The organism is Paraburkholderia sp. 31.1, from assembly GCF_014397645.1.
Lineage (GTDB): Bacteria > Pseudomonadota > Gammaproteobacteria > Burkholderiales > Burkholderiaceae > Paraburkholderia > Paraburkholderia tuberum.
This window is the reverse complement of the sequence record NZ_VZQN01000029.1, coordinates 1-57671: the sequence shown is the minus strand read 5'-3', so window position 1 is coordinate 57671 and position 57671 is coordinate 1. Positions and strand designations below refer to the sequence as shown.

47 protein-coding genes and 4 pseudogenes (1 of these 51 running past the window's edge) are annotated in these 57671 nt (G+C 65.8%); 21 read left to right on the top strand and 30 right to left on the bottom strand.

The window, feature by feature from the left end; genetic code table 11:
- The 4 genes and pseudogenes from F6X37_RS22350 to F6X37_RS38000 form a co-directional block, all read right to left on the bottom strand.
- Positions 1-710 carry the 5' portion of a zinc-dependent alcohol dehydrogenase family protein gene (locus tag F6X37_RS22350; protein WP_187612780.1) on the bottom strand. The gene continues 331 nt to the left of window position 1, outside the view, so the window shows 710 of its 1041 coding nt (coding positions 1-710); its start codon is at positions 708-710; its stop codon lies beyond the left edge, outside the window.
- Between the two features lie 418 nt (positions 711-1128).
- Positions 1129-2004: a helix-turn-helix domain-containing protein gene (locus F6X37_RS22345; protein ID WP_187612779.1), complete on the bottom strand. Its 876-nt coding sequence runs from the start codon at positions 2002-2004 to the stop codon at positions 1129-1131.
- A 37-nt stretch (positions 2005-2041) separates the two neighbouring features.
- A complete protein-coding gene (locus F6X37_RS22340) occupies positions 2042-2599 on the bottom strand; it encodes a carboxymuconolactone decarboxylase family protein (RefSeq protein ID WP_187612778.1) in 558 nt (185 codons plus the stop codon).
- Between the two features lie 102 nt (positions 2600-2701).
- Positions 2702-2857, bottom strand: a pseudogene (locus F6X37_RS38000) (alcohol dehydrogenase); the annotation flags it as partial.
- Here F6X37_RS38000 and F6X37_RS22335 point away from each other — a divergent pair.
- Positions 2846-2971 (top strand): annotated as a pseudogene (locus F6X37_RS22335) (alcohol dehydrogenase); the annotation flags it as partial. The pseudogenes F6X37_RS38000 and F6X37_RS22335 overlap by 12 nt on opposite strands.
- A gap of 136 nt (positions 2972-3107) precedes the next feature.
- Here the strand turns inward: F6X37_RS22335 and katG are convergent.
- Positions 3108-5366: a catalase/peroxidase HPI gene (gene katG, locus F6X37_RS22330; protein WP_187612777.1), complete on the bottom strand. Its 2259-nt coding sequence runs from the start codon at positions 5364-5366 to the stop codon at positions 3108-3110.
- A 545-nt stretch (positions 5367-5911) separates the two neighbouring features.
- Between katG and F6X37_RS22325 the strand changes: the two genes are divergently transcribed.
- The 5 genes from F6X37_RS22325 to F6X37_RS22305 all read left to right on the top strand — a co-directional run bounded on the left by F6X37_RS22325 (position 5912) and on the right by F6X37_RS22305 (position 13628).
- Positions 5912-7156 carry a tyrosine-type recombinase/integrase gene (locus tag F6X37_RS22325; RefSeq protein ID WP_187612776.1) on the top strand — a complete coding sequence of 415 codons (1245 nt, stop codon included), beginning with the start codon at positions 5912-5914 and terminating at the stop codon, positions 7154-7156.
- A gap of 226 nt (positions 7157-7382) precedes the next feature.
- Positions 7383-7979 carry a hypothetical protein gene (locus tag F6X37_RS22320; protein WP_187612775.1) on the top strand — a complete coding sequence of 199 codons (597 nt, stop codon included), beginning with the start codon at positions 7383-7385 and terminating at the stop codon, positions 7977-7979.
- Positions 7980-8314: 335 nt separating this feature from the next.
- Positions 8315-8911, top strand: coding sequence for a DUF2760 domain-containing protein (locus F6X37_RS22315; protein WP_187612774.1), 597 nt, complete (start codon positions 8315-8317; stop codon positions 8909-8911).
- On the top strand, positions 8908-10755 hold the full coding sequence (locus F6X37_RS22310; RefSeq protein WP_187612773.1) for an Hsp70 family protein: 1848 nt from the start codon (positions 8908-8910) through the stop codon (positions 10753-10755). The genes F6X37_RS22315 and F6X37_RS22310 overlap by 4 nt, the downstream gene beginning before the upstream one ends.
- Positions 10756-10760: 5 nt before the next feature.
- Positions 10761-13628: an Hsp70 family protein gene (locus F6X37_RS22305; RefSeq protein WP_222944906.1), complete on the top strand. Its 2868-nt coding sequence runs from the start codon at positions 10761-10763 to the stop codon at positions 13626-13628.
- A 109-nt stretch (positions 13629-13737) separates the two neighbouring features.
- Here the strand turns inward: F6X37_RS22305 and F6X37_RS22300 are convergent, their stop codons facing one another.
- From F6X37_RS22300 to argG, 4 genes are all read right to left on the bottom strand, one after another.
- Positions 13738-15873 carry a D-(-)-3-hydroxybutyrate oligomer hydrolase gene (locus F6X37_RS22300; protein ID WP_222944905.1) on the bottom strand — a complete coding sequence of 712 codons (2136 nt, stop codon included), beginning with the start codon at positions 15871-15873 and terminating at the stop codon, positions 13738-13740.
- Positions 15874-16407: 534 nt separating this feature from the next.
- Positions 16408-17943, bottom strand: a complete 1536-nt coding sequence (locus F6X37_RS22290; RefSeq protein ID WP_090805199.1) for a transglycosylase SLT domain-containing protein — start codon at positions 17941-17943, stop codon at positions 16408-16410.
- 157 nt (positions 17944-18100) lie between these two features.
- A complete protein-coding gene (locus tag F6X37_RS22285; protein WP_311540826.1) occupies positions 18101-19132 on the bottom strand; it encodes a diguanylate cyclase in 1032 nt (343 codons plus the stop codon).
- 179 nt (positions 19133-19311) lie between these two features.
- Positions 19312-20646: an argininosuccinate synthase gene (gene argG / locus F6X37_RS22280; protein WP_090805205.1), complete on the bottom strand. Its 1335-nt coding sequence runs from the start codon at positions 20644-20646 to the stop codon at positions 19312-19314.
- Between the two features lie 530 nt (positions 20647-21176).
- On the opposite strand from argG, the gene F6X37_RS22275 reads away from it, so the two are divergent.
- Positions 21177-22106 carry a LysR family transcriptional regulator gene (locus tag F6X37_RS22275; RefSeq protein ID WP_090805804.1) on the top strand — a complete coding sequence of 310 codons (930 nt, stop codon included), beginning with the start codon at positions 21177-21179 and terminating at the stop codon, positions 22104-22106.
- 4 nt (positions 22107-22110) lie between these two features.
- Here F6X37_RS22275 and phnX read toward each other — a convergent pair whose 3' ends face one another.
- Complete coding sequence (phnX, locus tag F6X37_RS22270) at positions 22111-22914, bottom strand: phosphonoacetaldehyde hydrolase (RefSeq protein WP_187612771.1); 804 nt, start codon at positions 22912-22914, stop codon at positions 22111-22113.
- Positions 22915-22976: 62 nt separating this feature from the next.
- The gene (locus F6X37_RS22265) at positions 22977-24227 is read right to left on the bottom strand and encodes a 2-aminoethylphosphonate--pyruvate transaminase (RefSeq protein ID WP_222944904.1); all 1251 of its coding nucleotides are present in this window, start codon (positions 24225-24227) and stop codon (positions 22977-22979) included.
- A 118-nt stretch (positions 24228-24345) separates the two neighbouring features.
- Between F6X37_RS22265 and F6X37_RS22260 the strand changes: the two genes are divergently transcribed.
- A complete protein-coding gene (locus F6X37_RS22260; RefSeq protein WP_187612770.1) occupies positions 24346-25245 on the top strand; it encodes a LysR substrate-binding domain-containing protein in 900 nt (299 codons plus the stop codon).
- A gap of 115 nt (positions 25246-25360) precedes the next feature.
- Here F6X37_RS22260 and F6X37_RS22255 read toward each other — a convergent pair whose 3' ends face one another.
- Complete coding sequence (locus F6X37_RS22255; protein ID WP_187612769.1) at positions 25361-26107, bottom strand: glucose 1-dehydrogenase; 747 nt, start codon at positions 26105-26107, stop codon at positions 25361-25363.
- Between the two features lie 616 nt (positions 26108-26723).
- On the opposite strand from F6X37_RS22255, the gene F6X37_RS22250 reads away from it, so the two are divergent.
- The 3 genes from F6X37_RS22250 to F6X37_RS22240 all read left to right on the top strand — a co-directional run bounded on the left by F6X37_RS22250 (position 26724) and on the right by F6X37_RS22240 (position 29378).
- Positions 26724-26885: a hypothetical protein gene (locus tag F6X37_RS22250; protein WP_187612822.1), complete on the top strand. Its 162-nt coding sequence runs from the start codon at positions 26724-26726 to the stop codon at positions 26883-26885.
- Between the two features lie 132 nt (positions 26886-27017).
- Positions 27018-27905, top strand: a complete 888-nt coding sequence (locus F6X37_RS22245) for a LysR family transcriptional regulator (protein ID WP_187612768.1) — start codon at positions 27018-27020, stop codon at positions 27903-27905.
- Positions 27906-28028: 123 nt separating this feature from the next.
- Entirely contained in the window at positions 28029-29378 is a 1350-nt protein-coding gene (locus F6X37_RS22240) for a TAXI family TRAP transporter solute-binding subunit (RefSeq protein WP_187612767.1), read from the top strand.
- Positions 29379-29405: 27 nt separating this feature from the next.
- On the opposite strand, the gene F6X37_RS22235 is transcribed toward F6X37_RS22240, so the two are convergent.
- The 6 genes and pseudogenes from F6X37_RS22235 to F6X37_RS22210 form a co-directional block, all read right to left on the bottom strand.
- Positions 29406-30308, bottom strand: a complete 903-nt coding sequence (locus F6X37_RS22235) for a ProQ/FinO family protein (protein WP_187612766.1) — start codon at positions 30306-30308, stop codon at positions 29406-29408.
- Positions 30309-30398: 90 nt separating this feature from the next.
- Positions 30399-31763, bottom strand: a pseudogene (locus F6X37_RS22230) (ATP-binding protein).
- A complete protein-coding gene (locus tag F6X37_RS22225) occupies positions 31760-32422 on the bottom strand; it encodes a response regulator (RefSeq protein ID WP_187612765.1) in 663 nt (220 codons plus the stop codon). Before F6X37_RS22225 ends, F6X37_RS22230 begins: the two are co-directional and overlap by 4 nt.
- Before the next feature lie 247 nt (positions 32423-32669).
- Positions 32670-33500, bottom strand: coding sequence for a hopanoid biosynthesis-associated protein HpnK (gene hpnK / locus F6X37_RS22220; RefSeq protein ID WP_187612764.1), 831 nt, complete (start codon positions 33498-33500; stop codon positions 32670-32672).
- The gene (gene hpnI, locus F6X37_RS22215; RefSeq protein ID WP_187612763.1) at positions 33500-34765 is read right to left on the bottom strand and encodes a bacteriohopanetetrol glucosamine biosynthesis glycosyltransferase HpnI; all 1266 of its coding nucleotides are present in this window, start codon (positions 34763-34765) and stop codon (positions 33500-33502) included. The genes hpnK and hpnI (F6X37_RS22215) overlap by 1 nt, the downstream gene beginning before the upstream one ends.
- Positions 34766-34784: 19 nt before the next feature.
- Positions 34785-35135 carry a hypothetical protein gene (locus F6X37_RS22210; RefSeq protein ID WP_090805226.1) on the bottom strand — a complete coding sequence of 117 codons (351 nt, stop codon included), beginning with the start codon at positions 35133-35135 and terminating at the stop codon, positions 34785-34787.
- A gap of 381 nt (positions 35136-35516) precedes the next feature.
- On the opposite strand from F6X37_RS22210, the gene F6X37_RS22205 reads away from it, so the two are divergent.
- Together F6X37_RS22205 and F6X37_RS22200 are read left to right on the top strand one after the other, a co-directional pair.
- The gene (locus F6X37_RS22205; RefSeq protein ID WP_090805227.1) at positions 35517-36176 is read left to right on the top strand and encodes a response regulator; all 660 of its coding nucleotides are present in this window, start codon (positions 35517-35519) and stop codon (positions 36174-36176) included.
- On the top strand, positions 36173-37576 hold the full coding sequence (locus F6X37_RS22200) for an ATP-binding protein (RefSeq protein WP_187612762.1): 1404 nt from the start codon (positions 36173-36175) through the stop codon (positions 37574-37576). Before F6X37_RS22205 ends, F6X37_RS22200 begins: the two co-directional genes overlap by 4 nt.
- A 17-nt stretch (positions 37577-37593) precedes the next feature.
- Here F6X37_RS22200 and F6X37_RS22195 read toward each other — a convergent pair whose 3' ends face one another.
- From F6X37_RS22195 to F6X37_RS22175, 5 genes are all read right to left on the bottom strand, one after another.
- Positions 37594-38655, bottom strand: a complete 1062-nt coding sequence (locus tag F6X37_RS22195; RefSeq protein WP_184067713.1) for a lysylphosphatidylglycerol synthase domain-containing protein — start codon at positions 38653-38655, stop codon at positions 37594-37596.
- A gap of 145 nt (positions 38656-38800) precedes the next feature.
- Entirely contained in the window at positions 38801-39961 is a 1161-nt protein-coding gene (hpnI, locus tag F6X37_RS22190; protein ID WP_090805232.1) for a bacteriohopanetetrol glucosamine biosynthesis glycosyltransferase HpnI, read from the bottom strand.
- A complete protein-coding gene (hpnJ, locus tag F6X37_RS22185; protein ID WP_184043334.1) occupies positions 39958-41379 on the bottom strand; it encodes a hopanoid biosynthesis associated radical SAM protein HpnJ in 1422 nt (473 codons plus the stop codon). The genes hpnI (F6X37_RS22190) and hpnJ overlap by 4 nt, the downstream gene beginning before the upstream one ends.
- 381 nt (positions 41380-41760) lie before the next feature.
- Complete coding sequence (locus tag F6X37_RS22180; RefSeq protein ID WP_187612761.1) at positions 41761-42171, bottom strand: hypothetical protein; 411 nt, start codon at positions 42169-42171, stop codon at positions 41761-41763.
- Positions 42172-42207: 36 nt separating this feature from the next.
- Positions 42208-42411, bottom strand: a complete 204-nt coding sequence (locus tag F6X37_RS22175) for a cold-shock protein (RefSeq protein ID WP_007181784.1) — start codon at positions 42409-42411, stop codon at positions 42208-42210.
- Between the two features lie 292 nt (positions 42412-42703).
- On the opposite strand from F6X37_RS22175, the gene F6X37_RS22170 reads away from it, so the two are divergent.
- Positions 42704-44149 (top strand): NAD-dependent succinate-semialdehyde dehydrogenase, encoded by a 1446-nt coding sequence (locus F6X37_RS22170; RefSeq protein WP_187612760.1) that lies wholly within the window; start codon positions 42704-42706, stop codon positions 44147-44149.
- Positions 44150-44282: 133 nt separating this feature from the next.
- Entirely contained in the window at positions 44283-44903 is a 621-nt protein-coding gene (locus tag F6X37_RS22165) for a GNAT family N-acetyltransferase (RefSeq protein WP_187612759.1), read from the top strand.
- 31 nt (positions 44904-44934) lie between these two features.
- Here F6X37_RS22165 and kdgT read toward each other — a convergent pair whose 3' ends face one another.
- Positions 44935-45957, bottom strand: a complete 1023-nt coding sequence (kdgT, locus tag F6X37_RS22160) for a 2-keto-3-deoxygluconate transporter (protein WP_187612758.1) — start codon at positions 45955-45957, stop codon at positions 44935-44937.
- 293 nt (positions 45958-46250) lie between these two features.
- Between kdgT and kduI the strand changes: the two genes are divergently transcribed.
- The 5 genes from kduI to F6X37_RS22135 all read left to right on the top strand — a co-directional run bounded on the left by kduI (position 46251) and on the right by F6X37_RS22135 (position 50328).
- The gene (kduI, locus tag F6X37_RS22155; protein WP_187612757.1) at positions 46251-47087 is read left to right on the top strand and encodes a 5-dehydro-4-deoxy-D-glucuronate isomerase; all 837 of its coding nucleotides are present in this window, start codon (positions 46251-46253) and stop codon (positions 47085-47087) included.
- Positions 47088-47093: 6 nt separating this feature from the next.
- A complete protein-coding gene (kduD, locus tag F6X37_RS22150) occupies positions 47094-47864 on the top strand; it encodes a 2-dehydro-3-deoxy-D-gluconate 5-dehydrogenase KduD (protein ID WP_184067733.1) in 771 nt (256 codons plus the stop codon).
- A 99-nt stretch (positions 47865-47963) separates the two neighbouring features.
- Positions 47964-48914, top strand: a complete 951-nt coding sequence (gene kdgR / locus F6X37_RS22145; protein ID WP_184043314.1) for a DNA-binding transcriptional regulator KdgR — start codon at positions 47964-47966, stop codon at positions 48912-48914.
- 694 nt (positions 48915-49608) lie between these two features.
- Positions 49609-50004, top strand: a complete 396-nt coding sequence (locus F6X37_RS22140; RefSeq protein WP_187612756.1) for a hypothetical protein — start codon at positions 49609-49611, stop codon at positions 50002-50004.
- A 75-nt stretch (positions 50005-50079) separates the two neighbouring features.
- Positions 50080-50328: a hypothetical protein gene (locus F6X37_RS22135; protein WP_184067742.1), complete on the top strand. Its 249-nt coding sequence runs from the start codon at positions 50080-50082 to the stop codon at positions 50326-50328.
- 46 nt (positions 50329-50374) lie between these two features.
- Here the strand turns inward: F6X37_RS22135 and F6X37_RS22130 are convergent, their stop codons facing one another.
- The 4 genes from F6X37_RS22130 to F6X37_RS22115 form a co-directional block, all read right to left on the bottom strand.
- Positions 50375-51757 (bottom strand): MFS transporter, encoded by a 1383-nt coding sequence (locus tag F6X37_RS22130; RefSeq protein WP_187612755.1) that lies wholly within the window; start codon positions 51755-51757, stop codon positions 50375-50377.
- Between the two features lie 171 nt (positions 51758-51928).
- Entirely contained in the window at positions 51929-52267 is a 339-nt protein-coding gene (locus F6X37_RS22125) for an NIPSNAP family protein (RefSeq protein ID WP_018417780.1), read from the bottom strand.
- Positions 52264-54051 carry an FAD-dependent oxidoreductase gene (locus F6X37_RS22120; RefSeq protein WP_187612754.1) on the bottom strand — a complete coding sequence of 596 codons (1788 nt, stop codon included), beginning with the start codon at positions 54049-54051 and terminating at the stop codon, positions 52264-52266. Before F6X37_RS22120 ends, F6X37_RS22125 begins: the two co-directional genes overlap by 4 nt.
- Positions 54052-54061: 10 nt before the next feature.
- Positions 54062-54943: an SDR family NAD(P)-dependent oxidoreductase gene (locus F6X37_RS22115; protein ID WP_187612815.1), complete on the bottom strand. Its 882-nt coding sequence runs from the start codon at positions 54941-54943 to the stop codon at positions 54062-54064.
- A 179-nt stretch (positions 54944-55122) separates the two neighbouring features.
- Between F6X37_RS22115 and F6X37_RS22110 the strand changes: the two genes are divergently transcribed.
- The gene (locus F6X37_RS22110; RefSeq protein ID WP_184067753.1) at positions 55123-56013 is read left to right on the top strand and encodes a helix-turn-helix domain-containing protein; all 891 of its coding nucleotides are present in this window, start codon (positions 55123-55125) and stop codon (positions 56011-56013) included.
- Positions 56014-56048: 35 nt separating this feature from the next.
- Here the strand turns inward: F6X37_RS22110 and F6X37_RS22105 are convergent, their stop codons facing one another.
- Positions 56049-57239 carry a 4-hydroxybenzoate 3-monooxygenase gene (locus F6X37_RS22105; protein WP_187612753.1) on the bottom strand — a complete coding sequence of 397 codons (1191 nt, stop codon included), beginning with the start codon at positions 57237-57239 and terminating at the stop codon, positions 56049-56051.
- 238 nt (positions 57240-57477) lie between these two features.
- A pseudogene (locus F6X37_RS22100) lies at positions 57478-57671 on the bottom strand (threonine ammonia-lyase, biosynthetic); the annotation flags it as partial.

The window sequence follows — 57671 nt, the reverse complement described above, 5'->3', positions numbered from 1 at the left end:
TCGGCGCCTACCGATTCGGTCAGCTTCAGCACTTGCGCGACCGCATCGGCACGCGCGTTGTCGATGCAAGCGGTCGCGCCGAAGCGGTGCGCGACCTCGAGCCGGTTCGCGTCGGGATCGATCACGATGATCTGCGCCGGCGAGTAGAACTGCGCGGTCAACAGCGCAGCGAGACCGATCGGCCCGGCGCCGACGATCGCCACGGTGCAGCCCCGCTGAACCTTGCCGTTGAGCACGCCGCACTCGAAGCCGGTCGGCAGAATGTCGGACAGCATCACGAGCGCCTCTTCGTCGAGGCCAGCCGGAATGCGGTACAGACTGCTCTGCGCATGCGGAATGCGCACATATTCGGCCTGCGTGCCGTCGATCCGGTTACCGAGAATCCAGCCGCCCGTCGTGCAATGCGAATACATGCCGCGCCGGCAGTAGTCGCAGCGGCCGCACGAGGTGATGCACGAGATCAGCACGTGATCGCCGGCGGCGAGCCCGCTCACCGCCTCGCCGACCTGATGCACGACACCGACGCCTTCGTGGCCGAGAATGCGGCCCGGTTCGCAGGTCGGCACGTCGCCTTTGAGAATGTGCAGATCGGTGCCGCAGATCGTCGTGCGGGCGACTTTGACGATTGCATCGGTGGGCGCCGTGAGTTCGGGTATTGGCCGTTCATCGAGCGACTTTTTGCCGGGACCGTGATAAACGAGTGCTTTCATGACGGACTTCTCCTATGGCCGGAATGAAACACGATGCGTGGCGGCAAACGTGTTCGCGCCTGAACCTGGTCGTGTCATGCGTCGGCTAGCGCCGGCGGGAACGTAATGTGTCACGCGCTTGCATCGTGTGCCCCAGCGTGGCGGGCGGCTTGATCTGGGTCAAGCACTACGAAAACAACGCCGACGCGTCGATGTCGGCCATTTTCTCGAGTTCTTGCAGATAGAGGCCGGGAAAGGAGCCCGCGCCTGCCTGCACATCGGCCGCGAAGAAGCTGCACGCGCGAGCACCTCGGTCACGTCGCCGAAGTCGGAGATGATGGCTGCGCGCGAACTGGGCGCGCGGCGGAACCAGAGTGGCGTCGGATTGCTCGACCTGATCGGCTCGGATGATCGCCCAAAAATCGAAGACATCGCTATATCACGGCATACGGTTTGCCGATATTGGAGGTTGCGGGGACGCATGCGCCGCGAGCAGCTGCTGATGACGTGCTTCGGTGGCGTCGTCGGCGGGGAACATGCATTCGATGCGCAACTCCTGCGCGGCCACGTTTTGCGGTGTGCCCACGGTCGTGACCATCGAGAAATAGCGCAGCACCACGCCTTCGCTGATGAAGCCGAGCGGAACCATCGGCAGCGTCGCGGGTGTCGCGGACGAGCCATGATGCGTCTTCCAGTCGCGCGGCACGTCGGGATACGCAAGCAGTTCATCGAGTAGACGCTTCGTGTTGGCGCCGATTACATGACCGACCGACTCGCGATACACGCGTTGCAGCAGACTTCGCGCGACCTCCTGCCAATCGGCGACGAACGGACGCATGCCATGTGGATCGAAGATCAGATGCAGCATGTTGCGCGGGCCTTCGCGCGCGGTCATGTCGATGAAGCAGTTGAAGAAGCGCGGGGCCGCGTCGTTGGTCATCAGCACGTCCCAGTCGCGGTCCATCACGAGCGCCGGAAACGGCTCATGCTGACGCACGACCCGTTCGAGCGCGCGAACCACGCCGTGCATTTCCTGCGCATTCCACGGTGCTTCCGAATAAATCGGTGCATAACCCGCGGCAAGCAGCAGCGCGTTGCGCTCGCGCAGCGGCACGTCGAGGGTCTGCGCGAGCGTCAGCAGCGTGTCGCGGCCCGGCACGCTGCGCCCGCTTTCGATGAAGCTGATCTGCCGCTGCGAGATGCCGGCCTCGAGCGACAGATCGAGCTGACTCACGCCACGCACGTCACGCCAATAGCGCAACAGACCGCCGAGATCGCCCGGCTGCACTTTCGGATCGTGACTCGTGACGTTCATGGTGTTGCCCTCCTGTTGATGCCTGAACGGGATCGCTTCAGCGCGCGGGCGCGTGCCACGCGAATTCGGCGAACTGCGCTTCGAGCGGCGGCTCGGTCACGCTGCCGGTGTAGTTCGTGATCGTCGACGCGGCGACCGCCGCAACCACCTCGAGAATCTGCTCCGCGCTGAAACCTGCCGCGAGGAAGCGTTGCCGGTCCTCATCGTCGAGGCGGCCGCGTTTTTCGATCAGCGTGCGCGCGAGCGTCGACAGCGCCGCGAGCCTCGTGTCGTCGGGCACGCCGCCGTGGCGGATCGCCTCGACATCGGCGCGACGCAGGCCCGCGTTCAAGCCGAGCGCGGTATGAAACGCAACCGCCCATTCGCTCGCGTTCGTCACGGCGTTGGTGAGCAGCAGCGTCTGGATCTCCGGTTCGGTCAGACTGCTCGCATGCACGCGCTCGAACAGGCCGATGAAGCCGTTGATCAGCACCGGTGAAGCCGCCATCTTGGCCGCGATGTTCGGAATCAGGCCGAACGCCTGTTGCAGTTTGCGGAGCACGGGTTTCGATTGCTCGGGAGCGGACTCGATCGTGTGAACGGGATAGCTGGACATGGTATCTCCTTGACTTTGCGCCATCGGAGCGACGGCGCGGTAGTCGAAGAGTAGAGGCAGCCGCGCGGCTCGCCAATTACATCGGATGTCATCGCCATGCACGATCGGCACTTCGATCGGCTCTTCGAAAACGCCGACCATCACGAGCTTGCCGTTCAGGCCGAGACCGCCGAGCGTCGCGGTCATCGCCTTGCCGCTCGTCACCGTGGCCAGTATCAGCTTCGCGCCGCCCAGTGCCTGCAGCTTCTCGGCGAGTTCAACATGGGACGCAACTCGGTGCAAGGCTGGCCCTCCGGCACCTCGGCCGATTCGCAGGACACGCTCGCGTTCAGCGCGCTCACCGGTGTCAAGCCGATGATCGAAGAGTATCCGCCGGCGCAGAAGCAGTGACGAGGCGAAGAAAAAGCGCGCTTGCCGGCATCCCGGCAAGCGCGCTCGATGACTTCGCAAATCCACCGTCAAAAACTGCGTCGACGTGGCAAAGAACCACTCGCCGGCACTGGCTGGATCAAGCCAGATCGAAACGATCCAGATTCATCACCTTGACCCACGCGGCAACGAAGTCGCGCACGAATTTCTCCTTGCCGTCCTCGCTCGCGTAGACCTCGCCCAAGGCGCGCAGCACCGAGTTCGAGCCGAACACCAGATCGACGCGCGTACCGGTCCACTTGACCTCGCCGCTCTTCGTGTCGGCACCTTCGAACGTTTCCGCGGCCTCCGACACCGGCGTCCATTCCGTACCCATGTCGAGCAGGTTACGGAAGAAGTCGTTGGACAGCGTTTCCGGCTTGCTCGTCAGCACACCTTCGCTGCCAGCGCCCACCTTCAGCACGCGCAGGCCGCCGATCAGCACCGTCATCTCGGGCGCCGTCAACGTCAGCAGTTGCGCCTTGTCGATCAGCAGCTTCTCCGCCGCCACCGGGAACTTGCCGCCCAGATAGTTGCGGAAGCCGTCGTGGACCGGCTCCAGCACCGCGATCGCCTGGACGTCGGTCTGCTCCTGCGACGCATCCATGCGACCCGGCGAGAACGGCACCGTTACCTGCTGCCCGGCGTTCTTCGCGGCCTGCTCGATACCGGCGCCACCTGCCAGCACGATCAGGTCGGCAAGCGAAATCTTCTTGCCGCCGGACTGCGCACCGTTGAACTCGCTCTGGATGCCTTCGAGCACCTTCAGCACCTTCGCGAGCTCAGCGGGCTGGTTGACGGCCCAGTCCTTCTGCGGTGAGAGCCGGATGCGCGCGCCGTTGGCGCCGCCGCGCTTGTCCGAGCCGCGGAACGTCGAGGCCGAGGCCCACGCGGTCGTGACCAACTGCGACACCGACAGCCCCGACGCGAGGATCTTCTGCTTCAGCGCCGCGACGTCCTTGTCGTCGACGAGCGGGTGATCGACGGCCGGAATCGGGTCCTGCCACAGCAGTTGCTCCGACGGCACTTCCGGGCCAAGATAGCGGGCGCGCGGACCCATGTCGCGGTGCGTCAGCTTGAACCACGCGCGCGCGAACGCGTCGGCGAACTCGTCGGGGTTGGCCATGAAGCGCCGCGAGATCTTTTCGTAGATCGGGTCGAGGCGCAGCGACAGGTCGGTCGTCAGCATCGTCGGCAGCACTTTCTTCGATGGGTCGTGCGCGTGCGGATACGTGGCCTGCGCGTCCTTCGCGACCCACTGGTTCGCACCCGCCGGGCTCTTCGTCAGCTCCCACTCGTGGCCGAACAGGCTCTGGAAGTAGCTCATGTCCCACTGCGTCGGCGTCGCGGTCCACGTGACTTCGATACCGCTCGTGATCGTGTCGCCGCCCCTGCCGGTGCCGAAGCTGTTGCGCCAGCCGAGCCCCTGGGCCTCGAGACCGGCACTTTCCGGTTCCGGACCGACGTTATCGGCCGGCGCCGCGCCGTGCGTCTTGCCGAACGTGTGGCCGCCGGCGATCAGCGCGACCGTTTCCTCGTCGTTCATCGCCATGCGGCCGAACGTTTCGCGGATGTCGACTGCCGCGGCGAGCGGATCGGGATTGCCGTCCGGGCCTTCCGGATTCACGTAGATCAGGCCCATCTGCACCGCGCCGAGCGGGTTTTCGAGGTTGCGGCCGGGCGGATCGGTACGGCTCTTTTCGGTGCCGTGCAGCTCCTCGTCGGCGACCAGCACGCCTTCGTCGTCTTCCCTGCCGGCCGCTCCCTTGCCGTAGCGCACGTCGCCGCCGAGCCAGGTTTTTTCATTGCCCCAGTAGACGTCCTGATCCGGTTCCCACGTATCCTCGCGGCCGCCGCCGAAACCAAAAGTCTTGAAGCCCATCGTTTCGAGCGCGACGTTGCCGGTCAGGATCAGCAGGTCGGCCCACGAAATTTTCTGGCCGTATTTCTGCTTGATCGGCCATAGCAGCCGGCGAGCCTTGTCGAGGCTCACGTTGTCCGGCCAGCTATTGAGCGGCGCGAAACGCTGCTGGCCGCGCCCCGCGCCGCCGCGGCCGTCGCCGATGCGGTACGTGCCGGCGGCATGCCATGCCATACGGATAAACAGCGGGCCGTAGTGGCCGAAATCCGCGGGCCACCAGGGCTGCGAATCGGTCATCAGCTCGGCGAGGTCTTTCTTGACCGCGGCGTAGTCGAGGCTCTTGAATGCCTCGGCATAGTTGAAGTCTTTGTCTAGCGGATTGGAGCGGTTCGAATGCTGGTTGAGCAGGTCGAGGCGCAATTGCTTCGGCCACCAGTCCCGATTGGTCGTCCCGCCGCCGGCGGTATGGATGAACGGGCACTTTGCTTCGTTTGACATGCGTTCTCTCCTTTGGAGGATGTCTCCGTTGTCGATCGGAGTCGGTGCCTGGGTACTTTCTCCAATCCCATGCAAGGTACTTGTTATGCGTTTGTCATCGTGTCAGGCTTGCGTGGCAATTTGACGACCCGAAACCCGACAGTCAGCCGAATGGCTCGGCAGTGCACTCATGAAATCCAGGGTCGAGGGCAACGCAGCCGATGTCCGTAACGGCTGACTCCGGTCGGCGCTCCACCCCTATTCGAATATAGGCGAGGACAAAGTTCAATAGAATTCGAATACGGCAATGCCACTAATAGACGGCGACTATAGCGGGCGCAAAACGAGCGCCGCCCTGCATCACTATATGCCGATCGATCGTCACCGCGTCGAAGCTTGAGCGCACCCGGCTGTTTTGCGCCAGGCGCAGCCGACTGTGTGATAGGGTTTCGCGTTTCGTCCGCAACAGAGTGGGCACTGCTTTCTTTTCAGGCAAGCGCTTCTGAGAGCACCTGAACGGAGCAGAATGACGCCAACCGGCGTGCGCCCGAGGAGTGTCCCGAACCGTGTCCAAAGCCGTGCCGAAAGCTGCCCCGAACGCTGAGCTCGCCACCGTCCAGCCCGTCGAATCGCTCGTCGTGCCGGAACTGCTCGATGGCCGCGACGGCACCAATCGCGGCGCGGCGGAAAACTCGCAGCTATCGGCGCGCAACGACCTCGACGCCGTGCGCGCCTGGCTGTCCAATTACGCGGACACCAAGACCACCTTCGACAACTACCGCAAGGAAGCGGAGCGGCTGCTGCTGTGGGCCGTCGTGCAGCTCGGCAAGCCGCTGTCGTCGCTGACGCACGAGGATCTGCTGCTGTTCAAGGCGTTCATCGCCGATCCGCAGCCGGCCGCGCGCTGGGTGTCGGCGAACGGCGGCAAGTACGCGCGCGGCGACGCACGCTGGCGGCCGTTCAACGGGCCGCTGTCGCCGGCCAGCCAGCGCCAGGCGCTGATCATCCTGAACGCGATGTTCACGTGGTTCGTCAATGCCGGCTATCTGCGCGGCAATCCGATGGCGCTCCTGCGACAACGCGCGAAGCGCTCGGCGCCGCGCGTGACGCGCTATCTGTCGACCTCGCTGTGGGACGAAGTGAAGCTGTTCGTCGAGCAGCTGCCGCAAGATACCGATGCGCAACGCGCGTACTACGCGCGTTGCCGCTGGCTGACCACGCTGTTCTATTTGCAGGGCATGCGCATTTCCGAGGTGGCCGGCGGGCAGATGGGCCAGTTCTTCAGAAGGCTCGGCGCCGATGGTCAGGACCAGTGGTGGCTCGAGACGCTCGGCAAGGGCGACAAGGAGCGGATCGTGCCGGTGTCGGCCGAACTGGTTCAGGAGCTGCGCGGCTACCGCACGCTCAATGGCCTCGCCGCCCTGCCGACCCGCGCCGAGGAAACGCCGCTCGTGCTGCCGTTCAAGGGCCGCAACCGCTGCCTGTCGCGCTCGGCGATTCACGACGCGATCAAGCGCATCTTCGCGGGCGCGGCCATGTGGCTGCGTGCGCGCGGTCCCGAATTCGCCGATCGCGCCGACGAGCTCGAGCGCGCGTCGGCGCACTGGCTGCGGCATACGGCCGGTTCGCATCAGGCGGACGGCGGCGTCGATCTGCGCACGATCCGCGACAACCTCGGCCACGTTTCGCTGAATACGACCAGTCTTTACCTCCACACCGAGGACGACGCGCGGCATACCGAGACCGTTAATCGACACCGGATGAACTGGGACGACGCGAAGTCTGAAGACGGCAATGCGGGCGGCAATTAGGCGCGGATCGGGCGGGTGAAACGCGCCGGAATTTTTGCGTCATTTCTTTCTATTTCCCAGTTGGATCAATTCATCAGGCGATGCGCGCCGGGCATGCGTTTGCGCCTGCGCGTTTACCCGCTTGTTTCCCCGCTCGTTTCCCTGTTCGTCGATTCATATCTCAAGAATGCAAAACGCCGACCGTTAAACGGGCGTCGCTCGACAAATAACCAATACAAACCGGGGAATGAACTTGAAAACCATCACCAACGCGCTGTTGGCGTCGGCTGCGTGCGCTACCTTTCTCGCGGGCTGCGTGACCAGTGGGCAAGGCCGGCTCGTCAGCGCCCCGAACCGGGTCAACGAAGTGAGCGTGACCGCGTATCAGCCGTTGCCGACCGATGTGTACGTCGCCAATGTGGTCGATCGCGATGTGGTGCTCGTCGGCGGCGATACGTATATCTGGGTCGTCGGCCGGGACGGCGTCCGGCATCGCCAGTTCTATTCTCATGGCGATCATCGCGCCGAGGTTTTCCATCGCCGTGAGGAACTGCATCGTGTGATGGCGAGCCATGACGGTCATCTGCCGGAGCATCCGGGCGGCGGCGAGCATCCGGGCGGCGCGCATCCGCCGCTCGGGCACCCGGGCGGCCCCGCGCCGGCGATGGCCGCGCACGGACAGCCGCCGCGAGCCGACAGGCACGCCGCCGGACCGGTCAGGTCTGCGCCCGCGACGGCCGCGCACGGACAACCGCGCCGCGCCGACATGCACGTCGCCGGGCCGGTCAGGCCCGCGCCCGCACCATCGGCAAAGCGGGTGTCGAAGGATCCGAAGAAGTCGTAACGTCGCTGATAGGCGCGCTGCCAAAGCGCCTTCCTGCATCGCCCGCTTCCCCCAACTCCCCGCCAATCCCACCCCATTGCCCGCTAGAATTGCCGGCTTTGCCCGCGTCGGGCGCGCCGCAAGGCAAAATACGGGTTTTGCGCGCGCCGCACGCGCGGCCGACCCGGTCGCGAAGCGTCCCCAAACCGTTCTCGGGCCCGGCGGTTGCATCGTCGCCCCCGGGCCGCGCGCCGACCCGCAACATCACAGCCCCGCCCGGCCCGTCAGCTTCGCTGCCCGGCGCACGCGGCGCGGCGAGGACCGCTCGTCCCCAACAGAGCAGATCAGGAGCCTTTATGAGCGATTCGAATCCATCCTTCCTCGGCCGCATTTCGCTGGCCGTCGGGACGTTTTTCAGCATTCTCGGCAATGGCGACTTCGCCGCCGACGTCCTGCGCCTGCGCAACGGCGAAAAGATCGGCGCGGCCCCGGCAGCCGCCCCCGCCGCCACGCCAACCCCGGCCCCCGCCGCCCCGCAACCGAAGCCGCAACCCGCGCCTGTGCTGAAGGAGGCCTCCCCCGACGCCGCGCTGCAACTGCTCGGTCTGCTGCAACGCGACGCGCGCTTCATCGATTTCGTCGAGGAAGACATCAAGGCCTATAGCGACGCCGACATCGGCGCGGCCGCGCGCCTCGTGCACGAAGGCTGCCGCGCGACGCTGCGCGAGCACTTCACGATCCGCCCGGTGCGCGACGAAGCCGAAGGCAGCCGCGTGACGCTGCCCGCAGGCTTCGACGCGAGCTCGGTCCGTTTGACCGGCAACGTGGTCGGCAGTGCGCCGTTCAACGGCAGCATCAGCCATCGCGGCTGGCGCGTCGAGGATGTGCGTCTGCCGAAGCTGGCGGACGGTCATAACGCAAAAGTCATCGCACCGGCGGAGGTGGAGCTATGAGCGACGCACGCTATTCGATCGGCATCGATCTCGGCACCACGCACTGCGCGTTGTCCTACGTGGACACGCACGCGAGCGACGGCGAGAAAACCACCCAGGACGTGCTGTCGATCGCCCAGCTCACGGGCCCCGGCGCAATCGATAATCTGCCGCTGCTGCCCTCGTTCCTGTACCTGCCGCATCCCGACGAACTGGCCTCCGGCGACCTCTACCTGCCGTGGACCGGCCAGCGCGAATTCGCGGTCGGCGAATTCGCGCGCAGCCGCGGCGCCGGCACCCCGATCCGGCTCGTGTCGAGCGCGAAAAGCTGGCTGTGCCATCCGGGCGTCGACCGGCGCGCGGGCATTCTGCCGAACGATGCGCCGCCCGAAGTCACGCGCGTGTCGCCGCTGGAAAGCTCGGTGCGCTACCTGACGCACCTGCGCGAAGCTTGGGACCACGCGAATCCGGATGCGCCGTTCGGCGAGCAGGACGTCACCGTGACGATCCCGGCGTCGTTCGACCCCGCGGCGCGCGAGCTGACGGCGGAGGCCGCCGAGGCCGCCGGCTTCACGCGCATGACGCTGCTCGAAGAGCCGCAGGCGGCGCTCTATAGCTGGATCCAGAAGAGCGGCGGCCAGTGGCGCAAGCAGGTCAAGATCGGCGACATCATCCTCGTCGTCGACGTCGGCGGCGGCACGACCGACCTGTCGCTGATCGCGGTGATCGAGCGCGACGGCAATCTCGAACTGCATCGCGTCGCGGTCGGCGATCACATCCTGCTCGGCGGCGACAACATGGACCTCGCGCTCGCGCACGTGGTCGCGCGCAAGCTCGCCGCGCAGGGTACCCAGGCCGACGCGTGGCAACTGCGCGCGCTCACCTACGCGTGCCGCGCGGCGAAGGAAACGCTGCTCAGCGACCCCGCCACCGACACCGTGCCGCTCGTCGTGCCGAGCCGCGGCTCGAAGCTGATCGGCGGCTCGATCCGCACCGAGCTGACGCGCGCCGAACTGACACAGACCATCCTCGACGGCTTCTTCCCGCAGATCGACAGCGCCGCGCGTCCGGTGAGCCGCGCGCGGGTCGGTCTGACGCAGCTCGGCCTGCCGTATGCGCAGGACGCGGGCATCACGCGGCATCTGGCGGCGTTCCTCGGGCGTCAGGTCGGCGCGCTGGCGGAACTCGAAGGGCTGCGCGAGCATGTCGCGCCCAACGCGAGCTTCCTGCATCCGACCGCGGTGCTGTTCAACGGCGGCGTGTTCAAGTCGGCGCTGCTGGTCGAACGGATCATGGGCACGCTGAACGGCTGGCTCGCGACCGAAGGCGCGGCGCCAGCCCGTCTGCTCGAAGGCGCGGACCTCGATCTGGCGGTCGCGCGCGGCGCGGCCTACTACGGCTACGTGCGGCGCGGCCGCGGCGTGCGGATTCGCGGCGGCACCGCGCGCGCGTACTACATCGCGATCGAATCGGCGATGCCGGCCGTGCCCGGGCTCGAGCCGCCGGTGCAGGCGCTGTGCGTCGCGCCGTTCGGCATGGAAGAAGGCACCGACGCCGAGCTGCCCGCGCAGGAGTTCGGGCTGGTCGTCGGCGAGCCCGTGCATTTCCGCTTCTTCGGCTCGTCGGTGCGTCGTCAGGATCAGGTCGGCACGCTGCTCGATTACTGGGGCCCCGAGGAGTTGCAGGAACTCGAGGAAATCCAGGCGACGCTGCCGGCGGCCGGCCGCACCGCTGGCGAAGTCGTGCCGGTGAAGCTGCACGCGCGCGTGACCGAAGCGGGCACGCTCGAACTCGAAGCGATCCCGCGCGGCTCCGACGAGCGCTGGAAAGTCGAATTCGACGTGCGCGGCAACGCGAATGCGTGATTGACATGAAGCGGTACAGCGTCGGCATCGATCTGGGCACCAGCAACACGGTGCTCGCGTACGCGCAAGCCGGATCGCAGCAGATTCGTGTGTTCGAGATCGAGCAACTCGTGAGCCCCGGCGAAGTCGCCGCGCGGCCGCTGTTGCCGTCGGTGCGCTATCAGGCGGCCGACGGCGAACTGAGCGCGGCCGATCTGCAGTTGCCGTGGTCCGGTGCGCGTGCGGCGTCGGGCCACGGCAAGGACGCGACGCAGCCGGTCGTGGTCGGCCGGCTCGCGCGGCTGCTCGGCGCGCAGGTGCCGGGGCGGCTCGTCGCGAGCGCGAAAAGCTGGCTGTCGCACGCGTCGGTCGATCGCGTCGCGCCGATCCTGCCGTGGGGCGCGCCCGACGACGTCCGCAAGATTTCGCCGCTCGACGCGAGCGCGAGCTACCTCGCGCACGTGCGCGCCGCATGGGACCAGCACTTCCCGAAGGCGCCGCTCGAACAGCAGGACGTCGTGCTGACGGTGCCCGCATCGTTCGACGAAGGCGCGCGCGCGTTGACCGTCGAAGCGGCGCGGCTCGCGGGGCTGCCGTCGCTGCGGCTGCTCGAAGAGCCGCAGGCCGCGTTCTACGACTGGCTGTTCCGGCATCGCGACACGCTTGCCGACGAGTTGGCGGACACCCGGCTCGTGCTGATCTGCGACGTCGGCGGCGGCACCACCGATCTGACGCTGATCGAAGTCGGCCTGTCCGACGACGGCGAGCCGCGCCTGACGCGCGTCGGTGTCGGCAATCATCTGATGCTCGGCGGCGACAACATGGACCTCGCGCTCGCGCATCTGGTCGAGGCGCGGCTGTTGGGTGGTGCCGGCGGCGGTGCGCAGGCGCCGCAACGGCTATCGGCGGCGAGCCTGTCGCAGCTGGTCGAGCGATGCCGCGTCGCGAAGGAGCAATTGCTCGGCGCGCAGGCGCCCGAGTCGGCGCCGGTCACCTTGCTCGGCGCGGGCTCGAAGCTGATCGGCGGCGCGCGCACGACGCAGGTCACGCGCGACGAGGTCGAGAAGATCATCGTCGATGGTTTCTTGCCGCGGGTGGCCGCCGATGAGCGTCCGGGCCGGCCGCGCGGCGCGATCGTCGAATTCGGCCTGCCGTACGCGACCGATGCGGCGGTCACGCGGCATATCGCGGCATTTCTCGAACGTTTCGCCGCGCCGTCGCGCAAGGCCCTGGGCGCGGATTCCAGCACGCCGGACGCATCCGGCACAGCCGCCCTGCCCGTTCCCGACACGCTGCTGCTCAACGGCGGCGTGTTCCGCGCCGACGCGCTGTCGCGGCGTCTGGCCGACACGCTCGGCGGGTGGCGCGGCGCGCCGCTCAACGTGCTACACAACGACAACCCCGACGTCGCGGTCGCGCGCGGCGCGGTCGCCTATACGCTCGCGCGCGCGGGCTTCGCGCCGAAAATCGGCGGCGGTTCGCCGCGCAGCTATTTTCTGGTGCTCGACGAAACGCCGGCCGGCAAAGACAACGCCGAGCCGGACGCGGCGCCGGCGCAACGCGGCATCTGCCTGCTGCCGCGCGGCACCGAGGAAGGTCACGAGATTCTGATCGCGGAGCGCACGTTCGCGCTGCGGCTCGGGCATCCGGTGCGCTTTCACCTGGTGTCGTCGAGCGCGGACACCGCGTATCAGCCCGGCGAACTGGTCGACCTCGCGGGCGGCGACTTCGTGCGTCTGCCGCCGATCGCGACGATCGTCCAGCCACGCGACGGCCATCGCGCTCGCGAAACCGCCGTGCGCATCGCGACGTCGCTGACCGAGGTCGGCACGCTCGACGTCCATTGCATCGAGCTCGACGAGCCGTCGCAACGCTGGCTGCTCGAATTCCAGCTGCGCCACGCCGACGCGCAAGTGGATCTATCCGCCGAGGGCGCACCGCAACGCCACCCGGCGCTCGATCGCGCGATCGAACTGATCGACCGTTGCTTCGGCGCCCGCGCGCAAAACGTCGACCCGAAGGAGATCAAACGACTGCGCGCGCAGCTCGAACATCTGCTCGGCCCGCGCGACAGCTGGAACAGCGCGTTGCTGCGCGAGCTGTTCGGCGCGCTGTGGGAGCGCGCGCGCCGCCGCCGCCGCTCGGCCGATCACGAACGGCTGTGGCTGAATCTGGCCGGCTATTGCGTGCGGCCCGGCTTCGGTTATCCGCTCGACGAATGGCGCGTCGAGCAACTGTGGACGCTGTTCGACGATGGCATCCAGTACGTGAGCGACAGCCAGGTATGGTCGGAATGGTGGACGCTGTGGCGCCGCGCGGCCGGTGGCCTCGGCGAAGATGCTCAGTTGCGCGTGCTCGACGCGATGGACTATCTGCAGAAGGCCGCGCAATCGCGTCACAAGCTGCCGTTCGATGTCGCGAAGACCGGCTTCGCCGATATGGTGCGCCTGTGCGCATCGCTCGAACGGATTCCGGCCGAACGCAAGATCGAACTCGGCGAGGCGGTGCTTGCTCGCCTGAAAAAGCCAGCGGAAAACCATCAAAGCTGGTGGGCGGTCGGACGGATCGGCGCACGCCAGCCGTTTTACGGCAGCGCGCATAGCGTCGTGCCGCCCGAGGTCGCCGCGCAATGGCTCGACGCGATCCTCGCGCTCGACTGGAAGAAGGTCGACCCCGCCGCGTTCGCGGCCGTCCAGATCGCCCGCATGACCGGCGACCGCTCGCGCGATCTGCCCGACGCGCTGCGCGCGAGCGTCGTGCGACGCCTCGAAGCGGCGAGCGCGCCGCGCGCCTGGGTCACGATGGTCAGCGAAGTCGTCGCGCTCGATAACGCCGACGAAGGTCGCGTGTTCGGCGAATCGCTGCCGGTCGGGTTGAAGCTGATCGGCGGCTAAAGCGTGTTGCGCGGCGCGAAGCTCAGTACCGCTCGTGCGGCGTCCAGATGCCCAGCAACGCGCACCCAGGCGGATACCCGTGTGCGCGCATTGCTTCAGCACGCGCCGCTCAATTCGGCACGTTCACGGCGCCATTCGTTGCGGAAATCGCATTGACACCCGGGCTCGCCGCGATCGCCGGCAGGTTGGCCGTGGTCAGCGCCGGTGCGGCTCCGGGCACGCCGCCGCGCGGTATCGTGTGGATCACCTGCGACGGCGGCAACGGCGTGCCGTTCTTCAGATGAGCCCACATCAGGTTGAGCGCCTGAAGATTGTAGTAATGCAACGGCACGAAACGCGTATCAAAACCGGCGACGCCGAGGAACGCGTCAAAGTGCTGAGCGTTCGTGACTTCGTACAGCGCCAGCTTGCTCGCGCTGCCCTCGACCACCTGGTTCAATCCGAGATACGGCCGCGACGCGTGATTGATCGGCACCAGCGCATCCGCGCGTCCTTGCACGATGATGGTCGGCTTGCCATGCAGATTCGCATTCACGCGAATTGCATCGACGCTGGCATTCAACGAACCGCTTGTCCACCGCGCGCGCAGGCATGCGGCGCCCGCGTAGCTCGCATCGGCGGTCGCGAGCCGATGATCGAGCGCGCCGGAGGCGCCCGCGTTGTAGACGAGGTTGATGCCATTGGTCGGCGGCACGCCGTTGCCGTTGCCGAACACCGTCAGCATCGGCGACACCGCCGGCGTCACGCCGGCTGCGCCAGCCGCGCTGGTGGTGCCGAAGCTGAAGTCGCACAGGTTGTCGGCGACACTTGCGCGCGCATACGCATTCGCATAGGTCACGGCGACGGCCGGCACCGCCTGCGAGTCCCACATCGGCGCTTGCAGCAGGTCCGAGTCGGTCTGATAGCCGTTCTGATGCAGCAGCGCGAGCGCGTTGGTGGCCTGCGTCACCGTATCCGTTCCCGCGATCACGCCGGCCGCCGCGAGCGACGCGCAACGCGCGGTGCGCAGCGCGGTGCGCAGCGCGGTGGTGGTCGCGCTCGGCAGCGCGCTCAGATACGGCGCGCCGGTCGCGGCGGGCGCGAGCGCGGCGCACGGCTGCAGCAGGTTCGCGAGCGTCATGTAATCGGCGAGCGGTTTGCCGAACGCGCCGACCGGCACGCCGCCCTGCGCGACCGATACCTGCGGCGCAAGCCGCAGATTGATCTGCGGCTCGCCGACCACCACTGCCGTGATGAGACCCGACGTGTCCTGCTCGGCCGCCGCGAGCGACGCGCCGCCGCCGTTGCTGACCGACGCGGCGATCGTCGTGATGCTGCCGCTCGCATAGCGCACCGTGCGCGTCGAGCCATTCAACGCGCCGTACGAATCGTTGAGCGCCCAATACGCAAACTGGATCGCCTGCAACGTGTTCTTGCCCCAGTCCTGCTCGGGGTTCTGTTGCGAGTGCGCATGCTTGAACGCATAGCGGTTCGGGAACTGCGCGTTGAACGCCGCCAGCGTGCTGCTGCCGAGCTTCGCGGTGAAGAGGCTCGCCGTGCCCGCGGCGGTCGCATCCTGCAACGTGCCGTCGATCAGCGTCACGCGATTCGTCGACAGCTCGTGCGCACCGTTGCCGCTGCCCTTGTCGGTGTAGGCCACCGCGCAGCCGCGCTTCAGGCCCCACTCGCCGGCTGCCGAAATCGCGCCGTACACGCCGCGCGAACCGGACGACGTCGCGGTGACGATGCACGGTTGGTCCGGATTGAAGCTCGCGGGAATCTGCACGAGCAGGCTAACGTTCTGCGCGCCGCTGCCGTCATCGGCATAGGCGAGGTATTCCTTGCCCGCGATCTTGCCTTCGCCGAGCGTGTCGTTGCCGTTCAGGTCGACGTTGGGGCCCCAGAAGCGTCCATAGCCGCCGTTCGCCGTCATGTCGACGAGCGCCCGATAGTTCGACCAGATCGCGAGACGCCGCAATTCGGCGGCCGTAGGTTGCGCCGCATTCGCGATGGCCGGCGCCGTCGCCGATGCGAGGCCGGTCTTGCCGAGGCCCGCGGTCAGCAGATCGTCGCTGTTGCCGTCATAAGATTTCGTCGTCACCGCGCTTTTGATGAAGCCAGGCAGCACGTTGCTCGGCGGCGGTTGCAGCCCGTCGTTGCCGCTGCCACAGCCCGCCAGCACGATTGCGGACGCCATCACGGTCAACGCGGTACCGAGCCTCCAAGGGTTGCGCATGGCCGCCGGGATTTTTTTCGGTGTTGTCATCTGTTCTGTCTCCGTCATTTATACGACGTTGTATTGGCAGCGGTACCCAACTTGTTGCCGACCCCGCTCCATCTGGTTCGCCAGAACGAGATGCTTCGGATACCGATGCATCGCTAGCGTGCATTGACCTCTCTGTGGAGTCAATACACGGTCATACCCTTACATAACGAGCATCAGGATTCGGGCGAAACAGCCGGCCGGCTAGTCGGAATCGGCCATGCGGGTGAACCCGTCGTCGCTCCAGTCTTCGGAGCCGACACCGTGGCGAACGAAGAAAACTCCGTGCGCTCTTCGGGCGTTGACAACCCTGAGCGCACCGTCCGCCGTAACGACCTCCGCTTCGAGCAGTGAAGCAGATGCAATGCCGAATTGTTTGGAGTGCGTTCCAAAACCTCCGCCTTGAATCAGTCCCGCGACTCCCACTGTTCCACAACCGCCCGACGGCGTTTATTCGCGCGCGCGCCTCGATAATCGCGCAGCGGCGTGGCTGCGGCACGTCGCTGCGGTGACAGCGCTTTCAGATGCCCGCTTTACTCACGCTCCGCCCTGCTTGCGCATCTGCCCGATAGCGCGAGCGCGTGCAGCCTCGGCCTCCCGGACGAGCCGGTACGCAACGTAATATTTAAAGACATTGCGCACGTACGTCGTTGGCTCGATGCCGATTTTCTCGGCGACTACGATTTCGACATTGTTGAACCACTTGTTAGGATCGAGACCGCGCGCCGCCGCTTCCTTGCGCATTCTGGCGATCTTTGCGGGTCCTGCGTTGTAGCTTGCGAATGCGAACAGCGAGCGGTCCCGTTCCGAGAAGTGAGCATCGGGAAAGTAACGGGCCATCAGCACATCGAGATATTTCGCTCCCGCATGTATGTTGGACTCCGCCACCCTGATGTCGCCAACCGCAAGTTCCTTCCCCGTGGCTGGCATCAACTGCATGATCCCGATTGCGCCAACGTGACTGCGGGCGCTCTGGTTCAGCTGGGATTCCTGATAGCCTTGAGCCGCCAGCAAAAGCGGATCGAAGCGGTACTGCGCACCGTATTTTTCGAAAAGACCGACCGTCTGCCCGAACCGCTTCAGCTCCGCTGACTCCGTATTGTTGGAGATCTGCTTGATGCGCTTCATTTCCTGCTGCAGGCGGACTTCCGCGACACTCTGCTTCTTCACGTAATTCAGGTAGAAGTCGTTGATCGCGTCCCGCAGTTTGGGGCTCTTGAAGCGCACCGCCCAGCCGATGTAGCCTGCGTCGCGCACCGAAATATCGTTATGCACGACGATTCCAGCCAGTACCGGCGCCCATACCTTTGCCTTCCAGTCGTCCACGACGAGGATCTGGAGCAGCCCGACATTGAGCATCTCCATCGCGTCCTCGTCCTCGAGCGCGTCGGGCAGCGGCACGAGTTTCACCGGAGCTTTGCCTTCCTTGCCAAAACGCGCGTTCAACGCGTTCAGGCTCTCGTAATAGCTGCTGCTGGGCCGCACATGGACCGTCTTGCCGCTGAGATCGTCGAGCTTCGCGAGGGCCGGCGACTTCGGCCCGGTCACGACCACTTCGCGTACTGCTGTCCGGTCACGCGGCGCCACGAAGTCGACCTGCTTCAGGCGGACCTCCGTAACCGTCAGATTGCCCGCGGCGATGTCGCCCCGGCCCGCTATCAGCCCCGGGAGCAACTGGTCGCGAGTCGTCGGAATGATGACCAGGGTGAGCGGACGCTTGCCGAGCGTCGCCCGGTACTTCTTGTTCACATAGCGCTCAAAGTCCCGCATGAGACCGGCGGTCAGCCCACGTTCGTGACCTTGCTCATTCAGATAGAGCGTTCGACTGTAGGGAACCAGCACGCGGATCAGACGCCGGTCGAGCATGGCGTCGAAATCGCCCGTGAACGGTTGATTGCCGAGATCGATCCGGCGCGCCGCGGGAGCCGACGCCGCGGCGGTTGGGGATGCCGGGAGGGCCGACGAGGCGGCCGGCTGCGCGGCGGCACTTTGGGCGGCGACGCACGCCGCGGGGCCGACGATCATGCCTGAGCAGAACGCCGCGATGTACAGCAACGTTTGAATGATGCGCATCGTAAAACACCCTGCTGCCGCACCCGGCGACTGCGTCGACGTTCACTACGCGCATCCATATTGCCACGCTGGCAACGGGTGAAAATGGGACGATGGTCCTATAAGCAATGCGCCATGACTGAAGATAGAGCCGTACCGACGCAATCGCCAACGCCCGCTACGCCATCGTCACGCGATTTCGTCCTTGATGCTTCGAGCGATACAACGCACGGTCAGCGCTCGCGAAACCGTCGCGATGCGCGGGTCGCGACAGGTCGCTGATACGCGTGAGCGACGCGCCAATGCTGACCGTCACCACCCCAAGCGGCGACGCGCGATGCTCGATCGCGAGGTCCGCCACGCGCTGGCGCAGCGTTTCGAGCGTGTCTTCGAGCATCGATGGTTGCGCTTCGAGCACCAGCATTCCGAACTCCTCGCCGCCCATGCGCCCGACCACGATGCGCTCGCTGTCGGCGGCGGCCTGCATCACGGAGGCGACCAGACTCAGACAGTGATCGCCGGCCTGATGACCGTAGGTGTCGTTGTACTGCTTGAACCAGTCGACGTCGACGACCACCGAGCCCATCACGTCGCCGTCGCGCGCCTCCTTCCAGCGGCGCGCGATGGTTTCGAGCAGGAAGCGCCGGTTGTACAACTGGGTGAGCGGATCGATCGCGGTGGCCGTGCGCATCTTCAGATCGTTTTCGATCATCGCGCGCAGGTGGTAAAACACGCCGCGCCGGCCCGCATCGAGCCGGCCCGGCGCCGGGTCCATCGCGCACAGCGCGCCGACGATCTCGCCGTTCGGCGCGCGCAATGCGATCGCCGCGTAAAAGCGCACGAACGGATGACGCTTGACGAGCATGCATTCGCCGAAGCGGCTGTCGTTGTGCGCATCCTCGATCACGAACAGGTCGGCATCGCGCACCGCGTAGTCGGCGAGCGAGCGCGCACGCGTGACGAGCGGCATCGCCATGCCGACCTCGGCGCGATAGTGCTGATGCTCCTCGTCGAGCAGCACGATCGCGGTAATTGCCGCGCCGGTCACGCTCTTCAGAATCTCCGCCGCATGCGTGAAGCACTCGCGCATCACCTGGTCGTCGTGCAACAGCCACTCGATGACCGAAGACTCGACCTCGGGTTCGCCGGCGGCGGTCGAGTCGACTGGCATCCGGCTGGCGAGACGGTCGTTACTGTAAGCGAGTTGCACGGAAGGGTTCCAGAATGGGCTTAGCTTATGTCAACGGCATAGGCGCGCGAAACTTGAGCACAGAATGTGGGATCGCGCCCAGGCGCCGGAGCGCATCCGGGAGCCCCAAAGAAAATGGGCCGGCTCTCGCGAGCCGGCCCATCCATCGATGCGACGTTCAGATAATCAGACGCGCCGCTTTACTCCTTGTCGCCCTTCACCTGCGGCAGCGCCGACGTCTCGTTCGACGACAGCAGGCCCACCTGCGAGTAGATGCGCAGCTTGTCGCGCGTGTCGGTGATGTCGAGGTTGCGCATCGTCAGCTGGCCGATGCGGTCGCGCGGCGAGAACGTCGATGCGACCTTTTCCATCGACAGACGCTCGGGCTGATACGTGAGGTTCGGCGACTTCGTGCTGAGGATCGAGTAGTCGTTGCCGCGGCGCAGCTCGACGCTCACTTCGCCGGTGATCGCGCGCGCGACCCAGCGCTGCGCGGTTTCGCGCAGCATGATCGCCTGCGGATCGAACCAGCGGCCCTGGTACAGCAGACGGCCGAGGCGGCGGCCGTTCTCGCGGAACTGCTCGATCGTGTCTTCGTTGTGGATGCCGGTGACCAGACGCTCGTATGCGATGTTGAGCAGCGCGAGGCCCGGGGCTTCATAGATGCCGCGGCTCTTCGCCTCGATGATGCGGTTCTCGATCTGATCGCTCATGCCGAGACCGTGACGGCCGCCGATCCGGTTCGCTTCGAGCAGCAGCTCGACCGCGTTCGGGAACGTCTGGCCGTTCAGCGCGACCGGCTGGCCTTCCTCGAAGCGGACCGTCACTTCTTCTTTCGCGATCTGCACGTCGTCGCGCCAGAACGCGACGCCCATGATCGGGTTCACGATCTTGATGCCGGACTCGAGGCTTTCGAGGTCCTTCGCTTCGTGCGTCGCGCCGAGCAGGTTCGAGTCGGTCGAATACGCCTTTTCGGCCGACATCTTGTAGTCGAAGCCCGACTGGCGCATGAATTCCGACATTTCAGAACGACCGCCCAGTTCGTCGATGAACAGCTGGTCGAGCCACGGCTTGTAGATCTTCAGGTCCGGGTTCACGAGCAGACCGTAGCGGTAGAAACGCTCGATGTCGTTGCCCTTGTACGTGCTGCCGTCGCCCCAGATGTTGACGCCGTCGTCCTTCATCGCGGCGACCAGCATCGTGCCGGTCACGGCGCGGCCGATCGGCGTCGTGTTGAAGTAGGTGACGCCCGCCGTCGAGATATGAAACGCGCCGCACTGCAGTGCCGCGATACCTTCCGCGACCAGCTGCGCGCGGCAGTCGATCAGGCGCGCGCCTTCGGCGCCATATTGCGTGGCGCGACGCGGGATCGAATCGTAATCGTCTTCGTCGGGCTGACCGAGGTTGGCCGTGTAGGCGTACGGCACGGCGCCCTTCTTGCGCATCCAGTGCAGCGCGGCGCTAGTGTCGAGGCCGCCGGAAAACGCGATACCGACCTTCTGGCCGATCGGAAGACTTTCAAGGATTGTACTCATAAGCAGTAGCGTTAAACTCGACGTACGGGGAGATTTTGGGGGTAACAGCTGAGTATCGGGCAAGCCTGGCGATCAGGCAAGTTACGCGGGAGTATACCGTGAACCGCCGTCCGGCCTTGGATTTTGCCGGTCGGCGCGGCCTCGCGCCGCAATCTCGCCGCGCCGAATTTCCGGATTAATTCACGCTGTATTTGCCGTAACGGGGGCGGATTTATTATCGTCTAAGCGTAGCATCGCGGGTTGCATCAACGCACCGGCCGTTCACCCCTTTCATCCCGTTCATTCCCCTTGCCCGCCGCCCATGACCACGACCACCCCGCGCCCCACGACGAACGCCTCGCTGGTCACCCACGTGCGGCTCGCCGACGGCAAGCGCGCCGAGGTGTCGACCGTCGCGTTTCCGCAATCGGGGCTGCTCGATCGCGTCGCCGCGCGCGGCATGCAGGGGCAAGTGGTGGTCAGTCACGCGTTCTGTCTCGGCGCGCATGCGCCACGCCGTCCGCTACAACAAAGACGTTTTTTGGACTCGAATGATCAATCTTTTTCAGGCCATGCAGGCCTTTGTCAAGGTGGCCGATGTCGGCAGCTTCGCGCAGGCCGCCGGGCAACTGAACGTGTCGACGTCGGTCGTCACGCGTCATGTGTCGAGCCTCGAACAGCATCTCGGCATTCGCCTGTTTCAGCGCACCACGCGCAAGGTCGTGCTGACCGAGGCCGGCGCGCAATACGCGGACGGTTGCCGCGTGCTGCTCGCCGAACTGGAGGAAGTGGAGTCGCGCGCGACCACGGCCTCGCGCGACGTGGCGGGCGACCTGCGCATCGTCGCGCTCGGCAGTTTTTCGCTGTTTCGGCTAACGCCGCTGTTCGCCGAATATCAGGCGCGCTTTCCGCAAGTCAACCTGCGCGTCACGCTAACGGAAAAACGGGTCGATCTGCTCGAAGGCGGCTTCGATGTCGGCATCGTGACCGAGCATATGATCCGCTCGGAGTCGCTGGTGGCGCGGCGTCTGATCAACTCGCACGCGGTGCCGGTGGCAGCGGGCGCGTATCTCGCGCAGGCCGGTCATCCGCAAACGCCGGCCGAACTGGACGGGCATCGGCTGATTGCCGCGCCGTTCGACACGACCGGCCCGATGTGGATCTTCCGCAAGGGTGACGGCGATGCCGAAAGCGCGAGCGAGGACGGCGACGATAGCGGCGAGAGCATCGCCATCGATGCATCGTTCACGGTCAACAGCATGATCATGCAGAAGCAGGCCGCGCTGGGCGCGATGGGCATCGCGCTGCTGCCGCTCGAAATGGTCGAGGACGAGTTGCGCGCCGGCACGCTGGTGCGCGTGCTCGACGGCTATGCGGTGCTCAATGGCGACGTGGCCGTGTCGCTGGTGTATCCGAGCCGCGAGTTCGTGCCGCGCAAGGTGCGCGAGTTCATCGATCTCGCGGTCGGTTTCTTCAAGTGACGCTTCAAGGCCGCTCGCCGCGCGCGAGCCGCGCGTCGATGTCGTACACGACCGGCATCAGATCCGCGACGCTATCGATCACGTAATGCGCGCCCGCCGCCTTCAGCCTGGCCATCGCGGCGTTGCGGCGCGTGGCGAATTCGTCGGCCGGCAACGCCTTCACCTCGGCCTCGCTCATGCCGAACGCGTTGCCGCTCACCGCGACACCGACCGCCCACGTGCCGGCGTTGATGCCTTCCTCGATGCCGACCTCGGTGTCGTCGACCTTGATCGCCTCTTTCGCGCGCCACACGCCGAGCAGCGGCAGCGTCCGGTAGATCATGTACGGTGACGGCCGCCCTTCCGGCGTATCGCCGGTGCACACGATGCTGTCCGGCGCAAAGCCCTGCGCGGCCGCGCCCGGTACGATTTCGTCGATGATCTCGCGGGTATAGCCGGTCGTCGTGCCGATGCGGATATCGTTCTGACGCAAGGCGCTCGCGACTTCGGCGACGCCCGGGATCACCGCGCTATAGCTCGCCGCGACCGCGATGTTCTTCGGCACGAACACGTCGTACACGGCGTCGATATCGGCGTCGGTCGGCGTATGGCCGTGGCGCTCGGCCCAAGCCTGCGCCACGCGCGGCAGCGCCATCAGCGCCGCGATATGCGGCCGCTTGGCCATGCCCATCGGGCCGCGCGCTTCGTCGATCGTGATCGGCACGCCGAACTGCTCGAAGGTCTCGACGAAGGCGCCCATCGGCGCGCGTGAACCGTAGTCGACCACCGTGCCGGCCCAATCGAAAATCACTGCCTTCACGTGTTTCATCTGCTTGAATCCCCAGGAATCCGAATGTATTGGGTTTGCCGTCGCGGGTTTGCTGTCGCGGCTCAGGCCGCCTGCGCGAGCGCCTTGCGTTCGTCGAGCGCGGCGGGCGGCGGCCCCGCGTGCGTGACGCCCATCGTGCGCAGCGCTTGCGCGCAGGCATCGACCACGCGTCGCATCACCTGCTCGTCGACCTGACCGATGCAGCCGATGCGGAAACTGTCGACCACCGTCAGCTTGCCCGGATAGATGATGAAGCCCTGCTCCTTCATCAGTTCATAGAAGCGCACGAACTCGAACGACGGATGCGCCGGCGAAAAAAACGTCACGATGATCGGCGAGCGCCAGCGCCCGTTGAGCAGCGGCTCGAAGCCGAGCTCGTGCATGCCGGCCACCAACACGTCGCGATTGTTGGCGTAGCGCGCGAGCCGCGCGGGCTGCCCGCCTTCGAGCTGGTAGAGACGCAGCGCCTCGAGGAACGCGGCCACCGTATGCGTGGGCGGCGTGAAGCGCCACTGGCCCGTGCGATTCATCACGTCCCATTGATCGTAGAGATCGAGCGCGAGCGAATGGCTGCGGCCTTTCGCCTCGCGCAGGGCGCTCTTGCGCGCGATCACGAAGCCGAAACCCGGCACGCCCTCGATGCACTTGTTCGCCGACGACACGAACGCGTCGCACGCGATCTGCCGCACGTCGAGCGGCACCGCGCCGAAGGCGCTCATCGAATCGATCAGCAGTTTGCGGCCGTGCCTCGCGACCGCGGCTGCAATCTCGTCGAGCGGATTGAGGATGCCCGAGCTCGTTTCGCAATGGATCGCGACCACATGCGTGATCGACGGATCGGCGGCAAGCATGCGCTCGACTTCGAGGCCGCGCGGCGGCAGGTAGTCGCCCTTGTCGAGCAGTCTGCAGGCGCGGCCGAGATAGCCAAGCGTGATCGCCGCGCGCTTGCCGTACGCGCCGTTCGCGAGCACGAGCGCGTGGCCGTCGCGCGGAACCAGGCTGCCGAGCATCGCTTCGACGCAGTAGCTGCCGCTGCCCTGCAGCGGCACGCAGTCGTAGTCGCCCGCGGTGTCGCCGGCGATCTCCAGCAGGCTCGCGCGCAACCCGGCGGTCATCGCGCGGAAGTCGCCGTCCCACGAGCCCCAGTCGCGCAGCATCGCCTGTTTCGTCGATAGTGCCGTGGTCAGCGGGCCCGGCGTCAGCAGATAAGGCTCGCCGCCAGCCGGCGCGGCGCAGGGTGTGGTGCAACGGGTCGATGTTGCCGCGGCTGCCACGGCCAATGTCGCCGCCGAACCGCCGATCGCGCTTTCCATGTCCGCCACTCCGATATCGCTATGTCGATAGCTCACACGATACAGAAGCGTTGTCCATCGGTAAAATCGATATAATCGATGACGGTATCGCAAAAACTTATTTGCTGGCGAGGCACACGTGCAATACGCGCAATTGCGGGCGTTCCATGCGGTCGCGGAACATGGCGGCTTTTCGAAAGCGGCGCAGGCGTTGTCGCTGACGCAGCCGGCGGTGTCGGATCACGTGCGGCGGCTCGAACAGGATTACGGCGTCAAGCTGTTCGAGCGCGGGCCGCGCGGCGTGGAGACGACCGAACTCGGGCTGCGCCTGTTCAGCGTGACACGGCATATGCTCAGTTGCGAGCGGGACGCGCGCCAACTGCTCGAATCAGCGGGCGGGCTGGAGTCGGGTTCGCTATCGCTCGCGGCCGATGCGCCCGATCTCGCCGTCGCGCTGATCGGCGCGTTTCGCCAGCGGCACCCGGGCATCGTCGTCACGCTGTCGATCGCCAATGCGGCAGAGTGCATGCAGCGCGTGCTGTCGAGCGCGGTCGACGCGGCGATCACGGCCGCGCCGCAGGTGCATAGCCGCTTGCAGTCGCGCGTGTTGCGGCGCGATCCGCTGGTCGCGATGGTGCCGGCGAGCTACCCGGCCGCGAAGAAGCGCCGGCTGAGTTACGCGGAGCTCGTCGAACAGCCGATGATCTTCCGCGAGCCGCAATCGGTCACCCAACAACTGCTCGAAATCGAGCTCGTGCGCGAGTCGTTGCAAGTCGAGCCGGTCATGTACGTGGATGGCCGCGAGGCGCTGGAGGAAGCGGTCGCGCAGGAAATCGGCGTCGGCGTCATTGCGCGCGCAGAGTTCAACGAGTCGCGGCGGATCCGGATGGTGCCGCTGCTCGATTGCCGCGTGCAGATGATCGAATCGCTGACGCGGCTCGCCGAGCGGCCGGGTTCGAATCTGCTCGACGCGTTTTTTGCGGTGGAGTTGCCGGGAGCCGAAACAGAGGTCTTGGGGGGCGATGTTCAACGCGCGTAGCTCGCGCGCCGTCGCTGCGAGGAGCGGCGTGGCCTTCATGCTGCCGGCCCCGCCGCCCGCGATCGCCCCCGAATCGTTCCGCGGGTTGCCACCAGCGTTGGCAACCCCTTCAGACTTAACGCGACCCGCCGCTCGCGATCAGGCTCTCGCCCGTCAACCAGCGCGCGTCATCCGACGCGAGGAACGCGACGACATCCGCGATATCGTCGGGTTGGCCGATACGGCCGAGCGGCGTCGTGCTGATCGCCCACGTTTCGAAGTCCGAGCCGATCACGCCGGCGCTGTGGGTGCCCTCGGTCTCGACCATGCCCGGATTCACCGAATTCACGCGGATCTTGCGCGGTCCGAGTTCCTTCGCGAGCACGCCGGTGATCGCATCGACCGCGCCCTTGGTCGCCGTGTAGACCGCGGTGGTCGCCGGCGTGATGCGGGTCACGACCGAGCTCACGTTGACGATGCTGCCGCCTTCGCCCAGATGCCTGGCCGCCGCCTGCGACACGAGCAGCAGCCCGAGCACGTTGACATCGAAGTGCTTATGGAAGTGCGCTTCGGTGATCTCTTCGAGCGCCGCGAATTCATAGACACCCGAGTTGTTGACGAGAACGTCGAGCCGCCCGTACGTTTCGATCGCCGTATCGATGATGCCGTTCGCGTCCGCGGCCTTCGACACGTCACCGCCAACCGCGACCGCCTTGCCGCCCGCCGCCGTGATATCGGCGACCACCTTGTCGGCGCCCGCGCGGCTCGACGCATAGTTCACCACGACCGACGCGCCTTGCGCCGCCAATGCCTTCGCAATCGCCGCTCCGATGCCTTTCGATGCACCCGTTACAACCGCTACCTTGCCTGTGAGCTTGCTCATCATCGTGTCCTTTCAATGGTTCGCGCCGGCATGCCTCGCGAGGAGCCGCGGAGTCCACGCCAATAAAAGCCGGAAATGCAGTGGCGCTGTCACTGATCGTTAATTTAGGCATGGCGCGAGGCCGGATAAAGCGGCTCGAGACGAATTGATACGCCGCTTCCGACGAACAATCGATTCGCATCAGACCTCGATGGCCCCGTTTACGCGTGGCTTACGACGATTGATGCTGTTTGGCTTGCGCCGCGGCGTCGGCGTCGCGCAAGCGCGCGCTGACCGACCGCAAGAGCGGCACGCGGCAGCAGAGACGTGCAACCGCACAAGACTCCTACGGGCAGACGCCACGATCAGGCGCTACACACTCAAAGCGTTTTTATTCACCGCGCTTTTGTTCGCTGCTGAGCAGCAGCGCGATGTGCGCGGCCACGCTCGCGAGCACCGCGAGCGCGCCGAGCGTATCGAGAATAATGGGCCACACGATCTCCCTCCTCCGCGATCCGCTGCTCCCAACGTCTTTTAAACGAATGCGCGCGCCATCGATTGAACGTCCGGGCCGAGCAGACAGATAAAGAACCGCGCACGCGCTGACCGAGCTGCCGCAACCAGCGTGCCGAGTACGATGCCCGCCAGCATCGGCCATAAGCGTTCGACGAGCGCGCGCACGCCCGATCCCGCAAACAGCTGCCACTCGTTGGTGACGAACGACGGCAACAGCATGCGCGAGCTGAATGCGCTGCCGCGCGCGGAAAAGGCGCTCGTGCGTCATCTGGCCGGTATTTAGCGGCGCTGTTGCTATCATTCGTTGCCCTTGCGCAGCGCCGCGACGGCAGCACCGTACCGCAACCGGCAGCGCCCAAGGCGCAGCAGACCAACGCAACGCCAATCGCCGACGCATCACACCTCAGAGGCATGCATGGAATTTCGCCAACTTCGCTACTTCATCGCGGTCGCCGAGGAGATGAACATCACGCGGGCGGCCAATCGTCTGCATATGACACAGCCGCCGCTGTCGCGGCAGATCCAGCAGATCGAGGAAAGTGTCGGCCTGCCGCTGTTCGAGCGCGGCTCGCGGCCGTTGCGGCTCACCGAAGCCGGCCGCATTTTCTACACGCAGGCGAAACGTCTGGTCGATGAAGCCGACGAGCTCGCGCCGCTCACGCGCCGGCTCGCGCAACTCGCGGAACGCATCGTGATCGGTTTCGTACCGTCGACGCTGTATGGCGCGCTGCCCGCGGTGATCCGCTCGTTTCGCGAGGCCGCGCCGCACATCGAGCTGTCGCTGATCGAGATGTTCACGATCGAGCAGTTGGCCGCGCTCAAAGGTGGCCGCATCGACGTCGGCTTCGGCCGGCTGCGCTTCGACGATGCGCAACTCGCGCGCGAAGTGCTGGTCGAGGAACGGATGATCGCCGCGTTGCCGCAGGACCATCCGCTCGCGCGGCAAAAGAAGCCGCTCACGCTTGCCGCGCTCGCCGAGGAAACGCTGATCGTCTATCCGAGCACGCCGCGGCCGAGCTATGCTGACCAGCAGATCTCGGCAATGCACGATCAGGCGCTGGAGCCGAAAGCGATCCATGAAGTGCGGGAGTTGCAGACCGCGCTAGGGCTGGTCGCCGCGCAGGTCGGCGTGTGTCTCGTGCCGGAGAGCGTCGAGGGCTTGCGCGCGCATGGCGTCGCGTACCGGCCGATTCCGTCGGCAAGCGCCGCGTCGCCGATCATCATGAGCCGGCGCCTGCAGGACGAATCGCCGGCGACGCTGCTGATGTGCTCGCTCGCGCGGCAGTTGTTCAAGCGCGTTTGAGCGCCGCGTGCGTGAGCACGGCGACGCGGCGCCGCGCGCCCGGTCAACAGAGCGAACCGTCGACGGCAAAGCCGCCCCGCACAGGCGACAATGCCTTCACCTGGCTTCCCGCACGGAGTCTTCATGAAAGCGCAGCGTCCGCGGCCTCCGCACTTTCCCGCCGAACCTACGCGCGCCGAATGGCGCGAGCACCTGCTGCCCTACTTCATCACGGCGCTGCTGATCGCGTTAGCGATCGTGCTGATCGTCTGGATCGCCAATCCGGCGCCGCCGCGCACGATCACGATCAGCGCCGGCCCGCGCGACAGCTCGTTCGTCGTCACCGCGAACCAGTACCGCAAGATCCTCGCGCGCAACGGCATCCGCCTGAACGTGCTCGAATCCGAAGGTTCCGTGCAGAACCTGCAGCGGCTGCTGGATCCGAAGCAGCACGTCGATATCGCTCTCGTGCAGGGCGGGGTGGCCGAAGGGCTCGATACTTCGTCGCTGGTGTCGCTCGGCAGCGTGTTCTATGTGCCGATCGTCGTGTTCTATCGCGGCGCGGCGCTCACGCAACTGGCGCAGCTCGAAGGCAAGCGGATCGCGGTCGGCCGCGAAGGCAGCGGCACGCGGCTGCTCGCGCTGCAACTGCTCGCGGCGAACGGCATCGAGCCCGGCGGCGCCACCACGCTGGTGCCGAGCGACGGCCTGCAGGCCGCCACGCAGCTGGTTGCCGGCGAGGTCGACGCGGCGATTCTGAGCGGCGATTCGGCAACGCGCGGCCTGATGCTCCGGCTATTGCGCGTACCCGGCATCTCGGTGATGAATTTCGACGAAGCGAGCGCCTATACACGCGTCTTTCCGTTTCTCGACCAGATCGACTTGCCGCCCGGCGTGCTCGATCTGAAGCGGCGCATTCCGCCCGAGACCGTCCACCTGATTAGTCCGACGGTCGAACTCGTCGCGCGCAGCACGCTGCATCCGGCGATTTCGGATCTATTGATCGAGGCGGCGCAGGAAGTGCACGGCGCCGCGGGCCTGTTGCAGCACGCCGGCCAGTTCCCGAACCCGGTCGAGCACGAATATCCGATCAGCGAAGACGCGCAGCGCTATTACCGGACCGGCAAGGGCTTTTTGTATCGGACGCTGCCTTTCTGGCTCGCGAGCATCGGCGATCGCACGCTCGTCCTGCTGTTGCCGGTCGCCGTGCTGCTGTTGCCTGCCATGCGCGTGATTCCGGCGCTGTACCGGTGGCGGGTGCGCTCGCGCATCTATCGTTATTACGGTTGGCTGATCGCGATCGAACGGCACGCGCTCGCCGGCGCAACCGACGAGGAGCGCACGCAGCTACTGGGGCAACTGGACGAGATCGAGGCGGCGCTGAGCCACCTGCGCATGCCGCTCGCGTATGCGGATGCGTTTTACGTGCTGCGCGAGCATGTGGGATTCGTGCGCAGCCGGTTGACGGCTGCGCCGCCCGTCATGGCCTCGTGATCGAGGCCATGACGGGCTGTGCCAAGGTTAGGCTTGGGAGGGAGGCGAGGCGGGAGCGGTGGCTTGCGGTTCGTGTTGCGCGCTGGTCTGCGCCTGGGTGTCCGCGCTCCCGGCGGCATCCGCCGCTACGGCTTCCGGCGACGCAGCAGCGGCATCCGCTTGGCGGGCCGCTTGTTCCGCGACTGCCGCTACCGCTGCTTCGGCCTGCGACTCTTTAGCGGCCGCGCCCTCGGCCGGTGTACCTGCATCGGTCGGCGCATTCGCACTTGCCGTCGCGGTGGCGGTCTTCTGCGCGCCCTTCGCCGCACGATGCGCGAGCAGGCGCTGAGCACCCGCCGCTTCCTGCGCCGTGACCTTGCCGGCTTCGACGCCCGCCAGGTCGACGCGCGCCGCGCCTTCGACGAGGCTCTTCCAGTAGCGCCCGCCGCGGCACCACGTCTTGATCGCGTCGCGCAGCTCGGCTTCGCTCAGCGACAGTTCCTTCGCATGCACGACGAGGTCTTCGAAAATGCCGATCTTCAGCGGCAGCTTCGGGGCCGGATTCTTCGGGAAAGCGACCGGGAAACGTTTTTGCAGACGACCGATCGAGCGCACCACCGGGTCCACCGGCTTGGCGTCCACCGCCGGCTTGGCGGGCGCGGTGTGGCGCGCCGGCTGCGGGCCGCCGGTTCGCGTACCCGGCTTGCCGTCCGGGCGAGCGCCGGCCTTTGCGGCCGGCTTCGCGCCGGGCCGGCCACCGGGCTTCGTGCCCGGATTGACGCCACGGTCGGCATGTGAACCAGGATGTGCCGCTGAATTTGAAGCGGGCTTGCCGGCGGACTTCGAAGCGGGGCGCGCGGCCGATTTGCGGTCGGGCTTGCCGGCGGACTCTGCGGCGGCGCGCGCCGCGGCCAGTTGCTTCTTCAGTTCAGCGAGTTGTTCGAAACCCATAGTGCACAACCAATCTGTCGATCTATAGAAATGAGATTGTAGCAGCGTGCGCCTACGTGCTTGTGACAACCCGAGCCGCAATGACGATCGTCAATTCGCGGCCGTGACGGGCGCGTGGGCCGCGGGCGCGCGCAGCCCCGTGACGGACACCCGCAAACCGGGCGCCCCGACATTGTTGCTCAGCGACAGGCCGAGCTGATGCCGCTCGGCGATCCGCGCGACGATCGCGAGACCGAGCCCGCTGCCCTCGCCCTTCGACTCCTCGCCGCGATAGAAAGGGTCGAACACGCGTTCGAGTTCCGCCTCCGGAATTCCCGAGCCGCTGTCGACGACCTCGAAGCCCACGCGCTCGCCCGTGCGTCGCAGCACCACGTCGACACGGCCGCCCGCCGGCGTATGACGGATTGCGTTATTGATCAGGTTCCCTAACAACACGCTGATACTGTGCGGCTCCGCGAGCACGGTATAGGCGTCGTTCGGCGTGCGCGCGTGTTCGCATTCGAGGCCGAGATCGATCTCGCGCAACTCCGCGAGCACGGAACAATCGCTGACTGCCTGCTCGCCGATGCGGCGCAGGCTGACCGGCACCGTCGACGTGACCGGCTGCGCGTCTTCGCGTGCGAGCGTCAGCAGTTGCTGCACGAGGTGGATGATCCGGTTCACCCGATGTTCGACGCGCTCGAGCGTCTGCCCCTCGCCTCTCAGCGATCCATCGCGCGACGCCGCCTGCAGTTGCAGCTTCAGCGCCGCGAGCGGCGAGCGCAACTCGTGCGCGGCATCGGCGATGAACGTGCGCTGCGCCTGCTACGCCGTATGCAACCGTTGCAGCAGATCGTTCAGCGCTTCGACGAGCGGCCGGATTTCGACCGGCAGGCTGCCGTCGAGCCGCAGCGGTTCGAGCGAATCGATCGAACGCGTCGCGAGCGCGCGCGACAGCCCGCCGATCGGCGCGAGCCCGCGCGCGACCACCAGCAGCACCAGCGCGATCGTCACCGGCAGCAACACGCCGAGCGGCCACAGCGTGTGCAGCGCGAGCTGCAACGCGAGTTCTTCGCGCACCGAGACCGGTTGCGCGACCTGCACGTAGCGGTCTGTCTGCGCGACGCCGAAGATGCGCCAGTGGTATTCGCCGCGCGGCACTGTGTGAAAGCCCGGCGGCAGACGCTCGAACACCGGCGCCTGCGCGGAGCGATAGACGAGCGTACCGCCGCGGTCCCAGATTTCGATGACGATGCGGTCGTCGGCGAGATCGCCGAGGTCGGGTTCCCGCCGCTCGCGGCTGCCCGCGCCGCTCAGCGCCGACGGCAGCGACAGCGCGACGGTGCGCAGTTCGTAGTCGAACAGCTCGCTCGCCTCGCGCCGCGCGGTATGGAAGATCGCGAAAGCCGCGATCATCGACGCCGCCGCCATGCCGAAGATCAGCCAGCCGAGCAGCCAGCGGCGAATCGACGTCATCCGCACCTCTTCAGGCGGTAGCCGACCCCGCGCACGGTCACGACCTGGTCCGCGCCGATCTTGCGCCGCAGACTGTGCACATGCACTTCGATCGTATTGCTGCCGACTTCCTCGCCCCAGCCGTACAGCTTTTCTTCGAGCTCGGCCTTCGTGAACACGCGGGTCGGCTCCTCGATCAGCGCCTGCAGCAACGCGAATTCGCGCGGCACCAGCGGCAGCGGCACGCCGTCCTTGGCGACTTCATGCGCGGCGGGGTCGAGCGTCAGTTCGCCGTGACTGTAGACCGGCTGCTTCCGGCCGGTGCGTCTGCGCAGCAGCGCGCGAATGCGCGCGGCCAGTTCGTCGAGATCGAACGGCTTGATCAGGTAGTCGTCGGCGCCGGCGTCGAGACCGCGGATGCGCTCGTCGACCGCGTCGCGCGCGGTCAGGATGATCACGGGCGCCGCGCCGCCGTTGCGGCGATACGCGTTCAGCACGTCGATGCCGTCTTTTTTCGGCAGGCCGAGGTCGAGCAGCACGAGGTCGTACACGCCGTTATCGAGCGACAGTTCCGCCGCGCGGCCGTCCTCGGCCCAGTCGATCGCGTAGCCGGCGCGGCGCATCGCGCCCAGCACCGATTCCGCGATCATGTCGTCGTCTTCGACCAGTAGCAGGCGCATGGCCTCTCCTCTCCTTGGTGGGTTTTGGCCGCCGCATTATCGGCCGTCGCAGCTTAACGAACCCTTACGGGGGTACGGACGACGCGTCGATTTCGCACGGCTCGGCTCGCGCGATTCGACGTTAAGCCTGTCTTATCGTGCAGTTGCTGCTCGTGCTGTTGCTGCTGCCGGCGTTGCTGAAGCTGTTGATGAAAAAGCAGCCGGTGTGAGCGTGGCCAAAGTTTTCCGCGTTTCGCGAAGCATGGCGCTACGCAAGCACATCCGCGAACCCGCCGATCCGCCCCCCAAGCGCGCGGATCGCGGCGGCCACCCGTGGCGACAGCAGCGCCTGCAACTCGTCGGCATGCCGGTAGTCGTGCATGCCGTCGCTCAGCGCGTCGCCGGCCAGCGCCGGATGACAGTAGATTTCGCCGACACCATGCGGCAGATTCGCGAGCGCGGCGAGCCAGGCCGCCTCATCCATGCGCCCGCTCGCCGCGATGCCGACCACGTAGTCGTTGTGCGCGATCCCCGCGCGCTCGAGCCGCGTCTTCACGTGCGCGATCCACGGCCGCAGCCACAGCGGCGCGTTCGCTTCGAACGGCAAACGCATCGCCCTCATGCCGTAGTCGCGGCCGATGTCGAGGATCAGGCCGAGCACGGTCGGATGCAGATGAAAATGCTTGTGTGTGTTGACGTGGTCGAGCGTAAGGCCGGTCGCGGCGAAGGCTTCGAATTGCGCGCGAATTTCGTGCGAGAGCTGCCGGCGCACGTGCGGCAGAAAAAAGAAGCGCACACCGTCACGCACCATGTTGCTGCCGAAGCGGCCATTCTCGTCGAGCAGCGCGGCGACCTGCTCGCGCGGCGCCAGCGCGGCGCCGTCGGCCAGCACCAGATGCAGGCCCACGCGCAGTTCCGGCAGCATACGCGCGCGCGCGACCGCGTCTTTGGCGGCCGGCGCGCCGACCATCAGACTCGCGGCGCGCAGCACACCGTTGCGATGCGCACGCTCGACCGCGATATTGACGCGCTGATGCAGACCGAAATCGTCGGCGGTGATGATCAGTCCGCGCGGCTGGGTGGGTTTTGCGCTCTCCATCACGTGAGGCTGTCCAGCCGGCCGCTGCGCTCGGCGGACGGCGTGCCGAGCTGCATGCGCTCGCCGCGCCACACGACGTGCGAACCGAACGCGCTGACGAGCCACTGGAGCGCGAGCAGCGTATCGCGCAACGGCACCAGCGGCAGATCGCGCCAGAACGTGCGCACGCGGCGTGCCGCGCGCAGGTGCAGCAGCAGGCGCGCGCCAACGCAGACCGCAGTGGCCGACGCGCTCGCGACCACCGCCGCGAAAGGCGCGTGAGCACACGTCGCGAGCGACACGGTCTGCCCCGCGCTCGTCAACAGCCACGGCGTGGGGAACGTGATCAGCAGCGACACGAAGCCCGGCGGATTGACCGAGCGGATCGTGCGCAGCCAGCGCGTTTCGCGCTGCCACAGCGCCGCGAAGGTCGGCTCGATCACGTCGGTCGCGACCATCACGCGCGACAGCACCGTTTGCAGACCGAGTGCGCGCACGTGCTCGGCGAGCCAGTAGTCGTCGGCGAGGCAGTTTTTCAGCGCTTCGAAGCCGCCGATGCGCTCCAGCGTCGCGCGCCGCAACGCGAGCGTCGCGCCGAAGCCGAAGCGGCGCGAGCCGATCGCATGGGCGACCCGCACCGAGGGTGCGAACCACTCGTTGATGAACAGCGCACCGACACGCGGCCAGAAGCCGCCGACGCCGCGCGCGACGTACAGGCACGTGACCACGCCGACGTTCGGGTCCGCAAGCGGCGCGGCGACGCTGTCGAGATAGTCCGGGTCGACCGCGATGTCGCTGTCGGCGATCACGATCATGTCGTGGCGCGCGCGTGCCACCATGTTGATCAGGTTGCTGACTTTCAGATTGCTGCCGTGTATGCGTGTGTCGATTGCAAGCTCGATGTCGCGCTTCGGATAGGCGGCCTGCAAACGGCGCACCACCGCGATGGCGGGATCGTGCGGCGACGACACGCCCAACACCAGCTGAAATTGCTGATGTCGCTGTTCGCAGAAGGTTCGCAGATTTTCGTAGAGACGCGGCTCGGCGCCGCACAGCGGCTTCAGCACGCTGACACCGACCTGCGCGAACGGCCCGGTTGGACAATCGAGCGAATCCATCAGCGAACGGCTGAGCGCGCGATTGACGGCCCTGCCCCCATGATGGTTCGATTTATGTCGGGCGGTGAAAAACGGCATGGCGAGCGCGGCGGCTGCCGTGTAGATCGAAGCGCTAACGCAGGCGGCTAACAGAAGCCATTGACATGCAATCAACGCGTGCGCCGCCATTGTGTGCCGTCCGTGTCGGTCAGTGCTCGGCCAGCACGAAAGGTTGCCCCGTTAGTCGCAGATGAAGCACGACGAGCCACCGGCGCGGACAATTCGCTGCGATCACGGCGGGCCATGCGCCGCGAGCAGCGCGAATCGCGCAGTCGCGCCGCACCGCGACCTCGAAGGCGACCTCGGCAAATTCGCGCGCGATCACCACGCCGCCGATGATCAGCGCGAGCGCGAACAGCCTGAACGATGCCGAAGCGAAAAAAGCGTCAGAGACGGGCAGTACCGGCAACGCCATGCACAGCAGCGCTTCGGTGCCCGCGGCCGTCAGAGACGCGACTAGCAGATGGGCTCGTAGCATGTCGATGGTGACTCGCTTCATAACGTGCCTCGTGCGCGGCCTTGCGGCCTGACCGGATGCTGGCAATGACGGGATTCGTCGAGATCGTCCGTTGACGCCATCGACCAGCATAAAGAATGCCTCGCGCGTGGCTCCATCGAAGTCCTTACGATCAGGTTGCGATGGTCTGACGACAACGTGGTCTCGCACATGCATTACGATCTGCGACGACCATTTATAGCGCGTCGATGGTATCGATTCAAGCTGAAGGAAACCTTAACCACGCGCATGGCATGAAGCGGCTAACGAACGGCGTGGTTACACTTCGGAAGGCGGCAGATGGTTCGTCTATGTGCATCAATGCCGCTTGCATCTAAATGCTCGACGTTATGCAATAACGCCCCACAATGGAATATCTGCCTCATGCGCTTACTCCTCGTAGAAGACGACGAACTCATCGGCTGCGGTGTCGAGGCAGGCCTTCGTCAGGCCGGCTTCACAGTCGACTGGGCACGCGACGGCCACAAGGCCGGCCTCGCGCTCGACACGACTCAATATGCCTTGGTAGTACTCGACCTCGGCCTGCCGCGCGTGAGCGGCACGGAGCTGCTCAAACGCGTGCGCGACGCCGGCAATGACGTGCCGGTGCTGGTGTTGACCGCAAAAGGCACGGTCGTCGATCGCGTCGGCGGACTCGAAGCGGGCGCCGACGACTATCTCGGCAAGCCGTTCGATCTCACCGAGCTGGTGGCGCGGTGCCGCGCGCTGTTGCGTCGCGCACAAGGTCGCAGTATCGATCTGATTCGTTACCAGAATCTGACAGTGAATCCGGCCGCCCAAACGGTGCAGATCGACGAGGCGCGCGTGCCGCTCACGTCGCGCGAATGGGCGATCCTGCTGCAACTGCTGACCAATCTCGGCATTCCTCAGTCGCGCTCGCGGCTCGAAGAAAGCCTGTACGGCTGGCAGGAAGAAATCGAAAGCAATGCGATCGAGGTGCACGTGTCGAACCTGCGCAAGAAGCTCGGCGCAAGCCTGATCAAGACCGTGCGCAACATCGGCTATGTGATGGAGAAAGAATGATCGGTCCGTCGATTCGGCGGCGCCTCGTGCTGCTCGTGCTCGCGAGCATCGCGATCGTATGGGGCGGCGCGCTCGCGTCGAGCTACCGGCAAGCCATCCACGAAGTCGCCGAGTGGGAACGAGCGCGTCTCGCCGAACTCGCGCAGATGCTCGCGCTGCTCGATTCGACGAATCTGATGACGCTCGCCAATGCGCGCATCGACGTGCGCGAAGAAGAGAGAGGCGGTGAGCCCGGCGCGAGCGATCTCGACGACGACGACACGCTGCCGCGCGACGCCCTCTTCCAGGTGCGCGCGGCCAACGGCGCCATTCTGGCGGGCAGCCCGCAACTGCATGCGCTCGCCGCGTGGGATTTGCCGTTGCCGCCCGCGAGCGGCGCGCAGGACGTCACGTTGGGCGGCCAGCTCTATCACTCGTTCACGTTGCGCGAAACGGCGCTCGGTCACAGCGTGCGCGTGTTCGAACTGGCCAACACCCGCAGCGACCTGGTGAGCGGTGTCGCGAGCCGCATCGCGCGGCCCACGCTGATCGCGCTGCCAGTGCTCGCGGTGCTCGTGTGGCTCAGCATCGGCTGGAGTCTCGCGCCGCTGAAGGTGTTGTCGGCCGCGATCCGTTCGCGCGACATCAACCGCATGGACCCGGTCGGCATCGGCCGCACGCCGCTCGAGGTGCGCCCGCTCGTCGACGCGATCAACCAGATGCTCGCGCGTCTGCACCATGCGCGCGAGCTAGAGCGCGCCTTCACCGCCGATGCCGCGCACGAACTGAAGACGCCGCTCGCCGCGATCAAGGTACAGGCGCAGGTCGCGCTCGCCGAGCCCGACATCGCGCTGCAGCGGCTCGCGATGGAGCGCGTCGTGCAAGGCGTCGATCGCAGCGCGCGGCTCGCCGAGCAACTGCTGCTGCTCGCGCGGCTCGACGTGCAGGAGAAGCTGCCCACCGAGCCGCTGAGGCCGGCGGCGATCGCGAAAGATACGCTGCTCGCGAACAGGCGCAATGCGCAACAGAGGCACATCAATGTGATGCTGGTCGGCGACATGCTCGCCGAGATCGACGCGGAGCCCGTGCTGATCGGCATCCTGCTCGACAATCTGCTCGATAACGCGATCAAGTACGGACGCTCGGGCGGCACTGTCGAAGTGGCGGTGCGCCATGCCGACGAGCAGGTGCAGCTGATCGTGCGCGACGACGGCCCCGGCGTCGCGCCGGACGATCTCGCGCGGCTCACGAACCGCTTTTTCCGCGCGACCGGCAATCAGGCGACCGGCAGCGGGCTCGGTTTGTCGATCGTTGCGCGGATCGCCGAGCATTTCGGCGCGAGTCTGCAGCTAGGCGCCGGGATCGGGGACCAGGGGCTTGCGGTGCGGGTGTCGTTTCCGGCCTATCGCGCGACGCGCTGAAGGCGCGCGCCAATCGCTCAGCGCCGCTCGCCGCCCCGGTTCGCGTCAGCGACACCCGAACGCTGCTTGGCCAGTTCGGCGCGCACGCCGTGCGGTGCGGCATGCGGCCGCGCGCTGCCGGACGCCTCGAACAGCTGCCACGCGATCAGGCCCGGCACGAATATCAGCAGATCGCGAATTCGCCGCGCGGCCGCGAGCGCGAGACAGGTGGCGGGGTCGAGCCCCAGTGCGCCGCCAATCAGTATGAAAGCGCCCTCCTGCACGCCGAGACCGCCCGGCACGAAGAACGCAGCGCTGCTGACCGCCTGGATCAGCGATTCGATCACGATCGCCTCGACGAGCGTCACGCGCGCGCCGAGGAAATACAGCGCGAGCCAGATTTCGAGCGAGGTCAGCACGCATTGCAGCGGCTGCCAGAAGAACAGATAGCGCAGCACGACCGCGCGGCGGCGCCAGATCACCTTGATCGACTGATCGATCTGCGCGGACTGGCCGACCAGCGCGGTTAGCTTGCCGCTCGTCACGCGGTTCGCCACGCGCGTGATGCGCTCGAACGGATTGGCATGCTGGACGAGCCCGAACAGCAACAGCACCGGCGTCAACGCGACCACGCCCCACGCGAGCTGCCCGGCGAGCCGCAGCGCGCCCGATTGCGCATTGGCGAACAGAAAACCAATCCCGACCATCGTGAACATCAGCTGGCTGATCACGGTCAGCTGCATGTCGACGATGGTGCTGGCCACCGCTGTCGACGGCCTGACGCCCCAGCGCTTGAACATACGGAACGACACGAGTTCGCCGCCGATCCGCGCGACCGGCAGCATGCAGTTGACCGATTCGCGCACCCACACCAGATGCAGCATCCTGCCGAAGCTGGGGCGGTTCGCGCCGCGAATCAGCGAGCGCCAGTCGCACGCGTTGGCGATCATCGGCAGCACATGCGCGAGCGCGGCCACCACGAGGCCCGCGCCAGCCGCGCGCAACGCGCTGAGCACCGCGCGCGGATCTTCGCGCCAGACGAGCCACAAAGAGATCAGCAAACCCGCGAGCGCAGCCGCGCGGCCCAGATGCTTCATCATGCGGGCACCTCGCACACGACCTCGGTATACGTGATGCGCCGCACGCCGCGTGTCGCCGGGGCGCTGCCGTGCGTCTCCAGGGCGCTCCCATTTCGCCCGTTCGAAGCTTCTTCGTTCATTGCCAGCCCAATCTGCCGTTCGTTCGTCATTCGTCCTGCGCCGCCGACAGCAGCCCATCGCCGTCGACCTTGAAGCTGAAGCCCCGCCAGATCACCCGCGACGAGCGGAAGCTCGCGACGAAAATCGCAAACGATACGATATCCCATAACGGCAGAAGCCACAGATCGCGGCAGCGCTGACGCAACGCCCGATCCGCACGCCACTTCAACGCGAGACGCGCGACCACCGTCACTGCCGCGAGCAGCCACGCCCACGGCGCGCCGCCCGAGCACGCGAGCGCGAGCAGCGCGAACGGCAACGGATGCACGAGCGCCGTGCCGAAGTGTCCGAGCGGATCGATACGGCGAATCGTGCGGCTCCAGCGCAGTTCGTGCGTCACGAGTTGTGCGGCGCTCGCTTCGACACACGCATGCGCGATTGCGAACGGCGGAATCGTGACCTGCTCGCCCGCCGCGCGCACCGCCGCGCCGATCTCGTAGTCCTCGGCCAGATGCTGCACGAACGGTTTGAAGCCGCCGATCCGCTCGTAGGTGTCGCGCCGCATCGCGATGGTCTGGCCGAAGCACGGCCGCGCGAGCCCGAGCGCGAGTCCGGTGACGACGCCCGGCAGGAACTGGTAGTTGGTTGCGATCGCCGACAGCCGCGGCCAGAAACCCGGATCGGGCTGGCCGCGATATGCGCAGGTGACGAGCCCGACGCCCGGCTGCTGCAATTCGCCGATCACGTTGCGCAGATAGTCCGGGCCGACGCACACGTCGCTGTCGGCGAACACGAGCACGTCGTGGCGCGCCTGCGGCACCATGTTGAGGATATTGCTGATCTTGCGGTTCGGGCCGTACAGTCGCGCATCGGCGACGACGGTGATGTCCGCCTGAGGATGGAGACGCCGCAGTTCGTTGACGGTTTGCAGCGCGGGGTCGGCGCAGTCATGCACGCCGAACAGGAATTGCACGGGCCCGGGATAATTTTGCGCGCAGAAGCTCGACAGATTGTCGAGCAACGCCCACTCGTTGCCATGCAACGGTTTGATCACCGTAATGGGTGGAAAGCTGGAGGGTTCGGCTACATCCCTCGCGAAGAAGCGCCCGATCAGCGCGCTCGCGAGCACGGTGTAGCCGATGCCGACAACGGTCGCCGCCGCGCACGCGTACGCGAGCGTGACGGCGGCGAGGTGTGCGGCGCTCACGCCTCGTGCGCGCGCAGGAAGCGGAAAAATTCGACGCCTTCGCGCAGGCGCCGTTTCATCATGTCCCAGCTCGTCAGCATTTCGCGCAGGATCTCCCAGATCTTCGACGGCCGGAAATAAAAGCGTTTATAGAAGTTTTCGAGCTGGTGGTACATCTCGTCTCGCGACAGATGCGGGTAGCCGATCGCCGCCAGTTGCACGCCTTCCTTGCTGACGAGATTGATCACCTTGTTCTCCGCGAGCCAGCCGTTCTCGACCGCCTGGTTATAGAGCGTAGTGCCCGGGTACGGCGCGGCGAGCGACACCTGGATCGTCAGCGGATTGATCTCTTTCGCGTACTCGATGGTCTTCTGGATCGTTTCCGGCGTCTCGCCCGGCAAGCCGAGAATGAAGGTGCCGTGCACCTTGATGCCCAGCGTGCGGCAGTCCTGGGCGAAGCGCCGCGCGATGTCGGTACGCAAGCCCTTCTTGACGTTCAGCAGGATCTGGTCGTCGCCGGATTCGTAGCCGACCAGCAGCAGGCGCAAGCCGTTTTCCCTCATGATCTTCAGCGTCGAGTAAGGCACGTTCGCCTTCGCGTTGCACGACCATGTGACGCCCAGCTTGCCCATGCCTCGCGCGATTTCTTCGGCGCGCGGTTTGAAGTCGGTGAACGTGTCGTCGTCGAACATGATCTCCTTGACTTCGGGCATGTTGTCGCGAATCCACTTGACTTCCTCGAGCACGTTCTCGACCGAACGCACCCGATAGCGATGGCCGCCGACCGTTTGCGGCCACAGGCAGAACGTGCACTTCGAGCGGCAGCCGCGGCCGGTGTAGAGCGACACGTACGGATGCTTCAGGTAGCCGTTGAAGTAATTCTTGATGGTCAGATCGCGCTTGTAGATCGGCGCGACGAACGGCAGCTCGTCCATGTTCTCGAGGATCGGGCGCGCTTCGTTGTGCTCGATCGAGCCGTCGGGGGTGCGATAGCTCAAGCCCAGGATCTGCGCGAACGGCTTGCCTTCGGCGATTTCCTTGCAGGTGAAATCGAATTCCTCGCGACACACGAAGTCGATGGCCTCGGTCGCGGTCAGCGAATTGTGCGGATCGACCGCGACCTTCGCGCCGACCATGCCGATCAGCAGCGACGGCTTGCGCTTCCTGAGGTCCTGGGCGAACAACGCGTCGGTCGGGAAGGATGGCGTGCTGGTGTGGATCACCACCAGCTCGTATTGCGAGGCGATGTCGAGGGCGGCGTCGACGGACAGGCCGTCTGCCGTGGCGTCGAGCACGCGGCTGTCGGGAACCAGTGCCGCGGGTTGGGCGAGCCACGTCGGATACCAGAACGAGCGAACTTCACGCTTGGCCTGATAGCGCGAACCCGCACCACCATCGAAGCCGTCGTACGACGGCGCCTGCAAGAACAGAGTTTTCATGGATGCTCCAGCAAGCCTTTATAGGCGCTTTCGGTTTTCAGTCGGGAATCTATTCTGTTCCATTGCCCGAATGCAGGTCGGGAAAGCCTGTGCTCGACCTGCACGTAGCGGTGGCCGCGGTCCGGAAAGGCCACGGGCAGTGGCGCAAATAGTACGGAGCAAAGCTGAAGGAAACCTGAAGAATAATACTGCGTTCAGACCGCGCGCGGCATGCTCCGATGGGGCGATTTGTGCAATCGACGCGCTCGTGCAATCGTGTCGCATCGATGTCGTATCGGCGTGGTAAATGGATAGGTTCTCGCGTGGCGTGCGGGCGAGCCCCGCCGGCGCCGCCGATTCACGCCACCTTCACGGGCGCGAACGCTCGGCCCGACGCGTCGCTCATCGCGCGAGATGCCTCGCCCATTCGAGCCAGCCGAGATTGAGGGCCGCGTTTACCACTACGCCGAGCGCCGACGCGAGCGCGGCGATCATGGTCCAGAAGGCCGAGCGCCGCGCCGCGCGCGCCGACGTGTGGGCGGCGGCCGCAGCGTCGCGCGACGCGCTCGCCGCCGCCTGCGCGATATGCGACGACGCCTCCATGCGCGCGAGCGACCTCAGCGCGAAACCGCGCTCGTCGTCGCGCGTGGCGGCGGCCGCCTCACGCGCCGCGTCGTCGCGCTCCGCCTGCTCGAACAGATAGCGATGACAGAACGGCGTCAGCGGTTCGTCGGGATAGCCCGCGGCGAAGTTTTTCGCATAGGCGGCGCCGCCATTGCGCTCGATCTCCGCGTAGGCGGCGTCCTTATCCATGGTTGGCTCGCATGCGGACGAGCCGCCCGGCCGGCGTCACACGGGCTTGATGTCGGCGGCCTGTTTGCCTTTCGGCCCCTGCTTGATTTCGAAGCTGACTTTCTGGTTTTCCTGCAACGACTTGAAACCTTCGGATCGAATCTCCGAAAAATGGGCGAACAGATCTTCGCCGCCGTCATCGGGAGTGATGAAGCCGAAGCCCTTTGCGTCGTTGAACCATTTCACTGTTCCGGTTGGCATGGCGATGTCCTCGTGATGCGCTGTAGTAGCGGTTGAATGGATGAAGCGCTGCGTCCTGCAAGCGTTTCGTGCGGCGCTGACGCGGCGCCCCGGCACGACCCGCAAAATCGCTCCGGTGCCAAGCCTCAGCAAGCCGCATGCCGCGACCGGGCGCCTGCGGGCCGCGCCGGTGCGATTGCCCGCAATCAGATAAGATAAATGGTATCCGCAATTCATTCATGGCCGCGCAGGAATGTCGCCTCGTGCCGCACGTCCGCGCGGCCAGTTGTTTTCCCACTCACAGGAACCCAGCATGGCCATCTCGAGCTATACCGATACCCGTCTTCTGATCAACGGCGAATGGTGCGACGCCGCCAGCGGCAAGACCCTCGACGTGATCAACCCCGCCACCGGCCAGGCCATCGGCAAGGTCGCGCATGCCGGCATCGCCGATCTGGACCGCGCGCTCGAAGCCGCGCAGCGCGGCTTCGAAGCCTGGCGCAAGGTGCCGGCCAACGAGCGCGCAACCGTCATGCGCCGTGCCGCCGCCCTCGTGCGTGAGCGCGCCGCGGACATCGGCCGCCTGATGACGCAGGAACAGGGCAAGCCGTTCGCCGAGGCGCGCGGCGAAGTGCTGGCGGCCGCGGACATCATCGAATGGTTCGCGGACGAAGGCCGCCGCGTGTATGGCCGCATCGTGCCGTCGCGCAACCTTGCCGCGCAGTCGCAGGTGCTGAAGGAGCCGATCGGCCCGGTCGCGGCGTTCACGCCGTGGAACTTCCCGGTCAACCAGGTCGTGCGCAAGCTGTCGGCGGCGCTCGCCTGCGGCTGCTCGTTCCTCGTCAAGGCGCCGGAAGAAACCCCGGCGTCGCCGGCGGCGCTGCTGCAAGCCTTCGTCGAGGCCGGCGTGCCGGCCGGCACGGTCGGCCTCGTGTTCGGCGATCCGGCTGAAATCTCGAGCTACCTGATCCCGCATCCGGTGATCCGCAAGGTTACGTTCACGGGCTCGACGCCGGTCGGCAAGCAGCTCGCGGCGCTGGCCGGCTCGCACATGAAGCGCGCGACGATGGAGCTCGGCGGCCACGCGCCGGTGATCGTCGCAGAAGACGCCGACGTCGCGCTCGCCGTCAAGGCAGCCGGCGCCGCGAAGTTCCGCAACGCTGGCCAGGTCTGCATCTCGCCGACGCGTTTTCTCGTGCACAACAGCCTCCGCGAAGAGTTCGCCGCGGCGCTCGTCAAGCACGCTGAAAGCCTGAAACTCGGCGACGGTCTCGCCGAAGGCACGACGCTCGGGCCGCTCGCCAACGCGCGCCGTCTGACGGCGATGGCCAAGGTCGTCGACGACGCCCGCAAGACCGGCGCGAAGGTCGCGACGGGCGGCGAGCGCGTCGGTACCGAAGGCAACTTCTTCGCGGCCACCGTGCTGACCGACGTGCCGCTCGACGCCGACGTGTTCAACAACGAGCCGTTCGGCCCGGTCGCCGCGATTCGCGGCTTCGACAAGCTCGAAGAAGCGATCGCCGAAGCGAACCGCCTGCCGTTCGGCCTCGCCGGCTACGCGTACACGAAGTCGTTCGCCAACGTGCACCTGCTGTCGCAGCGCATGGAAGTCGGCATGCTGTGGATCAACCAGCCTGCCACGCCGACGCCGGAAATGCCGTTCGGCGGCGTCAAGGATTCCGGCTACGGCTCGGAAGGCGGCCCGGAGGCGATGGAAGCCTACCTCGTGACCAAGGCGGTCACGGTGATGTCGGTTTAATCACGGGTTTAGTCACGCCAATCACGCGCTTCGGGAACGGCGCCGCGGTTTTGCCGCTCGCATCGTTCCCGAGCGCGGCTCAACCGATCTGCCAGGTCCACGAGTCTTCCGCTCGCGGACCTTTTTTATTGCCATGAACGATATTTCCGCCGAATCGATGCAGCCCACGCTGAGCGGCTCGTTCGTCGAGCTGCGGCCGCTGCGCGAGGAGCACGCGCAGGCCCTCGTCGACGCCGCCGCCGACGGGCAACTGTGGGACATGAAGCTGACCGTCGTGCCGGGCCCGGCGACGATCGACGCCTATATCGCCACCGCGCTCGCCGGCCGTGCGGCCGGCAAGGTGATGCCGTTCGTGATCGTGCGGCGCGACGAGGATGACGAGAATGACCGTGCTGGCCGGATAGTCGGCAGTACGCGGTTCTGGAAGATCGATCGCGCGAACCGCAAGCTCGAAATCGGCCATACGTGGCTCGCCGCCTCGGCGCAGCGCTCGGTCGTGAACACCGAGGCGAAATATCTGCTGCTGTGCCACGCGTTCGACGTGATGCGCTGCGTGCGCGTGCAGTTCACGACCGACGAGCTCAACGACAAATCGCGCGCGGCGATCCTGCGCATCGGCGCGCAACAGGAAGGCATCGTGCGGCACGAGCGGATCATGCCCGATGGGCGCAAGCGCAACTCGGTGCGCTTTAGCATCATCGACGACGAATGGCCGGCGGTGAAAGCGATGCTCGAAGCGAAGCTGGCGCGCTGAGCGGCGCGCCGGCTTCCTGCTACCGACTCATTCAAACGGGCGCATCGCGCTGCTCGTTGAGCGGCGCCGCCTGCGTCGCCGTGGCGAACTCCTCGCGCAGCCCGTCGCGCGCATGATGCCGGCGCACCCACAGCGCCGTGAGGATCGGCACCAGAATCGCGGTCACGAGGCAAGCGGTGGCGACCATCGCGGTCGCGGCCGGCACCAGCGGTTTGAAGCTCGGAATCATGTCGGCGATGATCGCCGGATTCGCGACCGCGGCCCCTGCCGTCGACGACGCCGCCAGCCCCGCCGCGCCATTGCCGCCGGCAATCCAGCGATCGGCGAGAATCAGCGGCACGCCGGTCACGACGATCACGCCAAGCCCCAGCACGATGCCCGGCAGGCCGCTCGTGACGATCACGTTCAGATCGATGCCGTTGCCGAGCGCAAAGCCGAAAAACGGAATCAGCGGATGCACGCAACGGCCGAACAGCTCGCGCAGCTCGCTATCGAAGTTGCCGAGCGCAAACCCGATCAGGAACGGCAGCACCGCGCCGACGAACAGGCGCGGCTCGAAGAACGCGACCCCCGTCGCACCCAGAATGATCATGCTGATCAGCGGCCCCGATTCGACCGACATCAGCACGAACGCGCCCGCCTCTTCCTTCGTGCCGTACTGTTGCATCACGGCCGCGTACAGCCCGCCGTTGGTCATGTCCATCGAGGTGGTGATCGCGAGCATCGACAGTCCCGCGAACAGCCCGGTCTTGATGCCATCGATCGGAATGAAGCGCGCCGCGATCAGCGTGACGATCCACGCGACCAGCATCTTGGTGACGAGCAGCGTGCCCGACTTGCGCAGCACGGTGCCGGTCGCGCGCAGGTCGATCGTCGCGCCCATGCAGAAGAACCATACCGCGAGGATCGGCACGGTGCCGGTAATCAGGCCGTTGGTGAACGAGCCGAAGTATTTGCCCGCGCCCGGCGCGAACGTATGCACACAGGCGCCGAGCAGCAGCGGCACCAGCATCAGACCGCCAGGAATGCGGTCGATGGCCTTCTTGATCTTCATGCCTCCTCCATGGACGGTGACGTCCCGTTGACGGGCTAATGACCCGCGTTGGTGTCCCGTTCTACGCCGGGCTCTCCCTGTCCGGCGCAATATAGCATCATGAAAGGAACGCCGTTCCGTTTTATTTCTTAAACCTGACTATCGTTTACCCGGTCGTTCGCGCTATGCGTTGCCAGCCGCGATCACCCGTCACAATATTTTCGGACCAGTGTTCCGAAATCAAGATTCTGCGTTACAGTCTCGGGCACGAGGAAGGCGGCGCCGCGCCCCGTATACCGACAGGAGAACGATCAATGGACGTGAGACAGGCCATCAACAGCGAATACGCGAAGACGCTCGACACCACCGGGCTGCGTCGCGAGTTTCTGGTGGAGCAGATCTTCGAGCGCGATGCGTTGAAGCTCACGTACAGCCATATCGACCGGATCATCGTCGGTGGCGTGTGGCCGGTCGAGCGCGCGGTCGAAGTGCCGGGCTCGCTCGGCAAGGCGATCGGCGTCGACTATCTGCTCGAGCGGCGTGAACTCGGCGCGATCAACATCGGCGGCGACGGCTGGGTCGACGTCGACGGCACGCGCCACACGGTGCGCCGCGAAGAGGCGATCTATATCGGCAAGGGCGCGCAAGCGGTCGGGTTCGGCAGCGCCGACGCCACCCGGCCGGCGAAGTTCTATCTGAACTGCGCGCCCGCGCACACCAGCTATCCGACCCGCACGATCTCGCTCGACCAGGCCTCGCCCGAAACCCTCGGCGATCCGGCCACGAGCAACCGCCGCACCATCTACAAGTTCATCGTGCCCGACGTGCTGCCGACCTGCCAGCTCTCGATGGGCATGACGAAGCTCGAACCGGGCAGCCTGTGGAACACGATGCCCTGCCACACGCACGAGCGCCGCATGGAAGTGTATTTCTACTTCGACGTCGCCGACGACGCCGCCGTCTTCCACATGATGGGTGAGCCGCACGAAACCCGGCACATCGTCGTGCGCAACGAGCAGGCGGTGATCTCGCCGAGCTGGTCGATCCATTCGGGCGTCGGCACGCGCGCGTACACATTCATCTGGGGCATGGTCGGCGAGAACCAGGTGTTCGGCGACATGGACCATCTCGCGGTCCGCGAGTTGCGCTGAGCGAACATGAGTCCGAACACAGTGAACACTTTCGATCTGACCGGCAAGGTCGCCATCGTGACCGGCAGCAACACCGGCCTCGGCGCCGGCATGGCCGTCGCGCTCGCCGCGGCCGGCTGCGACATCGTCGGCGTCAGTCGCGCGGACGCGGGCGCGACCGCCGCGCGCGTCGAGACGCTCGGGCGCCGCTTCGCCGACGTGCGCGCCGATCTCGCGTCGACCGTTTCGGTCGACGACATCGTGCGCGCCGCGCTCGAAGCGTTCGGCCGCATCGACGTGCTCGTCAATAACGCAGGCATCATCCGTCGCGAAGACGCGCTCGAGTTTGGCGAAGACGACTGGGACGCGGTCATGGACGTGAATCTCAAGAGCCTGTTCTTCCTGTCGCAGGCCGCGGCGCGTCAGTTCGTGCGCCAGCAAAGCGGCGGCAAGATCATCAACGTCGCGTCGATGCTGTCGTTCCAGGGCGGCATCCGCGTCGCGTCGTACACCGCATCGAAAAGCGGCGTGCTCGGTCTGACGCGACTGCTCGCGAACGAATGGGCCGCGCGACGCATCAACGTGAACGCGATCGCGCCCGGCTATATGGCGACCGCGAACACCGCGGCGTTGCGCGACGACGCGCAGCGCAACGAGGAGATACTCGGCCGCATTCCGGCCGGCCGCTGGGGCGTGCCCGACGATCTCGCGGGGCCGGTGGTTTTTCTCGCCTCGTCGGCGTCGGACTACGTGCATGGGCATACACTGGCGGTGGATGGCGGCTGGCTCGCGCGCTAGGGACGGCACAAGCTCGCCACGAGTGCGCGCGACGCGCTATGCTCTCGCGCCGGTGAGCATCGGCTCGATGCGGCAGCGGCGAGTTGGCACAGACAGGGAATGACGGACATGGCGGCAACGGGAACACACAGGAATACTGCGAGGAACACGGCGAGGAACACTGCGCGCGACAAGACGCTCGACAAGGCGCTCGATAAGACCCGCGGCAAAGCCCGCAAGGAACCCGCCGGCGCCGCGTCGCTCGATGCGGACAGCGGTGAGCGCGGCGAATCGGCGTCGTCGATCGGGCGCGTGTTCGCGATTCTCGGCGCGATCGGCGACACCGGACAGATAGGCATCAGCGAGCTGTCGCAACGGCTCGGCATGTCGAAGACGACCGTGCATCGTGTGATTCAAACACTGAAGGCGCTCGGCTATGTGAGCCAGGAAGTCGAAACCGAACGCTATCGGCTGACGATCCGTCTGTTCGAGCTCGGCGCGAAAGCGCTCGAAAGCGTCGATCTGGTGCGCGAGGCCGACATCGAGATGCGCCGCATCGGCCAGATGACGCGCGAAGCGGTACACCTGGGCGCGTTCGACGATGACGCGATCATCTACATCCACAAGATCGACGCCGACTACGGGCTGCGCATGCAGTCGCGGATCGGCCGACGCAATCCGCTGCATAGCACGGCGATCGGCAAGGTGCTGCTCGCATGGATGGACCCGGCCGACGCGCGTGACGTGCTCTCGCACATCGAATTTCGCAAGTCGACGCAAAAGACCTTGACCTGCGCCGAAGCGGTGTTGAGCATCCTGCCGCGCGTACGCGAGCAGGGCTACGGCGAGGACAACGAGGAGCAGGAAGAAGGCCTGCAATGCATCGCGGTGCCCGTGTTCGACCGCTTCGGCCGTGTGATCGCCGGTCTGTCGATTTCGTTTCCGACGATGCGCTGCGGTGCCGACACGAAGCAGCATTACGTCGCGTTGCTCAAAGAGGCCGGCCTCGCGATTTCGACGCGGCTCGGCTATCGCGAAGCGACCGCCCCGGAGCCCGCGGCCGCGCAGTAAGTTGTGCGCGCGATGCGTTTTTACCTATCCCACCGAAGCTTAAGACAAGCTGATGACGCTACAGGTGTAGCGTCTTTCCATCACGCTCGCCCGAGCGCACTACCGAACTTCTTACCCAGTCTGCAACCGAATGTATCTGCGGCGCATACATAAGCCAAAATTTGATGCGCTTCTTTTTTCAGCAAGCGAGGCGCCGAAGCTTCGCTTCGAATCCATGCTTCGTCTGCCTTTCAATGCGTTTTTTTTCATAGACCCTTCAAGGGTTTGCCCGCGCGCTTGACAGTCGCCCGGCATGTCGACCCGTAACCCGCGGCGCCTTCCCTCCTCGTTCATCGCACTCGCATCGACGTTTCGGCGCGAGCTCGGATCGACACGTCCTGTTACACACAAACACACCGGTAATCGCGCCGCTCAGTAGAGTTCGGTTCAAACGAAAGCGGATCAGATGAAACGCTTCGCACGACAGGCACTCGCATCACAGATTTCAGGGAGCAACATCATGAAAAAAATCCTCGCATTGGTCATTCTTGCCGCCACGCTCGGTGGCGCGTTGAGCGGCTGCATCGTCGTCCCTGGCGATGATCATCCGCATCATGACCATTACTACGAACGTTATTGATCGGGCCATCACGCGCAGTAGGTGCGCGTCCGGCTCGCCACTTCATCACAGACATCCACACAACAGAGAACAATCATGAGTCTTTCACGCAACCGCTGGGTATCGTTGACCGTCGTCGCGGGTCTCGCGATCGGCGCATCATCGGCCGCTTTCGCGCACGTCGATGTCGGTGTGAACATCGGCGTGCCGGGCATCGCGGTCGTGCCCGCCGTGGTCGAGGCTCCGCCGCCCGTCTATGTGCAGCCCGCGCCCGTCTATGCGCCTGCGCCGCCTCCCGCGGTCATAGTCGCTCCGGGCTGGTACGGCGAACGCTACTACGATGGTCATCGCTATTGGGAGCGGCGCCAGTGGGAGCGGCGCGAGTGGCAACGTCGCCACGACGAATGGCGCGATGCACGCGGCCCGCACGGCGACTGGCACGACAACGGCGGGCACGGTCATGGTCATGACGATCGCGGGCATGACCATTGATAGACGGCAGGTGGCGTCCATCGCGCCACCGTGTCGCGCTTGCATTCGCGCCACCCCTTTGACAGGAGCGACGACGTGCTACGCAATGATCCGAGACGAGTAACCGCGCAGGTCGACGGCGCGCACATTTGCGCCGAATACAGCGAGCTGACCGGCCAGTTGTGCCTGCGCCAGGACGGCACGCTGGTGCGCGAATGGTTTCCGCCGCATTCGTGGATGGCGATCGCGTCGGTGGCCGGCGCGCGCCACTGGGGCACGCGGCCAACCGACGACGAATTGCTCGCGCTGCTGCACAACGAAATGGCGTTGCTGCGCGCGCCCTGAGCGCTCGCGCGTTGTTCGAGACGTAGCGGCACGCCCGACGCCGCGCTCATTCGATCGCTATGGCGCCGACGTTTTCATCGACCGATGCGTGATCGAGCGGCTCGCGCCGCATCATCAATACCACCCCGCCCGCCGCGATCACGGCCGGCACCGCGAGCAGGCTGAACACCGCGCCGAAGTGCCAGCCGAGCCCCATCAACGCCGCACCGACGAGCGCGCCCGCCACGCCGCCGACGCGGCCGATTCCCAGCATCCACGCCACGCCCGTCGCGCGCGCCCGGGTCGGGTAGAAGCTTGCCGCGAGCGCCGACATCGACGTGACCGCGCTGGTCGCGACCGTGCCGGTCAGGAAGATCAGCGTCCCGAGCCAGACCTGATGGCCGACGCCCCGCCCGACCAGCAACACGAGCGCGCCGACGAGGACATAGGTGAACGCGATCACGCGATGCCCGGCGAAGCGATCCATCACCCAGCCGACGCACAGATTGCCGAGGATGCCCCCGAGCGGAAACAGCGACGTCATCAACGCGGCCTTTTCACCGGAGAAGCCGGTGTCATTGAACAGCGTCGGCAGCCAGTTGGTCAGCAGATAGTAAATCAGTAGCCCCATGAAATAGGCGAGCCACAGCATCAGCGTGCCGAAGCGGTAGCGCGTCGACAGGATGATCGCGAGCGCCCATTGCGAACGTGCGTCGCCGGTATTGCGGCACACGTCGACCGCGAAAAAACGGCATCCGTCGAAGCGGTCGTGGGGCGCGATGCGGTGCAGGATTCGCGCGATCCGTTGATCGGCGCGCTTACGCACCGCGAGAAATTGCGCCGATTCCGGCAGAAACAGTATCAGCATCACGCTCAGCACGAGCGGACCGGCGCCGCCGGCGACCAGCACGCTCGGCCAGCCGAAATGCGGAATCAGCCATGCGGATGCGAGACCGCCGATCGCGAGACCGCCTGAAAAGCCGCAGAACATCGCATTGACGACGACCGCGCGAATCCGCGCGGGTGCGTACTCGGCCATCAGCGTGACCGCGTTGGGCATCGCCGCGCCGAGACCGAGGCCGGTGAAAAAGCGCAGCAAGGTCAGCGATTCGATCGAGCTCGCGCGGGCCGCCGCGAGACTCCACAGCCCGAAGAAGAACACCGACAGCACTAGCACCGTCTTGCGTCCGATGCGGTCCGCGCAGGGACCGGCCGCGAGCGCGCCGATGCCGAGTCCCACCAGCGCCGCGCTCATCACCGGGCCGAGCGCGCTGCGCGCGATGCCCCACTGCTGCACGAGCGACGGCGCGATGAAGCCGACCGCGGCGGTGTCGAAACCGTCGGCGGCGACGACCAGAAAGCACAGCACCAGAATCGTCCATTGAAACGGCGAGAAGCGCTGTCCGTCGATAAAGGCCTGCACGTCTACACTGCGTTCGGAGCGGCTCATGTGCGTGCTCCTTTCAGCTGGTTCATTGCGATGTCTCCTTGAGATGAAGAGGTGTTTTCTTATTGTTCGAATTGCCGTTCAACACGCGCTCGCCGCGACGGTGGTCGCGACCGTGCTTGCGAGCGTCGCGCTGTCCGTTCGTTCATGCCTGTCTCCTCCTCGAACGGGCGGCTAGCGCAGCATCGTCAGCGTCCTGAAGTCGACTCGCCGGATGATGCGGCTCTCCTGCGCGACGATCAGATGCGCGGACGCCTGCAGATACGCGGGCCACTCCGGATCGGCATCGCGTGCGGTGCGGCGCTGGTCGTAGTCGCCGATGCTCTCGTAGCCCCACAGATGCACGACCTGGTTCAGCGCGCCGATATCGCTCATGTAAAAGCCGACTGGCGCGCCCAGATACTTGAGCTGAATCGGCATCGCGAGCCGGTCGAAAACGTCGATGAACTCCGCCATGCCGCGCGGACGGATCGTGTAGATGCGATGATCGACGAAAGGTTTGCCTTGGCTCATGTGCCGGTCCTCAATACGGTTTCGGCTGCGCGGGGGTCCGCGTTGCTTGCGCTCTTCGCGCTGTTTGCGCTTTTCACGCTCACGCCCGCGAGATGACGACCGGTGATATAGCCGAACGTCATGATCGGCCCGAGCGTGATACCCGCGCCCGGATAGTTGCCGCCCATCACGCTCGCGCGATCGTTGCCGACCGCGTACAGGCCGGCGATCGGTGCGCCTTTCACGTCGAGCACTTCGCCGGTGACGTTCGTCGAGATGCCGTCGAAGGTGCCGAGATCGCCCATCACGACCTTCAGCGCGTAGTACGGACCGTCGCCGATCGGCGCGACGCACGGGTTCGGCTGGTGCTCCGGATCCCCCAGATAGCGATTGAACGACGTCGTACCGCGGCCGAATTCGCGATCTTCGCCACGCACCGCGTCGACGTTGTAGCGCGTCACGGTCGCCTCGAGCGCCATGCCGTCGAGACCCGCGTTGCGCGCGAGTTCCGCGAGCGTGCGGCCCTTGCTCAGATAGCCGTTGCGCAGCAGCGGGCCAAGCGGCACGGGCACCGGCTTCGCATAACCGAGCCCGTATTTGCGGATCGTCGCGTGATCGCAGATCAGCCACATCGCGGTTTCGCGTTCGTTCGCGCAGGCCTCGATCATCGCGGCACCCACGTCGTGATACGAATTCGCTTCGTTGGTGAAGCGCTTGCCCGCGCGCGTCACGCCGATCACGCCAGGCTTGTAGCGATCCACCAGATGCGGAAACACGCCGACGCTGCCGTCGCTCGTCGGCACGCGCGACACCGGCATCCATGCGGCGGGCTGCGGAAAACGGATCGCCACCCGCGCACCGAGACGTTCGGCCATGCCGATGCCGTCGCCCGTATTGCCGCGCGGCACCGGCGACAGGTGTTCGCCGCCGCGCCGCAGATGCGGATACGCGCGGGCGATCCGTGCGACGTCACGCGAGAAGCCGCCACATGCGAGCACCACGCCGCGTCGCGCGACGATGCGCATCTCGCCTTGCGCTCCGGCGACGAGCGCGCCGGTCACGCTGCCGTTCGCCACGGTCAGCTCGCGAGCGGCCGTGTTCGTATGGATCGGAATGCCGAGATCGAGCGCGGACTTCGCGAGCCGCGCGGCGAGCGCGTTACCGCTCGTGATCTGCACGCCGCGCCGGTACAGCGCAAGATCCTTCAGATGGCTCGCGAGGCGCTTCGCGACGTACAGCGCGGAGGTGAGCGAACGCGTCGCATTGAAGAAGTGCTTCAGGTCCGCGTTCGACGAGTTGAACATCATGCCGATGAACGTGATCGTCTTCAGCGGCGGGCGCAATCGCGAGATGTCCTGGCCCAGCGCGCGCGCATCGAACGGCGCGGCGACGACCGAGCGGCCAATGTCGACACCACCACCCACGTTCGGGTGATAGTCGGGATACAGCGTCGGCACGAATTTGACGGTGGTTTCGCGCTCGAAGAAGTCGAGCATCTCAGGGCCCGTGTCGAGAAACGCGTCGACGGCGGCGGCATCGAAGCACGCGCCGGTTTCGCTGCGCATATAGGTCAGCGCCGCTTCGCGCGTATCGCTGACGCCGTTGCTGTTTGCGTGACGGTTGCCCGGAATCCACAGCACACCGCCTGAAAACGCGGTCGTGCCGCCGAAGAACGGCTCCTTCTCGATCACGACGACATCGAGACCGTGTTTGCGCGCGGTGATCGCGGTCGACAGCCCTCCCGCACCCGAACCGATCACGAGCACGTCGCACGTGAGTGTCGCGCCGCGTGTTGCGTTGGTCATGATGGTCTCCTTACGCTCGGACCTGGCGGTCGGCCTGGGTGGCTTGCGTGGCCTGGTTGGCTTCGAAGCCGGGACGCGGCACGAGGTCCATCAGCATGCTTTCGAAGCCGCCATCGACGACGACTTCGGCGCCGTTCACATAGGCCGCGCGTTCGCTCGCGAGAAACGCGACGACATCGGCGATATCGTTCGGCTCGCCGATCCGGCGGCTCGCCGTCATCGCGCTGCGCCGGCGTTCGATATCGCCGTGCTCGTAGAACGCCGCCGACAGCGGCGTGCGGATCATGCCCGGGCACACGGTATTGCTGCGAATACCGCGTGGTCCCCACTCCGCCGCGATCTGCTTCGACAGCATCGTGACACCGGCCTTGCCCACGCTGTAAGCGCCGCTATAGGTCTGCGGATGATGCGCGGCCACCGACGCGACATGCACGATTGCGCCAGCGCCGCGCTTGAGCATGCGTTGACCGAATTGCTGCGAGCACAGCATGTAGCCGGTCAGATTCACGCGCAGCATCGCATTCCATGCATCGAGTCCAATCTCTTCGATGCCCCCCGGCCGCAACAGGCCCGCGTTGTTCACGAGCACATCGGCGACGCCGAGGCGCGCTTCGACCTCCGACACCGCGCCGCGCACGCTATCGATGTCGCCGATATCGCAGGCGAGCGCCAGCGCTTCGACACCGCTCGCGCTCAGCGCTTGCGCGACGTCACGGCACTTCTGCTCATCGCGATCGAGCAGCGCCACGCGCGCGCCAGCGTCGCCCAACACCTGAGCAATCGCGCTGCCGATGCCGCCCGCCGCGCCGCTCACGACGCAGACGCTACCTTCGAGCCCGAGCCAGGGTCGCGCGTTGGCGGGTGTGTCGCGCCGATCTTTCCGTTGATTCATTTGCTTAGTCATCCCGATCTCCATGTTCACGATCGCGGCGAGCTTAGGTTGGCCGGCTTCACCAAACTGCGTCATTCGACCGCGTCTCCGATGGAAAAAAGTATAGCCACGCGGTTCCGGACGAAATTGGACAAAGGCAGCGCATCGCAGGACAATTCGAACATTGGAGACAAAACCGCATGAGGAATATCCCTAACTACGATCTGTACGGAGAGTCCGCGCGGCCGCCGTGGTACGACGCGTTCAATTTCGAATGGATCGTCGAGCGCAGTCGTCCGAACGACTGGCATATCGCCGCGCACCGGCACGATGCATTGCTGCAGATTCTCTATATCCGCAGCGGTTCGGGCCACGTGCTGATCGAAAGCGAAAAGCTCACGATCGAAGCGCCATGCCTGATCCTGATTCCAGCGCAAACGGTGCACGGTTTCGTGTTTTCGCCGGAGATCGACGGGCTCGTGATTACGGCCGCGCAGCGCGCGCTGGAGTCGATTTCGAAAGCGGTGTCGCCGGGCCTCGTGCCGGTGCTGCAACGGCCCGCGCTGATTGCCGTGCGGCCCGCGGTCGGCGAGCGCACGTTGATGCCCTTGTTCGGTTTGCTGGAGCAGGAATTTCGCGGCAGCGCGCGCGGCCATATCGCCGCGGGCATGTCGCTGATGATTGCACTTTTCGTGCAGGTCGCCCGACTGACCGATGCCGCGTCGAGCGCGGGCGCGACCGTCAATGACCGGCGCGCCGCGCAGATCAAACGGCTACGCGAACTGATCGCCACCCATGTGCGCGAGCATCTGCCAATCGATTTTTATGCGGAAAAATTGGGGGTGACCGCGGCGCAACTGGGACGCATCTGTCGTGAGGAGCTTGGCCATTCGCCGCTGTCGCTCGTCAACGATCAGTTGATACGCGAGGCGCAGCGCGATCTGGTCTACTCGGGTTCGAGCATCAAACAGATCGCGCATGCGCTCGGTTTCGAAGATGCGGCCTATTTCAGCCGCTATTTCCGCAAGCAGACCGGCGTCACGCCCAAGGAGTTTCAGGCGGCCGCGCATCGGGATCTGTCGATCAATTAGCGATCCCGATGATCGCGCGGTGCTTGCAGTAGCGCTTACAGCTGCGCCTGCATCTGCGCGCCGGCGACGCCGACGTAGTTCTCCGCCAGTACGGTCGCGGCCGTGCGCGACGTCGTCACGTACTCGAGCTCGGCGACCTGCAGTTGCTGCTCGAACGCCGAAGCGCCTTCGATACGATGCAGCATGCTGGTCATCCAGTACGAGAAGTGCTCGGCGCGCCAGATGCGTTTGAGCGCGGTTTCGCTGTAACGGTCGAGCAGATCGGCGCGGTTTTCCTTGTAGAACGCGTCGAGCGCCTTGCTGAGCACGTTCACGTCGGCGACCGCGAGGTTCATGCCCTTCGCGCCAGTCGGCGGCACGATATGCGCGGCGTCGCCAGCGAGGAAGAGGCGCCCGTATTGCATCGTCGTCGACACGAAGCTGCGCATGCCGACGATGTTCTTCTGAAAGATCTTGCCGTCGATGATCTTGTGGCCTTCGTCCGAATCGGCGCGCGCATGCAGCTCGGCCCAGATGCGATCGTCGGACCAGTTGTCGACCGAGTCCTTCGGATCGCACTGGAAATACATGCGCTGCACGTTAGGCGAGCGCGTGCTGATCAGCGCGAAGCCGCGTTCGTGGCGCGCATAGATCAGCTCGTCCGACGACGGCGGGCCTTCGCACAGAATGCCGAACCAGCCAAACGGATAGACGCGCTCGAAATCCTTGCGCAGCGTCTGCGGGATCGCCTGGCGCGACACGCCTTGCGAGCCGTCGCAGCCGATCACGAAGTCGCATTGCAGTTCGTGCTCCGCGCCTTCGTGGCGATAGCGGATCGACGGCTTCTCGGTATCGATGCCGTGCACCGACGTCTCCGATACGCCGAAACGCAGTTCGGCGCCCGCGGCGACGCGCGCCGCGACTAGATCCTTGATCACTTCGTGCTGGGCATAAACCGTGATCGCATGACCGGTGAGGCCGGTCAGATCGATGCGGCGACGCTTGCCTTCGAACGCGAGTTCGAAACCGTGATGCAGCGCGCCTTCGGCTTGCATGCGTTCGCCGAGACCGGTTTGCGTCAGCAGGTCCATCGTGCCCTGCTCGAGCACGCCGGCGCGAATCGTCGATTCGATCTGATCGCGCGTGCGCGTTTCGAGCACGACCGAGTCGATACCGCGCAAATGAAGCAGATGGGAAAGAAGCAGGCCAGCAGGCCCTGCACCGATGATGCCGACTTGGGTGCGCATGTATGTCTCCTGAATGCGGTGATGAAATTTGCGCTCAGTGTGACGATCGCGACGCCTATCCCGCAATGCGATATAGCGGATAGGCGGTATCGCGCTGCGCGATAGAAGGTGTAAGGCGGGAGCCAGCGCCGCGCGGCTGCTTCGGCCGCAAACGCAAGACTGGCGGGGTTTTCCGCCGATTTGGACGACCCGCGGCTCGTGCCGCGGCATGGCGTGCCCTCAGGTAAACCCCGATCCGCTAAACGAGCTTCAATTCGCCAAGAAATAGTCGATAGACCGGATTTTTTGTCTCTTCCCAGCACGGGTAGCCGAGCGTTTCGATGAAGCGCTCGAACGCCGCGTGGTCGCTCCCGGGCACCTGAATGCCGACCAGAATCGAGCTGTAGTCCGCGCCCTGGTTGCGGTAGTGGAACAGGCTGATGTTCCAGTTCG

Bases quoted from the DNA above. Each gene is read 5' to 3' on its own strand.
- F6X37_RS22345 (WP_187612779.1), bottom strand. From the start codon at position 2,004: ATGAACGTCACGAGTCACGATCCGAAAGTGCAGCCGGGCGATCTCGGC.
- F6X37_RS22340 (WP_187612778.1), bottom strand. From the start codon at position 2,599: ATGTCCAGCTATCCCGTTCACACGATCGAGTCCGCTCCCGAGCAATCG.
- katG (WP_187612777.1), bottom strand. From the start codon at position 5,366: ATGTCAAACGAAGCAAAGTGCCCGTTCATCCATACCGCCGGCGGCGGG.
- F6X37_RS22320 (WP_187612775.1), top strand. From the start codon at position 7,383: ATGAACTTGAAAACCATCACCAACGCGCTGTTGGCGTCGGCTGCGTGC.
- F6X37_RS22315 (WP_187612774.1), top strand. From the start codon at position 8,315: ATGAGCGATTCGAATCCATCCTTCCTCGGCCGCATTTCGCTGGCCGTC.
- F6X37_RS22310 (WP_187612773.1), top strand. From the start codon at position 8,908: ATGAGCGACGCACGCTATTCGATCGGCATCGATCTCGGCACCACGCAC.
- F6X37_RS22305 (WP_222944906.1), top strand. From the start codon at position 10,761: ATGAAGCGGTACAGCGTCGGCATCGATCTGGGCACCAGCAACACGGTG.
- F6X37_RS22300 (WP_222944905.1), bottom strand. From the start codon at position 15,873: ATGACAACACCGAAAAAAATCCCGGCGGCCATGCGCAACCCTTGGAGG.
- F6X37_RS22290 (WP_090805199.1), bottom strand. From the start codon at position 17,943: ATGCGCATCATTCAAACGTTGCTGTACATCGCGGCGTTCTGCTCAGGC.
- argG (WP_090805205.1), bottom strand. From the start codon at position 20,646: ATGAGTACAATCCTTGAAAGTCTTCCGATCGGCCAGAAGGTCGGTATC.
- F6X37_RS22275 (WP_090805804.1), top strand. From the start codon at position 21,177: ATGATCAATCTTTTTCAGGCCATGCAGGCCTTTGTCAAGGTGGCCGAT.
- phnX (WP_187612771.1), bottom strand. From the start codon at position 22,914: ATGAAACACGTGAAGGCAGTGATTTTCGATTGGGCCGGCACGGTGGTC.
- F6X37_RS22265 (WP_222944904.1), bottom strand. From the start codon at position 24,227: ATGGAAAGCGCGATCGGCGGTTCGGCGGCGACATTGGCCGTGGCAGCC.
- F6X37_RS22255 (WP_187612769.1), bottom strand. From the start codon at position 26,107: ATGAGCAAGCTCACAGGCAAGGTAGCGGTTGTAACGGGTGCATCGAAA.
- F6X37_RS22250 (WP_187612822.1), top strand. From the start codon at position 26,724: ATGCCCGCCAGCATCGGCCATAAGCGTTCGACGAGCGCGCGCACGCCC.
- F6X37_RS22245 (WP_187612768.1), top strand. From the start codon at position 27,018: ATGGAATTTCGCCAACTTCGCTACTTCATCGCGGTCGCCGAGGAGATG.
- F6X37_RS22240 (WP_187612767.1), top strand. From the start codon at position 28,029: ATGAAAGCGCAGCGTCCGCGGCCTCCGCACTTTCCCGCCGAACCTACG.
- F6X37_RS22235 (WP_187612766.1), bottom strand. From the start codon at position 30,308: ATGGGTTTCGAACAACTCGCTGAACTGAAGAAGCAACTGGCCGCGGCG.
- F6X37_RS22225 (WP_187612765.1), bottom strand. From the start codon at position 32,422: ATGCGCCTGCTACTGGTCGAAGACGACGACATGATCGCGGAATCGGTG.
- hpnK (WP_187612764.1), bottom strand. From the start codon at position 33,500: ATGGAGAGCGCAAAACCCACCCAGCCGCGCGGACTGATCATCACCGCC.
- hpnI (WP_187612763.1), bottom strand. From the start codon at position 34,765: ATGGCGGCGCACGCGTTGATTGCATGTCAATGGCTTCTGTTAGCCGCC.
- F6X37_RS22210 (WP_090805226.1), bottom strand. From the start codon at position 35,135: ATGAAGCGAGTCACCATCGACATGCTACGAGCCCATCTGCTAGTCGCG.
- F6X37_RS22205 (WP_090805227.1), top strand. From the start codon at position 35,517: ATGCGCTTACTCCTCGTAGAAGACGACGAACTCATCGGCTGCGGTGTC.
- F6X37_RS22200 (WP_187612762.1), top strand. From the start codon at position 36,173: ATGATCGGTCCGTCGATTCGGCGGCGCCTCGTGCTGCTCGTGCTCGCG.
- F6X37_RS22195 (WP_184067713.1), bottom strand. From the start codon at position 38,655: ATGATGAAGCATCTGGGCCGCGCGGCTGCGCTCGCGGGTTTGCTGATC.
- hpnJ (WP_184043334.1), bottom strand. From the start codon at position 41,379: ATGAAAACTCTGTTCTTGCAGGCGCCGTCGTACGACGGCTTCGATGGT.
- F6X37_RS22180 (WP_187612761.1), bottom strand. From the start codon at position 42,171: ATGGATAAGGACGCCGCCTACGCGGAGATCGAGCGCAATGGCGGCGCC.
- F6X37_RS22175 (WP_007181784.1), bottom strand. From the start codon at position 42,411: ATGCCAACCGGAACAGTGAAATGGTTCAACGACGCAAAGGGCTTCGGC.
- F6X37_RS22170 (WP_187612760.1), top strand. From the start codon at position 42,704: ATGGCCATCTCGAGCTATACCGATACCCGTCTTCTGATCAACGGCGAA.
- F6X37_RS22165 (WP_187612759.1), top strand. From the start codon at position 44,283: ATGAACGATATTTCCGCCGAATCGATGCAGCCCACGCTGAGCGGCTCG.
- kdgT (WP_187612758.1), bottom strand. From the start codon at position 45,957: ATGAAGATCAAGAAGGCCATCGACCGCATTCCTGGCGGTCTGATGCTG.
- kduI (WP_187612757.1), top strand. From the start codon at position 46,251: ATGGACGTGAGACAGGCCATCAACAGCGAATACGCGAAGACGCTCGAC.
- kduD (WP_184067733.1), top strand. From the start codon at position 47,094: ATGAGTCCGAACACAGTGAACACTTTCGATCTGACCGGCAAGGTCGCC.
- kdgR (WP_184043314.1), top strand. From the start codon at position 47,964: ATGACGGACATGGCGGCAACGGGAACACACAGGAATACTGCGAGGAAC.
- F6X37_RS22140 (WP_187612756.1), top strand. From the start codon at position 49,609: ATGAGTCTTTCACGCAACCGCTGGGTATCGTTGACCGTCGTCGCGGGT.
- F6X37_RS22130 (WP_187612755.1), bottom strand. From the start codon at position 51,757: ATGAGCCGCTCCGAACGCAGTGTAGACGTGCAGGCCTTTATCGACGGA.
- F6X37_RS22125 (WP_018417780.1), bottom strand. From the start codon at position 52,267: ATGAGCCAAGGCAAACCTTTCGTCGATCATCGCATCTACACGATCCGT.
- F6X37_RS22120 (WP_187612754.1), bottom strand. From the start codon at position 54,051: ATGACCAACGCAACACGCGGCGCGACACTCACGTGCGACGTGCTCGTG.
- F6X37_RS22115 (WP_187612815.1), bottom strand. From the start codon at position 54,943: ATGAATCAACGGAAAGATCGGCGCGACACACCCGCCAACGCGCGACCC.
- F6X37_RS22110 (WP_184067753.1), top strand. From the start codon at position 55,123: ATGAGGAATATCCCTAACTACGATCTGTACGGAGAGTCCGCGCGGCCG.
- F6X37_RS22105 (WP_187612753.1), bottom strand. From the start codon at position 57,239: ATGCGCACCCAAGTCGGCATCATCGGTGCAGGGCCTGCTGGCCTGCTT.